Here is a 57,671-nt window from a genome sequence, read left to right on the forward strand (position 1 = left end):
TGCGCCGTACCACCGACACCGCCGTCTGGTCGTAGGTCTCGCGTAACCGTTCGAGCAGCCCCGGAACGTCGGCGCCGCCGAGCACCACACTGGAGAACAGCGCGAGCAACTCCGCCTCACGGGTCGCGTCCTGCGCCTCCGCACGACGCACGGTGGCCGAATCGACCAGTGCCGCAACGGCGACCGCGATCAACAGCAACACCAGGATGGTGATCAGGTTGTCGGGCTGACTGATCGTGAACGTGAAGCGCGGGTCGGTGAAGAAGTAGTTCAGCAGCAGACCGGAGACCACGGCCGACAACGCGGCCGGTGCGATACCGCCGAGCATCGACACCGCGAGGACCGACACGAAGAACAGCGCCGACTCACTGGCAAAGCCGAGCCACGGGTCGAGCATCCGCAGCACGCCCGTCACGGCGAGCGGCACCAGGACCGCGAACACCCAGCTGAGTGGACGGTGGAAGCGGGTGTTCCGGATGTCGAGGCGCGACCGGCGTTTCCGCTCGTCGTGGGTCACCATGTGGACGTCGATGCGACCGCTCTGACTGACCACTGTTGCTCCGACACCCTCGTCGAAGATGCGTTTCCACCGGGGACGGCGCGAGGTCCCGACGACGAGCTGCGTGGCGTTGACCCCGCGGGCGAATTCGAGCAGGGTGGCGGGGATGTCGTCACCGACGACGGTGTGGATGCGGGCGCCGACGCCGGCGGCGAGCTCTTTGAGCGCGGCGAGGTCGACACCCGCGCCGGTCAATCCGTCGCCTCGGACCACGTGCACGGCCAACAGCTCCGCGCTGGACCGCGAGGCGATGCGGCCGGCCCGGCGCAGCAGGGTGGGCGACTCGGCGCCGCCGGTCACCGCGACGACAACCCGTTCCCGCGCCTCCCAGGTGTCGGTGATGCCATGCGCCGCACGGTAATCGGCGAGCTTGTCGTCCACCTGGTCGGCCAGCCACAGGAGGGCGAGCTCGCGCAGTGCCGTGAGATTGCCCTGTCGGAAGTAATTCCGCAGGGCACCGTCGACCCGACCGTCCGGATAGACCTTGCCCGCCGACAGGCGGCGGCGGAGTGCCTGCGGGTCGATGTCGACGAGTTCGATCTGGTCGGCGCCGCGCACCACGTCGTCGGGGACGGTCTCGCGTTGCACGACGCCCGTGATCTGCGCGACGACGTCGTTCAGGCCGGCGAGGTGCTGGACGTTGATCGTCGAGTAGACGTCGATGCCTGCATCGAGAAGATCTCCGATGTCCATCCATCGCTTGGTGTTCCGCGACCCGGGGGCATTCGTGTGGGCGAGCTCGTCCACCAGCGCGACCTGCGGCCGGCGGGCCAGTACGGCGTCGACGTCCATCTCCTCCAGCGGTGTCCCGCGGTACGGCCGATGTACCCGCGGGATCACCTCGAGACCTTCGACGAGCGCCGCCGTGGCGACCCGGCCGTGGGATTCGACGACCGCCACCACCACGTCGACACCCTCGTCGACGAGAGACCGGGCCTGAGCCAGCATCTCGTAGGTCTTGCCCACGCCGGGCGCACAGCCGAGGAAGACACGGAGCCTGCCGCGTCCCTCGGAGTGCGCGTCCGCGGCCGCCTGCGTCGGGACCCTCGCTGCCGCCGGGTCCGCCGCTGAGGTCATCGGCCGATTCTATCCCCGGTCACGACGCGCCACAGACGGGCGGCGCGTGCCCCAGGGCCAGGTTCACCTCGAGCACGTTGACCCGCGGCTGCCCCAGGAAACCCCACTGCCGACCCTCCGTGTGTGCGTCGATGACGGCCCTGATGTCCTCGGGGGACCGACGATTCTCCCGCGCGAGCCGAGCGACCTGCAGTTCGGCGTACTCGGGACTGATGTGCGGGTCGAGCCCCGACCCCGACCCGGTCACGGCGTCGGCGGGGACCGCGGCGGCCGGCACGCCCTCACGCGCCGCGATGAGTGTCCGCCTGGCCTCGACGTTGGTGCGCAGGATCTCACTGTTGGGGCCCTGGTTGCTCGCCGCCGAAGCGGAAGGATCGCCGGCGGCCATCGGCTCGTCCGCGGCGCCGAGCACCCGCGCGTGCAGATACGGGTCCGGAGCACCGGGCCCGACCTGCGGGTCGAGGCCGATCAGCGCGGAGCCCATCCGGCAGCCCGCCGCGTCGACGATCTGCGAACCCTCGGCCCCGGACGTGTTCACCCGCGAGATCGCCCACACCGCAGCGGGATAGGCGAGTCCGAGGAGCATCGTCAGTCCGACGACCATTCCGAGGGCGGCGACGCATTGCCGGAAGAGACCGGCCAGGAGAGTGTTCATGGTGGTCATCCCATTCCCGGAACGAAACGAACGACGAGGTCGATCAGCCAGATGCCGATGAACGGCGTGATCACGCCGCCGACCCCGTACACGAGTAGGTTGCGGCCCAACAACTTCGACGCCGAGCTGGGCCGATAGCGCACCCCGCGCAGCGAGAGCGGGATGAGCGCGACGATGATCAGCGCGTTGAAGATCACCGCGGACACGATCGCCGACTGCGCGGAATGCAGACCCATGATGTTCAAGGCGTCAAGCTGTGGGTAGACGGCCGTGAACATGGCGGGCAGGATCGCGAAGTACTTGGCGAGATCGTTGGCGAGCGAGAACGTCGTCAGCGCACCGCGGGTGATCAGCAGTTGCTTGCCGATGCCGACCACCTCGATGAGCTTCGTCGGGTCCGAGTCGAGGTCCACCATGTTGCCGGCCTCCTTGGCGGCCGACGTACCGGTGTTCATCGCCAGACCCACATCGGCCTGGGCGAGTGCCGGGGCATCGTTGGTGCCGTCCCCCGTCATCGCGACGAGCCGACCCGACGCCTGCTCGGACCTGATCAGGGCCAACTTCTGCTCGGGCGTGGCCTCGGCGACGTAATCATCGACACCGGCCTCGGCGGCGATGGCCCGGGCGGTGAGCGGATTGTCACCGGTGACCATCACCGTACGGATGCCCATCGCCCGCAACTGGGCAAAACGTTGCGCCATGCCTGGTTTCACCACGTCCGACAGGGCGATCACACCGAGCACCCGCGCCGGCCGCACGTCCTCTCGGACGCCGACCACCAACGGTGTCCCGCCCGCGGCGGAGATGCGTTCGACGTCTGCGGTCACCGCGTCCCCCACAGCTCCGGCGCCGGCCACGACCCATGTGGTCACGGCATCGGCGGCGCCCTTGCGGTACTCGAGAAGCACGGCGGGGGTCTGCAGATCCACACCGCTCATGCGGGTCTGGGCGGTGAACGGGACGATCGAGTCGGTCGTCGTCGTCCCCGAGCCCGTTCGGTTCGAGCCCGTTCGATCCGGGCCGGTTCGGTTCGGGCCGGCACCGTCGTCCCGCATCACCCCGTAGGCGGATTCGCACAGTTCGACGATGCTGCGTCCCTCCGGGGTGCCATCGGCCAGACTGCACCGGTGGGCCACCCGGGCCATCTCGTCGATCGGGATCCCCGGCGCCGCATGCAATTCGGTGGCCCGGCGGTTGCCATAGGTGATCGTGCCGGTCTTGTCCATGAGCAGGGTGTCGATGTCGCCCGCCGCCTCGACGGCCCGGCCCGACATGGCCAGGACGTTGCGCTGCACCAATCGGTCCATCCCGGCGATGCCGATCGAGCTCAGCAGGGCTCCGATCGTCGTGGGGATGAGGCAGACCAGCAGCGCGATCAGCTTGATCGGGTCGGGCGACTGGCCGGCGTACTCCTGCATCGGGCCGACGGCGACGACCGTGAGCAGGAAGATCACCGTCAGGCTGGTCAGCAGGATGTCGAGGGCGATCTCGTTCGGCGTCTTCTTGCGCGCCGCGCCTTCGACCAGGGCGATCATCCGGTCGACGAAGGTCTCACCGGGCGACGTGGTGATCCGGACGACGATGCGGTCGGAGAGGACGACGGTCCCGCCGGTGACCGCCGACCGGTCACCTCCCGATTCGCGCACCACGGGCGCGGATTCACCGGTGATCGCCGATTCGTCGACGGTCGCGATACCGTCGACCACATCCCCGTCGCCGGCGATGACCTCACCGGCCTCGACGACGACAAGGTCACCGATGGTCAGTTCACTGCCCGCGACCTCCTCGAGGTTCCCGAGCCCCAGCGTGTCGTCGCCGTCGACGAGGCGTCGGGCCATCGTGTCGCGCTTGACCTTTCGCAGACTGTCGGCCTGCGCGCGGCCTCGACCCTCCGCCACGGCCTCGGCGAGATTGGCGAAGACCACGGTGAACCACAGCCACGCAGCGACCGTCCAGCTGAACCACGACGGGCGCACGACCGCGAGCACGGTGGTGACGACGGCACCGACGAAGACGACGAACATGACCGGGTTGCGGGCCTGGTCACGCGGGGTGAGTTTGCGCAACGCCAGCGGCATCGAGGTCACGAGGGAGCGGAGGTCGAAGGCGCCCCGCGACACCAGCGCGGGCTCGGAGTCCGGAAGGGTTGAGAGCGTAGAGGTCCCGGATCGCCCGGGACCGGATCGGTCGGATTCGGTCAGTTGTGTGGTCACAGCAGTGCCTCGGCGATCGGTCCCAGCGCCATCGCCGGGAAGAAGGTGAGTCCGGCGACGAGCAGGATCGTCGCCGCGAGAAGGGATCCGTAGAGGAATCCGTGGGTCGGCAGTGCGGACCGTGAGTCCTGCTCGGCGTCGGCGGGCGCGGTCAGCACCGCCGTCGACGCCGTGTGCACCGCGACCCCGGCGGGCTCACCGATGGCGGCGCCGTCGCCTCCCGCGGTCGCCGATCCACCGATACCGCGCGGGGTTTGGCGGGCGAGCAGGCCGGCCAGCGCGAGCACGAGCACGATCGGCAGGAATCTCCCGAGGAGCATCGCGACTCCCAGCGAAGCCTGGAACCAGTCGCTGGTGACCGTGAGACCGCCGAATGCGCTGCCGTTGTTGTTCGCGGCCGACGCGTAGGCGTAGAGCACCTCGCCGAAACCGTGGATCGCTCCTGGCGACCCGGGATCGCCGCTGTTGCCCTGTGCCGTCGTCGTCGAGCCGAGGATCACCGAGATCCCGGTGCCGGCAAGGACGAGCGACGGCATCACCAGTACATACAGTGCCGCGACGGTGATCTCGTGCTGACCGATGCGCTTGCCGAGGAAGGTGGGTGACCGACCGACGAGCAGTCCGCCGATGAAGACGGTGATGATGGCCAGAACGAGTATTCCGTAGAGTCCCGAGCCGACACCGCCGGGAGCGACCTCGCCGAGGAGCATGTTCCAGAGGAGTACGCCGCCACCGCCGGCCGAGAAGCTGTCGTGGGCGGAGTTCACCGCGCCGGTCGAGGTGCCGGTCGTCGACACCGCGAACAGCACCGAACCCGGAATCCCCAGTCGCACCTCCTTGCCCTCCATCATGGCGCCGGCTGCCTCGGAAGCGATCCCGCCGGTCCGACTTTCGAAGGTCCACACCAGGGTGAGCAGAATCGACCAGATCGCGGCCATGACACCCAGCAGCGTCAGTCCTTGACGCCGGTCGGCGACCAGCGTGCCGTACGTCCGCGTGAGGCAGACGGGGATCAGCAGCAGCGCGACGATCTCGAGCAGGTTGGAGAAGGGCGTGGGATTGGAGAAGGGGTGCGCGGAGTTCGCCGACAGCGTCCCGCCCCCATTGGTGCCGAGTTCCTTGATGGCCTCCTGCGAGGCGAACGGCCCGACCATGCTGCGGGCATCGGCTCCGTCGAGCGTGGTCCAGTCGAACCCGGTGCGCCACGACTGCACGACGCCCTGAGTGATGAGCAACGTGGCCACCACGAGACTGAGCGGCAACAGGATTCGGGTCACACCCCGCACGAGGTCGACCCAGAAATTGCCGATCTCGCCGTTCGCCCGCCGGTTGACGATCCCGCGAATCACCGCGATCGCGACCGCCATCCCCACCGCCGCCGAGACGAAGTTCTGCACGGCGAGCCCGACCATCTGGGTCAGGTTGCTCATGACCACCTCGGGCGAGAAGGACTGCCAGTTGGTGTTGCTGACGAAGGAGATCGCGGTGTTGAAGGCCATCGACGGCGCCACGCCCGGTTTGCCGTCGGACCAGGGCAGGACGCCCTGGAGACGTTGCCACAGGAAGAGGACGATGAAGGACACCAGCGAGAAGCCCAGCACCGCAAGCGCATACCCGACCCAGGTCTGCTGTCGGCGGGGGTCCACCCGCGCCATTCGGTAGAGGACGCGTTCGACCCACAGGTCTCGTTCACCGTTGTAGACACGTGCCATGTGGTCGCCGAGCGGCACGTAGGCGACGGCGAGTATCGCGACCAGTGCGCCGAGTTGAGCCAGTCCCGCGAGAGTTGTGTTCATCCGGTCAGAACCTCTCCGGGAACACCAGCGCGACCAGCAGGAACACCACGGTCGCGGCCGCGAGCGCCAGCAGTACGACGTTGACCACCCCGTCGGCGGTCACTTCCTGGTCCTCACATCGACGGCCCGCACTGCCAGCACACACAGGGTGAACCCCGCGATGGCGAGCAGCACGTACAGCAGATCCGCCACGATTTCTCACTCTCTCGAACGCATCGGTGCGCCCACCGTTCAGTGGGCACACCGAAGGATCACGCCCCGGAGTGCGAGCGAGAGAGTTTCTTAACGCGATCCATACGCGGACCGGGCCGGTATTGACGTCGCGTTGTCACCGGGCCCGCGTGACCCGCGGACCGGCGCCGATCAGACCGCGGGCGTGATGACGATCCCCACGCTGCCGTGCGCGCCCCGACGCAACCTGCTGCCGAGGATGGTGATCTTGCCGAGGAGTCCGTACTTGTCGGCGATCGCCTTCTTGACGCGACCGCTGTCCGCCGCGTCGAGCACCTCGGCGGTTCCGCTGACGGGTGCGCCGAAGTTCTTGTGGCCCCGGACATCACAGGCCTGGACGACCACGCGCGGATCACGTCGCAGCCGCTTCACCTTCCACGAATCGGCCACCGTCCACATCACCAGACGGTCTCCGTCAAGCGCGGCCCACAGCGGCGACGTCACCGCGGCGCCGTTCTTGCGGTACGTCGTCAGGTTCACGTACTTGGCGGTTCCCGCCTCGCCGAAGGTCGACGCATTGTTCGAGGTCATGCGGCAATGTTACGGGCATCAGGCGATGCGTACGGTTGCCTACGATCAGGCGCGGGCCGCCCCTCGGTGCGCGGCGTCCACCTTCTCGCGGATGACGCAGCCGTATGCGTGGTCGTTGACCATCCCGGTCGCCTGCATGAGTGCGAACATCGTCGTCGGACCGACGAACCGCCAGCCGCGCTTCTTCAGTTCTTTCGACAGCAAGGCCGACTCCGGCGAGGTGGTCATCGAGCCCGGCACGTGGTCCCGTTTCGGCGCATAGCCCCAGAAGTACGACTCCATCGACCCATGCTCCTCGATCAGTTCGACGGCACGTCTCGCGTTGTTGATCGATGCCTCGATCTTCCCGCGATGCCGGATGATCCCGGCGTCGCCGAGCAGGCGGGTGACATCGGCGTCGCCGAAACGGGCGACCCGGTCGATCTCGAAACCGGCGAACGCGGCCCGGAAGTTGTCGCGCTTCATCAGGATGGTGCGCCAGCTCAGACCGGACTGGAATCCTTCCAGGCAGACGCGTTCGAAGAGCGCGTCGTCGCCGACCACCGGGAAACCCCACTCGGTGTCGTGATACGTGGTCTCGGGCTCTCGAGCCGCCCACAGGCAGCGTGGTCGTCCGTCACCGATCGTGATCGTGTCGTCGGCCATGGGCATTCCTTCCGTCGCGAGGACGCTACCCGGCGCGCATGACACAAGCCGTCCGGGTGAGGCGCAGAACGGTGACCCCATTCGGCCCGTTATGAAATCGTGACATGAGGATTGCGAAACCATCCCGTTGTGCCTGTGGATGATGGAGGAGAAGGTCAGGCAGCTTAGCGTTGTACACATCGCATCGACGACTCCGTCGGCACCGACACCGACGACAGCCCGAGCACCGGACAACCGCCATCGCGGCAAGGAGTTTCATCATGAACGACGCCGATCTGAGCACACTCCTTGCCCGCGTGGCGACCGGCGACATGGACGCCTTCGCCCAGTTCTACGACGCCACCTGCGACCGTGTCTACGGCATGACCCTGCGGGTACTGCGCGATCCCGGTTACAGCGAAGAGGCCACGCAGGAGACCTTCTTGGCCGTCTGGCGTAACGCCGACACATACAAGCCGGAGTCCGGGTCGGCCCTGTCCTGGATTCTGACCCTGGCGCACCGCCGGGCGGTCGATCGTGTCCGCTCGGAGTCGGCCGCCACCCGGCGCACCGTCGCCTACGGCATCGCAGACACCGGACGCGAGATCGACGAGGTCAGCGAATCGGTCGAACGTCGCGAGATCGCTCGCCTCATCCACACCGGACTCGAGACCCTCACCCCACTGCAGCGCCAGGCCATCGAGCTGGCCTACTTCCACGGTCTCACCTACCGCGAGGTGTCCGAGCACCTCGGGATCGCGCTGCCCACCGTCAAGTCGCGCATCCGCGACGGCCTCATCCGACTCCGCCAGACCGTGCCCGGTCGCGCCGCCTGACCCCGCACCACACTCGCTCTCCACACGACCCCGCCCGGCGATAGACCACCGCCGGAGCGGGGTCGACTCATGTCTGCAGGCGCCGCACGCGGGTGTGGCGTCGGCCACATCAAAAATGTGACCTCGTCCAGGTCACAGGTGTTACCACCTCGTGTTCGAGTCGAATCCACCCACCACGTCTCCCGTCGCTGCGGCCGGACAGGCAAAATCAATGGGGAGATGTCACCCGAGTCCATCCCCGGCGTGATATCGGTAAAACCGGACCCACAAGGTCGCAGCAGAGTCGAACCCAAGACAGAATCGAGAACACATCGCATGAGTGCCGAACAGCCGACCATCATCTATACGCTGACCGACGAGGCACCCATGCTCGCCACTCACGCGTTCCTGCCGGTGGTGCGAACGTTCGCCGGGGCGGCCGGGATCACCGTCGAGACCAGTGACATCTCGGTCGCGGCTCGCATCCTCGCCGAATTCTCCGACCTCCTGCCCGACGACCAGAAGGTCACCGACAACCTCGGTGAACTCGGCAAGCTCACCCAGGCCTCCGACACCAACATCATCAAGCTCCCGAACATCAGCGCATCCGTCCCCCAGCTCCTCGCCGCCATCAAGGAATTGCAGGAGAAGGGTTACGACCTCCCCGATTTCCCGGGCAACCCCAAGACCGACGAGGAGCGCGAGATTCGCGACCGGTACACCAAGTGCCTGGGTAGCGCGGTCAATCCCGTTCTGCGCGAAGGAAATTCGGATCGCCGCGCACCCCGGGCGGTCAAGGAGTACGCCCGGAAGCACCCGCACAGCATGGGCGAGTGGTCGATGGCGTCGCGCACCCACGTCGCCCACATGCGCGAGGGGGATTTCTACCACGGCGAGAAGTCGATGACCGTGGAGGGCGACCGCAAGGTCAAGATGGAGCTCCTCACCGACTCCGGCGAGACCCTCGTCCTCAAGCCCGAGGTGTCGCTGACCGACGGCGACGTCATCGACAGCATGTTCATGAGCAAGAAGGCCCTCATCAAGTTCTACGAGGAGCAGATCGAGGACGCCTACAAGACCGGCGTGATGTTCTCGCTCCACGTCAAGGCGACGATGATGCGCGTCAGCCACCCGATCGTCTTCGGTCACGCCGTCAAGGTCTTCTACAAGGATGCGTTCGAGAAGCACGGCGACCTGTTCGACGAGCTGGGCGTGAACGTCAACAACGGCCTCTCCGATCTGTACAGCAAGATCGAGTCCCTCCCCAGCGCGCAGCGCGAGGAGATCATCGACGACCTGCACAAGTGCCACGAGCATCGTCCCGAGCTGGCGATGGTCGATTCGGCGCGCGGCATCACCAACTTCCACTCCCCCAGCGACGTCATCGTCGACGCCTCGATGCCGGCCATGATCCGCGCCGGCGGCAAGATGTACGGCGCCGACGGCCGCCTCAAGGACACCAAGGCCGTCAACCCGGAGTCGACCTTCTCCCGCATCTACCAGGAGATGATCAACTTCTGTAAGACCAACGGGCAGTTCGACCCCACCACGATGGGCACCGTCCCCAACGTCGGCCTGATGGCGCAGAAGGCCGAGGAGTACGGCTCGCACGACAAGACCTTCGAGGTCCCCGCGGGCGGCACCGCCAACATCACCGATCTGGAGACCGGCGAGGTCCTGCTGACCCAGACCGTCGAAGAGGGCGACATCTGGCGTCTGTGCATCGTCAAGGACGCCCCGATCCAGGACTGGATCAAGCTGGCCGTCAACCGCTGCCGTGATTCCGGGATGCCGGTGCTGTTCTGGCTGGACCCGTACCGCCCGCACGAGAACGAGCTGATCAAGAAGGTCCACAAGTACCTGCCCGAGCACGACACCGAGGGCCTCGACATCCAGATCATGTCGCAGGTACGCGCGATGCGGTACACCCTCGAGCGCGTCGTCCGCGGCCTCGACACCATCTCGGCCACGGGCAACATCCTGCGCGACTACCTGACCGACCTGTTCCCGATCCTGGAGCTCGGCACCAGCGCCAAGATGCTGTCCATCGTCCCGCTGATGGCCGGCGGCGGCCTCTACGAGACCGGCGCGGGCGGCTCGGCACCCAAGCACGTCAAGCAGCTCATCGAGGAGAACCACCTCCGCTGGGATTCGCTCGGCGAGTTCCTCGCGCTCGCGGTGAGCCTGGAGGACGTGGGCAAGAAGTTCGACGACAAGCGTGCCGTCATCCTGGCGAAGGCCCTCGACACCGCCACCGGCAAGCTCCTCGAGAACGACAAGGGGCCGTCGCGCAAGACCGGCGAACTCGACAACCGCGGAAGCCAGTTCTACCTGGCGCTCTACTGGGCGCAGGAACTCGCCGCCCAGACCGAGGACTCCGATCTCGCGAAGCACTTCGCCTCGCTGGCCGAGACCCTCGCCGCCAACGAGGACAAGATCGTCGAAGAGCTCAACTCCGTGCAGGGTGAGCAGGTCGACATCGGCGGCTACTACTACCCCGACTGGGACAAGACCGCCGCCGTCATGCGTCCGAGTTCGACGTTCAACGAGGCGCTGGCAGCCGCACAGGGCTAGATCACCCGCTCCCATGTGGCGAGAGGTGCCGGTTGCGGCGCCTCTCGCCACTTCTGTGTGACAGGTATACCGTCGGGAGCCATGGACACGGACACCGCCGACGTCAACTTCTACTTCGACCCCGTCTGTCCGTTCGCCTGGATGACGAGCAAATGGGTACGCAAGGTTCAGGCCCGTCGTGACTACGCAGTCGACTGGCGGTTCATCTCACTGCGACTGCTGAACGCGCACATCGACTACGACGCCCACTTCCCACCCGAGTACGAGGCCGGGCACACCGCCGGGCTCAGACTCCTGCGGGTGGCGGCGAGCATCCGCCGCGAGCACGGACGCGCCGCTATCGGCCAGCTCTACGAGGCCCTCGGAACCCGGATCTTCGACGCGCACACCGGTTCCTACACGGTCGACGCCACCGACTTCCGCGGCACCGAGGACTTCCTGAGGCCGGTGCTCAGCGAACTGGATGTGCCGGCGAGCCACCTCGCCGCCCTCGACGACACCGGCTACGACGCGGAGATCCAGGCCGAGACCGACGAGGCCCTCACGTTGACCGGCCGCGACGTGGGTACGCCGATCATCCACTTCCGACCGCCCGAAGGCGTTGCGTTCTTCGGGCCAGTGATCAGCCGGCTACCCGGCGACGACGAGGCGATCACCTTGTGGGACCACGTGATCGGGTTGGCGAGCTTCCCTGGCTTCGCCGAGCTCAAGCGCAGCCTGCGGGAGAAGCCGCAGCTGCGTGCCTTCGGCGTGACCGATGACGAGACGGGCGTCGAGGAGGACTGGCACGGCGGAAGCCGACGCCTCAAGAAGTAGTGTGCGCCAGCCTATTTGAACGGGTTCAGCGTCCGGCCGAGGAAGTACTGGACACCCGGCGGAATCGGCCGCGCGGCCGCGGTGGCCAGCTTGTTCACCTTGCCCGTCACGCACACCGCGTCGCCTTTCATCACCGCGTTCCACCCTTCGCGCACGACGTCCTCCGGTTCTTGCCACAGGACTCCAGGCAGTCGATCGGCGGTCTTGCGGGTCTCGGCGCCCATCGCATCGTGGAACTCGCTTCTGGTGAATCCGGGACACAGGGCCGTCACGTGGATCCCGTGCGGCTTCAGTTCCATGTCGAGAGATTGCGACATCAGCAGCACGTACGACTTGATGGCGGTGTAGAGCAGGCCCTCCGCGGGAGGCAGCAGAGCGGTGATGGACGACAGGTTCACGATCCGCCCCCACCCGCGCTCCTTCATCCCCGGGGTCACCCGATGGGACAGTTCGGTCAGTGAGGTCAGCATGAGTTGCAGCTGACCTCCCACCTCCTCCCACGGCGTCTCGGCGAACTTGGTGCTCAACGACATCCCGGCGTTGTTGATCAGTACATCGATCCCCAGCCCCAGTTCCTCGGCCCGCTCCATGATCCCCGCCGGGGTCGCGGGATCGGACAGGTCGCCCGCGAACACATCACACCGGATGCCGTGGTCGCCGTGCAGTTGTGCGGACAACTCGTCGAGCCGTTCGGCTCGGCGGGCGACCAGCAGGAGGTCGTATCCCTGTGCGGCGAGATGCGATGCGAAGGTCTTGCCGATCCCGGCGGATGCGCCCGTGATCAGCGCGGTGCGGCGGTCTGGTGTCGTGCGGCGAGCTGATGACATGCGGTCGCTTCCTGTCGACGGACGATGCCGCGAGTTCTACCAGACCACTCGCGCCCAGCTCGGACGGCGAAGGCGTTTTGTTCCATCGGACGAGGGCCGGGTCAGGGCACCGGTCCGTAGGGGTGCCACCCGGACGGATTCCACTTGCCGCCGCGCTCTCCGCGGACCTCGCGCAGACTGGTGCCGACGTATCGAGCCTCCAGCTCCGGGTCGGGTCTCCCGGTGTACACCCAGCGCTTCGGGTCCAGGTTGCCCTCGGAGTCGCGAAAGGACTCCCAGTAGTCGACGCGATGGACCGCGCGGACGAGATCGTCGGCGAAGACGAGGACGGGCAGGTCCGGCACGGTCCGGTGCGGGCCCGCGCGCCAGGCGCTCCGGGCGTGTTCGTAGATGACGTCGGCGGTGGCGTCGCTGCGGGCCGCCGCGTCGACCTTCACCAGCACGCACGGCTCGGGCAGCGGCGGGGACACCGGTGCCGCGTATCGCAGGACCAGTTCTTCGACAGGCCAGGGCTTTTCGGTGTGCGTCGCGTCGTGCCCCGTCGCGTGTGGTTCCGCCCCCGCCAGCATGACGCCGTCGAGTGCGGCGCCATGCAGCGAAAGTGCCTGCGACTCGCTCGTTTCGATGGTTTTCACGTCGTATCGCAGAATCCAGTGCTCGACGCCGAAGCCGTCGGCGTCGATGTCGCGGACATGGTCCTCGATCGCGGCCGCGACGTGTGCCGGCTCGTCGTCGCCGACGATGTCCGCCGGGTCGGGCACCACCCCGGCCACTGCGGCGGCCGCGTAGCGGTACACGCGATCACCGCGACCCACGCCCACGTGGAACACCGACGCGTCCCGCGGGTCGACGAGCGCATACACGTAGCTACCGAGGACCGACTTCGCTTCGTGAGGAATCGGTTTCGGCGGACCGGGCGCCGGAACCGCGACCGGCCGCAGGAGGGCGAGCACCTCGTCGACGACCGACGGTCGCACCCCGAGCCCTCCTCCGGTGACCCCGCCGAAGACGACCTCGCCGGCACGCTCCCGGTCGACGAACCGACGGCCCGCGAAGCGATCGACCGCACGTAGCACGTCGGAGATCTCCGCCCGACGCGCCGCCGCGCTTCGCGACGCCGTCCGCTCATCATCGGGGTCGAGCATCTCTGCGAACGCCGACGAGGAGAGGAAGGTGTCGAGTGCCGTCCGCGGCAACTCGACAGCATCGATTCGGCGCATCGCGCGGGCGGGCTCGGTCGCGTCGTCGGGGGGCCGTCGCGTCATGGTCGCATGATGCCAGCATTCGGACCGGAAACCGGACAGGCAGTAGTGTACTTTTGTACATGTACATACGTACATCAAGATGGAGAGGACACCGCCCGTGATGACCGAGGCCCCACCTCGCCGCCGCCGGGATCCCGAGGAGCGTCGTCGCACGATCATCGAGGCCGCAGCCACCCTGATCACCGAGGTGGGTTCGGACGGTCTGACGCATCGCCTGGTGGCCCGGCGAGCCGGTGTGCCGCTCGGCTCGACGACGCAGTACTTCGCCACGCTCGAGGATCTGCGCGGGGCTGCCCTCGCCCACCTCGCCGACGACATCGACTCGGGTCTGGCGGAAGTGGCCGACACGCTCGAGCAGCACGGCCCGTCGGCGGTGGTCTTCGCCGAGGCGCTGCACGACTACATGTCCGACGAGCGCCTGATGCGCGCCGACCTCGCACTCGTGTCGGCGGCGGTCATCGATCCCTCACTCCGACCCCTCGCGGTTCGCTGGCCCGACGGACTCATCCAGATGCTCGCGCCCCATGTGGGGTCCACCGCCGCCCGCGCGATCGCCGCCTACACCGACGGGGTGGCGATGCATGCACTCCTGTACGGGACACCGGTGTCCGTCGGCGACCTGACCGCCACCCTCACCTCCCTGACCTCACTTGCCTCACCGGGCACTTCCTCACCGGGCACTTCCTCACCGGGCACTTCTTCACCGCGCACTTCTTCACCGCGCACTTCTTCACCGACGGCACCGAACCGGAGACGACCATGACCCAGCACTCATCGAACGCGACGGGCGCTGCGCAGCCGGGCCTGTCCTTCCGGCGCCGGTGGGCGTCGGCCGCGGTGCTGTCGGCCAGTCTGCTGGTGATCACCGTCGACCTGACGATCCTCAACGTCGCACTCCCAGACCTGGCGGGCGACCTCCGCCCGACCGCCGATCAGCAGTTGTGGATCATCGACGCCTACTCTCTCGTCCTGGCCGGCCTGCTGCTGTCCATGAGCTCACTCGCCGACCGGTGGGGCCGAAAGCGGATGCTGGTCACCGGTTTCGCGATGTTCGGGGGCGCCTCGGCGCTGGTCCTGCTGGCCGACTCGCCCGAGGCGGTCATCGCGGTGCGGGTGCTGCTGGGGGTCGGCGGCGCCATGATCATGCCGACCACGCTGTCGCTGCTGCGCAGCATCTTCACCGACCCGGCCGAGCGCGCCACCGCACTCGGACTGTGGGCCGCGGTCTCAGGTCTCGGCGCGGCCGTCGGACCAATCGTCGGCGGCGTTCTGCTCGAGTACTTCTCATGGCGGGCCGCGTTTCTCGTCAACGTCCCGCTGATGGTCGTCGCCATCGCCGCCGCCCTGGTGATCCTGCCGGAGTCGAAGCACCCGCAGCCGGGCCGGTGGGACGCCCTCGGTGCCCTGATGTCGATCGTCGGCATGGTGGCGCTGGTCTGGGCGATCAAGCGGTTCGCCAAGGAGGAGAGCCTCCTCGCACCGGCGGCCTGGTTGGCCCTGCTCGGCGCGATCCTCGTCCTGACCCTGTTCGTGCGACGCTGCCTGCGTCGCACCGAACCGCTCCTCGACGTCTCCCTCTTCCGCAGCCGGCCGTTCAGCGCCGGTGTCCTGGCCGCGCTCGGTTCGATGTTCGGCCTGGCAGCAGCACTGCTGCTGCTGGCGCAATGGCTCCAGCTGGTCGAGGGCCACTCCCCGATCGCGGCCGGCATCCGGTTGCTGCCGGTGGCGGGAGCGGCGATCGTGTCCTCGATGATCGCCGCCCCGCTGTCCCGCCTGATCGGCGCGCGTGCCGTCGTGGCCGGCGGCATCGGCATCGCCGGTGTCGGCATGGCGCTGATGTCGCTCGGTTCCGACGGACTCGGTTACGGCACGGTAGCCATCGCCCAGGTCCTCGTCGGCTTCGGCATCGGCTCGCTGGCGATCGCGTCGGCGATGATCATGGCCGGTACACCGGATGCCAAGGCGGGCAACGCCGCCGCCCTGGAGGAGACCGCGTACGACCTCGGCAACGTGCTCGGCGTCGCCATCCTCGGAAGTGTCGCGTCGATTCTGTACCGGTCCACGCTGACGGCCGAACCGATCCCCGGCGTGCCGGCCGAGGCGACCGACGCAGCCGCCGAATCCCTCGGTGCCGCCATGGGTCTCGCCGAGGCGGCCGGTGCGCCGGGCCTCGCGGAGCGTGCGGCGACCGCGTTCACCGACGCCATGCAGGAGACGAGCCTGATCGGCGGGCTCACGCTCGTCGCCGTCGCCGCGGCCGTCTTCGTGCTCGTTCCGCGCGGCACGGATGTCACGGCCGCGCAGCACTGACGCCCGTCACGACGCGGTGACGACCGCCTCGGCCGAGGGGAGAACAGCATCGCGCACCCGCACCGGTCGCGGGAGCAGACCGTTCGCGTGGAGGAGGTCGGCGGCACGCTGCTGCTCGTCGAGGAAGTCCTCCGTGACGGGCCCGATTCCGAACGGCCGGTTGCGGATGGCGGCCTCCCAGGCGTCGAGACTGGCGTCCCCACCGCGATCGACGACGTCACGGACGAAATACTCGGCGGCCTCGCGGGGATGGTCGACGATCCACTGATCCGACTCACGGAGCGCGTCGACGATGGCGGCCAGTTCCTCGGAATGCTGTTCGGCGAAGTCGCGTCGCGTGAACCACAGCGACGGGTGACTGAACAGGCCTTCGGTGTCGATCAAGGTCCGGAGTTCGAGGTCGCGTTCGACGGCGGCCAGGCCGGGGTAGGCGCCGACCCAGGCGTCGATCTCACCATTGCGGAAAGAGTCGGCGCCGTCGGTGACCGAGGTGTTGACGGGAATGATGTCGCGCCAGGTCAATCCGACCGAGTCGAGCGCGAACAGCAGCAGGGTCGTCTGCCACGAACCGTGGGCGATGCCCACCCGCTTGCCCTTCAGCGCGGTCACCGAGTCGATGTCCGAGTCTGCCTTCACGACGAGACGCCCGTTCTCGGTACGCGGTCCGGACACTCCGACGTAGACCAGGTCGCGCTCCTGCGCCAGGCCGGTGATCGGCGGCGTGAAACCCGTGCCGATGAAGTCGTATCCGCCCTCGGTGAACAGCCAATCCGAGTGCAGGGTGGGCAGACCGGACGTCGGGTCGGGATCCGGCGACGCGGGCAGACTCCGCAGGTCCACCCACTCGACGTCGATGCGCTTCTCGAGGATGCCCCGGTGACGGAGCACGAACAGGGAATTGTTGTGCGGGAAGTAGCCGACTCGAACGGTCATTGTCTCTCCTCAGTGTGGGGTGGTGTGGGCGGTTCAGAGTTCGGGGATGAGACCGCGTTCGCGTGCCTCGGGCAGCAGACCGCTGCGCTTCCACTGCACCTCGAGGTTGGTGGGGTGGAACTCCGCGGATCCACCGAGTCCTTCGGCGATCGCCTGGAACTGGGCGCCCTCCTCCAGCAGGACGATGAACTTCGCGGTGTCGAGCAGTCCCCGACGGCCGATCACGTTGGACCCGCCGTTGGCTTCGAAGATCGCGGCGAGGTGCGGATCCTCCTGAAGCCGGTCGAGGATGAACTCCGACGCCGGCTGGTGGCGGTTGATGTGCGGCTTGATCTCCCGGGACAGCGTGAGCCGTTGCGAGGCCGCATACCGGATCGGGAGGGTTCGGTGGGTCTGCGCCCAGGCACCCAGCCATGGCGTGTGGATGTGCACGACGGTCGTGATGTCCTGGTGGGCCCGGAACACCGGTGCGTAGGACGTCACGAAACCCGCTGCGCCCGAACCGGACAGGATCTCCCCGTCGAAGGTCGCGACCACGGGGTGCACGGTCAGGTCGTCGGCCCAAGGGCCCGGGTCGTTCAGCGCGACAGCGATCTCACGGCCGGGTACGCGTTCGACGAAGTTGGCGGTGCCGTTCGCCGACACCGTCCCGGTGGTCCGGAAGACGTCGAACGCCTTCTGTGCGTGCTCAGTCGCCTCGGCGACGAATTCGGCGACCTCGCGGTCGAGGCCGGTTTCTACGGTGGTCATGTCTCTCCTTGCGATGAAATGGGTTGTCTGTCTTCGACGATGGCGTGATAGAGAAAGCGCCGCTGCTCAGGCCACGCCCAACGCGGAACCGGCGGTGTTCTCGGCACGGCCGAGCCGCGATCGTCCCAGGAGCGGGAGGACCTCCTCACCCACTCGATAGGCCTCTTCGAGATGGGGGTTGCCCGCCAGGATGAAGGCGTCGACGCCGAGATCGATCAGCTCGTCGAGTCGTTCGGCGACCTGCTCATAGCTGCCGACCAACCCGAACGCCGGGCCGCCGCGCATCAGGCTGAATCCGCACCACACGTTGGGCTGGACCTCGAGATCGGAATAGTGGGTGATGTTCTCGGGCACCCAGCCCTTGATCCGGCCTGCGCCGACGGAGTCGCCCTGCGCCTGGCGGTTCGCCGCCGCGCGGTCGACGTGCTGCCAACCCTCGGCGATCTCCGCCCACGCCGCCTCGGCGGTGTGCCGGGCGAGCACGTCGATGCGGACCGCGAACCGCGGACGCCGTCCCAGCCGCGCCGCGTGCTCGCGCACCCCGTCGAACTTGGCACGCAGATCCGCGAAGGGTTCGAGCCAGGACAGGTAGTAATCGGCGTGGCTGCCCGCGGCGTTGACCGCGGCGCCGGACGACCCGGAGAAGTAGATCTCCGGAAACGGTGTCTCGGCGAGTTGTGGTGGCAGCACCGCACCCTCCGTGGAGAAGAAGTCGCCGTCGTAGTCGAACGGCTCACTCCCCCACACTCCCTTGAGGACGTCGAGGAATTCGCTGGTCCGGCGATAGCGGTCGTCGTGGGCGACCTTGTCACCCCACCACAGCTGCGCCGGGCCGCCGCCCCCGCTGATGATGTTGTAGACGAGGCGTCCTCCGGTCGCGCGCTGCAGACCGGCCGACATCCGGGCGGCCTGCAGCGGATGCAGGAACCCCGGCTGGAACGCGACCATGAACCGGTACGTGCTGGTCTCTCGGGCCAGCGCCGCAGCAGCCGCCCACGGATCGTCGGTCCCGGGGAACGACGGGAGCAACCCGCCGACGAAGCCGGCGCTCTCCGAGGCCTTGGCCACGGCCGCCATGTGGTCGATGTAGCTGTAGGAGTCACGTTCTCCCGCACGGATCGCCGGCGTCAGGTTGCCCGGCTGGACGCCGCGCCAGTCGCCCCGGTTGAGCCGGCGCGGCGTGCGCAGGGTGGCATGGTCGCCACCCATGCCTATCCGCCAGTAGAAGTCGATGGTCATGGGTCTCCGCTCGTCGATGGAGGAAACGGGTCGGTCAGGGAACGGTCAGGACAAGACGCGGTTTCGTTCGTCCGCCCGGAAGAGGAGGTGCTCGGTGTTGCGATTGAGTTCCTCGATGTTCGGTATGCCGGACAGGACGAACCGCTCGAAACCCTGCTCGGACAGTGCGACGATCCGTTGCGCGACCTCGTCATACGAGCCGACCAGACCGATCGGGTGCCGGTGGCCGATCCGGTCGAACCCGGCGAACGTGAGGTCGTCGACCCAGAGATCCTCCGCGCGGATGTCGGCGTCCGCGCCGTAGGCGTCCCGCCATTGACGGCGCAGGCGTTGCACCGCCTCGTCTTTCGTCGCGCGTGCGATCACCGGTAGGTAGAGGCCCGCCTGGACGGTCCGTCCGAGTGCGGCAGCCCGTTCGGAGAGCGGTCCGATCGCGGGTGCCGCGCCGGTCGAGGACAACTCGAACAGATGGATGTCGCCGTGCTTGGCCGACAGCGCGAGCGCGTCGTCGCTCTCCCCGGTCAGGCGGACGGTCGGGAATCGATGACCGTACACCGACCGGTCGAGCCCGCCGTCGATGACCTCGTAGAACTCGCCCGCGTGGTTGAACTCGCCACCGTCGAAACCACCCTCACGGGCTCCGGCCCCGTCCCACACCCCTTTCGCCACGGTCAGGAATTCGTCCGCCCGGCGGTAGCGCGCGGTTTCCGTCAGTCGATCTCCGCGAGCCCGGTTGTCCGCGGCGTCGGTCACCACGCGCACCTGCCACTGCAGCCGGTCATCGAAGTTCCGCTGCAGGGTCGCCGACACCTTCGCCGCGTAGACGGGCGTCCCGAAACCGGGATGGAATTCGACGGCGACGCGCGCATGTCGTGTGCGTCGCAACGCGATACCCGCCAGGATCCACGATTCCTCTCCGGCGGGGTCGTACGGGGCGATCACCGTGTCGTAACCAGCCGTGTCGATGGCGGTGATCACCTGCTCCGTCGGATCGAACGGATCCCACCGGCCACCCGCTCGGAGGTCGGTGGCCACCGCGGACCCGGGCGAGGGCGCCCAGCCACCGCGGTGCCTTCCGACGGAGCCGACGTGCCTGCTGTCGCCGCGAGTCGGCACCTCCCATTCGAAGGCGACCATCACGCTTCTCCGGAGAGCTCTGAGATGGGGGTGGCCCCACCGATCTCGGCGCGCGCACGCCGCAGCGGCTCGACGTCGACCCAGCTCTCGATGTCGAAGTCGGCCGGCAGGAAACCATAGGTGTAGAGGAAGCGCTTCTGGACTCCCAGCAGATCCAGCCGCTCCTCGGAGAGCGATGGGTGTAGCGAGGTGTGGAAGCCGTCGCCGTACGCCGCCACGACGCCTTCTGGCCCCGAGAACGTCTCCTGCGCAAGCACTTCACGGACCGTTCCGAGGTTTCCGGCCGCCCAGTCCGCCGCACGGAGGCTGGCGGCGAGGAAACCGACGACAACCTCGGGATGATCCTGCAGGAGCGACTCGTGGACGGTGATCGGCCGCGGCGTACCGTTGTTGACCCGCGACCGCCTCGACTCGGTCGAATCGAGATCGACGAGGACCCGCAGACCGTGCTCGGCGGCGGCCTCGGCGGCCCGGGCACCCTTCACGTAGATGGCGTCGACGTCACCGTTGAGCAGTTCCGGGAAACCGGACGGCACCGATCGCAAGCGGGCCGCCTCCTCCGTGCGTACGCGCGGTTCCCAGTTGCCGGCCGTCTCGACGACGATCACGTCGCCGAACGAGAGTCCGGCGAGTGCCAGCGCGGAGGCGAAGCCGTGCAACGACATCGCGCGCGGAAAGCTGCGTGCCTGGTCGACCGCCCACGCGGGAATGCCAACTCGTTTGCCACGGAGCCCGGCCGCATCGTCGATGTCGGAGTCGGGTCCCACCAGAATCGACTGCGACTCGTCGATCCAGGTCAGTCCGATCAGACGTGTCGGCGAACCCGAGGCGCGGGCGACGATCGCCGGCACGTTGCCGCCTTCGCGGATCAGGCCCGACAGCTGATGATCGAAGTGGCGGGGAGCGAGTTCGGCGCCCGCGTCCTGGAGGATCGAGAATCCCAGGCCCGCAGCCGATGCCGGCTCACCGAGCCAGCCCAGGCTGTTCGCCAGACCGCTCGCGGTGGGGACCGGGCACCGGGTGTACCAGACGGTGTCGGTGTCGGGAGAGGTCGCCGGTGCCGCTGCGGTGTCAATGGGTGTCGCGCTGTCGATGGACATGATGTTCCTCAACTCTCGGTGTCGGGATGTATGCGGCCGACGCCGAGCTCACGGAGGAACTCGGCCCGGTAGCGGAGCGATTCGGGGTCGGAGCGGTCACGCGGGCGGGGCAGGTCGATGTCCTCGTCGACGCCGAAGGTGCCGTGCGACAGGATGATCACGCGGTCGGCCAGCCGGACCGCCTCGTCGACATCGTGGGTCACGAGAAGCACCGCGGGCTGGTGTCGGGCCACCAGATCGCCGACCAGGTCCTGCATCTGGAGCCGGGTGAGGGCGTCGAGTGCCGCGAACGGTTCGTCGAGCAGCAGCAGTTCCGGTTCGCGGACGAGTGCCCGCGCCAACGCGACCCGCTGTGCCTCACCGCCAGACAGTGTCGACGGCCAGGCCTCCGCCTTGTCCGCCAGGTTGACCTCCGCCAGCGCGGCCCGGCCGCGGTCCTTCGTGGCCTTACCGCCTCGCTGGCCGATGGTCACGTTGGCCAGCGTCCGCTTCGAGGGCACCAGCCGCGGCTCCTGGTACACGGTCGTGCGTGCGGCGGGCACGAGGATCTCGCCGGAGTCGGGCTCTTCGAGGCCGGTCAGCAGCCGCAGCAGCGTCGTCTTCCCGGTACCCGATGGGCCGAGCAGCACCACGAACTCGCCGCGCCTGATGGTCAGGTCGACCGAGTGCAGCACGGTCTTCGGACCAAAGGTCTTGGTCACGCCGGTCAGCGAGACAGCAACCGGCTGGCCCGCACGACGTTCGCGCGCGGTGACCTGCGTCGGCCGGCGATCCAGGAGTGGGGGCAGCGGAGCCTCCGGGCTCATCGGACGGTCACCCCCGCCCGCCACGGCATCGAGTACGTCTCGAGGATGCGGACGATCAGGTCGAAGACCAGTCCGAGGATGGCGTACAGCACCACACACAGGATCATGTAGTCGGTGCGGTTGTAGTCCTGCGCCAGACGCACCAGATAACCGATCCCCTCACGGGTGCCGACCTGCTCGGCGGCGATCAGTCCGGTGATCGAGATCGACAGGCAGATCCGCAGTGCCATCAGGATTCCCGGCAGCGCCGCCGGAATGATCACGCCGAGGATCAGACGGCCGCCGGTGAGTCCGAAACCCTGTGCTGCCTCGATCATCTTGCGGTCGACGTTGCGAACCCCGAGGTAACTGTAGGCGTACATCGGCGACACCGTGGCGACGGCTATCAGCAGCACCTTGAAGGTGTTGTCGATGCCGAACCAGGCGATGAACAGGGGCACCAGTGCGAGGAACGGGATGGCCCGGTTGATCTGCATCGTCGAGTCGATGAGTTCCTCCCCCAGCGTGTACAGGCCGGCGAGCACACCGAGGACGAGACCGGCACCGACGCCGAGACCCACACCGAGGGCGGCTCGTTCCAGCGACGCCAGCGCGAAGTCGACGAGCTGGCCGGTACGGAACAGCTCGACGAACGCGTCGAACACCGCTCCGGGCGAGGCGAGTACCGCCGGCGAGATGGCTCCCGTGGCGGTACCGATCCACCACACTGCAACGATCACCCCGGGCACGAGGAACCGCAGAGGCAGCGAGAGCCAGAGGGGCCGGTTGCGTTGCCTCCGAATCCGCGGGGTCTCCAGACCGATCTGCGACACCGGCTGCGACGCAGCGCCTCCCGCCGCGGTCCGGTTCACCGTTGCCGAGGTCACTTCTGTCCGCTCTCGTACTTCTGCAACTGTGCGGGCAGATCGAAGAAGATGTCCTCGGCGGTGACCGGCTTCGGGATCACGCCGGCTTCGACGAACAGTGCCGACACCGATTCGAGGTCCTCACCGTCTTCCGCCGTGGGGTAACGCGGAGTCGACGCGTCGGCGCCGAGGGCGAGGGCGCGGGTGAGCCGGTCGCCGCTGAGCGCCCGAGGACCCGCCTTCTCGAAGACGTTCTCGTAGTCGTCGGGATTCGCCCGCTGCTGATCGGTCAACTGCTGCAACGTCTTCAAGTACACGTCGGCGACGTCGGGCCGCTCTTCGAGCACCTCGGTCCGGAAGGCGACGATGGTGTTGTCGACCGAACCGATGCTCTCCTCGGAGGCGATCTCGACCCCGCCGGCAGCCTTCGCCTCCTGGTAGGGCTGGTTGAAGGACGCCCACGCGTCGACCTGACCGGTGGAGAACGCCGACCCGGCCTCGGCCTGCTGCAGGGGCACCCGCTCGACCTTGTCGAACGGAATACCCGCCTGCTGCAACGCCTTCAGCGTGATGTACTCACCCTTGCCCGCCGGGTTGACCGCGATCCGCTTGCCGACGAGGCCGGCGACATCGGTGACCCCGGAGTCCTTGGTGACGAGGATGCCGTTCTGGTCCTTGCCGGCCGGGTCGGCCACGGCGATGATCTTGACGCCGACGTTCTTGGACAGCGCTCCGACCACCGGGCTGTAGGCCCCACCGGACACATCGAGCTGGCCGGTGTTGAACAACTTGAGGTTCGACGAGAAGCCCGGTGTCGACTTGACCCACTCGATCTTCGCCCCCAGCGGCGCCAGCGCCTCGTCGAAGGTCCCGTCACGTTTGCCGACAGCCAGTGGCCCGGCGTTGCCCGGGTCGGTCACCTTGAGCACGTAGTGACCACCACCGGCGCCGCCGTCCGAGTCGCCCGACGCACACCCGGTGGCGACGGTGAACAACGCTGCCGCTGCGACCGCGGCGGCGGCGAGGCGAAATCGTGGGGTTCCGGGCATGAAGGGCTCCTGTTCGACAGGTGGAGACCGTGTTCAGGCGAACACGAGGACTGGGCTACCGCAGACGTTATGTGGACGGGGACGCCGCGCACACCTCTGCGTTTCCATCAGTTGGAAAGCTTGACAACTTCGCCGAAGGCTGGGTCAGCCGGCGCGTAGCTCTCCCACAGATCGCGGTACGGACCCGGCCTCGACACCAGATCGGCATGGCGCCCGACCTGGACGGCCCGGCCGTCGCGCATCACGACGACCCGGTCCGCCCACGCGGCGGTGGTGAGTCGGTGCGCCACGAGAACCGTTGTGCGGCTGCGCGCGACGGCTTGCAGCGCGGCGAGCACCTGGGCTTCGGTACCCGGATCGATGTCGGAGGTCGCCTCGTCGAGGATCAGCAGGTCCGGCTCGACGAGTTCGGCGCGCGCGAGACAGATCAGTTGCTGCTGTCCCGCAGACAGGGTGGCCCGGCCCGGCCCGACCGGCGTCTGGTAGCCGAGCGGAAGGGCCGCGATGCTCTCGTGCGCGCCGACCGACCTCGCCGCGCGCTCGATCTCCGCCTGCCCGGCGTCGGGACGCCCGAACGCGATGTTGGAGGCGACCGTCCCGGCGAAGAGGTAGGGATCCTGGGGCACATAGGCGATTCCCGGCCGGGTGCGCGGTGAGCCGGGATCACGCAGGTCGACGCCGCCGACTCGGACGACGCCGCGGTCGGGCGAGTGGAACCGCAACAGCAGCTTCATCACGGTGCTCTTGCCCGCGCCGGTCGTGCCGACCACGGCCGCGGTCTCGCCGTCGGGGATGGCCAGGTCCAGCCCGTCGAGCGCAGGACGACCCCGCGTCCGCGTCGTCGACGAGTAACCGAACACCACCCCGTCGAATTCGACTGCCGCGCCGCTTGGTCCGGCTGTTCCGGTCGCCTCCGGCCGCACGTCCGCGTCGGCGGATGTGTCGACAGGGGTGTCGAGGAAGCCGCGCATCCGCTGAGTGCCGACCCGAGCCTGAATCCAGAGGTCGAGCACGATCGACAACTGTTGGAGCGGGGTGAAGAACAGATCGACGTAGAGGAGCGCGGCGACCAGCACACCGGTGGTGAGCGTGCCCGCGTCCATGAGATGCGCGCCGACGATCAGGATGAGCGCCTTGGCCACCACCGCGAGCAGGTTCAGGAAGGGGAAGAACACCGAGATGTAGAGCATCGAACGGCGGCGCGCGTCGCGGTAACGTCGCGAGTGCCCGTCGAAGGCCCCCGTCGCCCACTCCTCGGCGTTGTGCGCCTGGGTGACCCGCACCCGCCCGAGGTGTTCGGAGAGCAGCGCGGTGACGGTCGCGATGCGTGAACGTGCCTGCAGGTAGGCCCGATTCGAGCCTCGGACGAAGACCCACGACCCCACCGCGAGCAACGGGATGGTGACGAGCATCGCGGCCGCAAGCCGGATGTCGAGCAGGGCCAGCACCGCCAGGATGCCGGCACACGTGCACACGTTGACGATCGCGTTGACCATGCCCTGCGTCATCAGCTGCCCGACCGCGTCCACATCGCTGGTCAGCCGGGTGACGATGCGGCCCGACTGCCGCCCGTCGAAATAGTCGATGCGCAGTCGCTGCAGGTGCCCGAACAGCCGGAGCCGCAGCGCGAAGAGCACCCGCTCGAAGACCCGCGACGCCCGCAGCGCCAGCACCCACGAGTTCAGCCAGGACACCAGCGCGATCACCAGGACGATCGCGCTGGTCACCCAGAACACGGTCGTCGCGTCCACCGAGACACCCTCGTCGATGGCGTGGCGGAAGAGGGCCGGGACGGCCAGCGTCGTCGCCGCGTCGACGATGACCAGGACGACGCACAGCGCGACGGGCCACCAGAACGGCCGCAGGGAACCGGTCAGTCCGAAGACCCTGGTGCGCGCCGACCTCGGCGGCGGACGGTCGTCGCCGGGTGCGGGCACCTCGGTCAGCGGCGGGAGCGCCAGGAGCGCCTCGCGCAGGTGCGAGTCCACCTGCTGGACCTGCTTGCCGCTCTCGTCGGCGTCGAGACCCAACCGGGCCCGGACCACCGGGTCGGCGCCGGCCTCGTCGACTTCCGGCCAGCTCTCCGCACTCGGGATCGCCTGCCCTTCGTGAGGCCTGGTCGCGCCCCGGACCGCGCCGCCGGCCAGGAGCTCCGCGACGCGCGGGTCGGCGAGCACCTCCGACGGCGGACCGTCGTGCGTGATGCGACCTGCCTCGAGGACGATGACCTGGTCGGCGAGTTCGGTCGTCGCCGGCCGGCGCGCGATCAGGATCGTGGTCCGGCCGACCATCAGCCCTTCCAGGCCCGCCAACACCGTCCGCTCGGTCGTCGGGTCGAGCGCCGACGTCGTGTCGTCGAGGATCAGGACCGCCGGGTCGGCGAAGAAGGCGCGGGCGAGCGCAATCCTCTGGCGTTGACCGCCCGACAACGAGATCCCGCCCGGCCCGACCACGGTGTCGTAACCCGCGGGCAGCCGCTCGATGAACTCATCGGCCGCGGCGGCGCGGGCAGCAGCGGCGATTCCCGCGTCGTCGGCCGGGGACCCCATCGCGATGTTGTCGCGGAGGGTGCCGGAGAACAGCAGGCTCTCGTCGAACACCATCATCACCGCCGACCGCACCGACCGTGGCGACACGGCGCGCAGGTCGGTGCCGCCGATCCGCACCGTTCCCCGATCGGGATCGAACTGGCGGGCGATGAGTGCGCCGAAGGTCGTCTTGCCCGCGCCGGACGGACCGATGATCGCGACCCGGCTGCCCGGGGCGATCGAGGTGGTCACACCACGCAGGACGGGGTGGCCGCCGAGCGCCAGGTCGACATCGGTCACCTCGATCGTCCCGCCCGGCGACGGGAGATCCGGACCGGTGTGGTCCACGGCCGGCACGGTGTCCAACAGCGCGAACATCCGGCGCGCCCCCGACCGAGCCAGCTGCATCGTCGTCACCATCGCCGCGAGCAGCCGCGCCGGAGGCGCGAATTGCAGCACGTAGGAGGCGAATGCGAGGAAGACACCCACCGAGACGTGCTCGTTCATGGCTAGCCAACCGCCGACCACCAGGACGCCGAGCTGGGTGAAGACGGGGATCGCGACCATCGCCGCGCTCCAGCGCGCCGAGATCCGCGCACTGCGCAGCCGCGAGGAGAACAGGCGGGTCGCGCGGGCGCGGAACCGATCCAGCCGCGTCGACTCCTGACCGAACGCCCGGATCAGTTCGACCCCGGCGATCTCCTCGTCGACCGCCGCGGCCACCTGGCCCAGCAACACCTGATCGCCGAACGACGCGGGATACAGTTCGCGGCGGAGCCGGCGGGTGACCCAGAACAGGACCGGGACGCTGGTCGCCACGACCACGAACAGCGGCGGGGACAGCGTGAACATCACGATCAGCCCGACCGCGAGCAACGTCAGGTTGGCGACGAACAGCGGCACCTGCGAGAGGAACATCTGGATCAGGTTGAGATCCGACGTGCCCCGCGAGATGACGTCGCCCGCAGCGAGTTCCGCGCGGCGTCGCGCATCGAGCGCGTGCAGGTGACGGTGGACCGCAACCCGCAGATCGTGCTGCACGTCGACGGCGCACCGGCTGCCGATGTAGCGGCGCAGCGCGTGGGAGACGAAGCTCAGCACGCCGATGGAACACAGGATCGCGATCCAGAACGCAAGGGACTGCGTCGGGTCGAGCAGGACGTCGTCGACGATGATCTGTTGGACCAGCGGCACCAGCGCCAGCAATCCCTGCCCCACCACCGCGAGCACGAGCGCCACCGACACCCGCCCGCGGTACGGGCGGACCCACTGCCAGAGCCGTCGCAACCAGCCCGCTCCACTCTCGTCGGTCACACGTCTCCTCGTCGATCTCGCGATTGCCCTGATTGCTGAACTGCCGAGCTCGAACCGCGCTGATCCTGATCTCGACGGCTCACTCCGCGAGGAGTATCTTCCGAATAGTGGAAAGTGGCCAGGCACTGAATCAGGCCGATTTCTAATCGGGAGGCACGGAGGCGATGGCGGGTTCTGGTGTGCAGACCGTGTCGAGGGCGCTCGCCGTTCTCGGCTGTTTTCGCGGCGGGGACGAGCTCGGCGTCACGGATGTGGCACGCGCACAGGGCCTCGCCCTCAGCACGACGCACCGGCTGCTGACCGCGTTGGTCGACGCCGGCTTTCTCGAGAAGACCGCGGAGGGCAGCAGATACCGCCTCGGCGGCGCGTTGGCGCAGTACGGCCAGATCGCCTACCGCCAGCACCGGATCTACCTCACCGAACCGCACCTGGAACGGCTCGCGGCCACCACCGGCGCATCGGCCTCGGTCGCGATGCGATACGGCAACGAGGTGGTGCTGCTGGGTACCAGCCGCTGGCGCGAAGCGGAGGGGCATGCACTCCAGGGCGTCCTGCTCCCGCTGCACGCCTCCGCACTCGGCAAGGCGCTGCTCGCCTTCTCGAATGTCGGTCAGGACGAGCTCGAACGTCTCCCCTACCTCGACGGCACCGACCGCGCCGTGCGGACCGCAGACGAACTCGCCAAGGAACTGACCCTCACCCGCGAACGGGGATATGGCTTCAACGACGAGGAGCTGAGCCCGGGCCACCGCACCATCGGGCTCCCGATCTTCCCCGCATCCGACGACCAGGAGGTGCGCTTCGCGTTGGGCATCCGTGGGGCAACCGAACTCATGAGCCCAGAACGCATCCCGTTCCTCGTCGATCTCGGGCGGTCCACCGCTCGCGACATCGGCGTCGCGCTGGCGCAGTGAGCGAAGAGGTCTAGACTCGAACCCGTGCCAGCCTTCAGCCCCCTCGAATGGCCGGTGTTCCGCCAGCTGCGGTCGGGCGACGTCTTCGGACGCGGACCGGCGGTCACGTCGGCGAAGACACGCGGCATCGAACCGCGCACCGCCACCGCGGACCGCGTGGTCCAGAGCGTGTGCCCGTTCTGTGCGGTCGGTTGCGGACAAAAGGTGTACGTGAAGGACAAGAAGGTCGTCCAGATCGAGGGTGATCCCGACTCACCGATCTCGCGCGGCCGCCTCTGCCCCAAGGGGGCGTCGAGCGAGCAGCTGGTCAACAACCCGATGCGGCAGACCGCGATCCGCTACCGCGCCCCGTATGCGACGGAGTGGCAAGACCTCGACCGCGACACCGCGATCGACATGATCGCCGACCGTTTCCTCGAAGCCAGGCGCCGCGGATGGCAGGACACCGACGACGAGGGTCGGTTGCTCCGGCGCACGATGGGCATCGCCTCGCTCGGTGGCGCCACCCTCGACAACGAAGAGAACTACCTGATCAAAAAGCTGTTCACCGCCGCGGGTGCGATCCAGATCGAGAACCAAGCACGTATATGACACTCCGCCACGGTTCCCGGTCTGGGGGCCTCGTTCGGACGCGGCGGCGCAACGCAATCACTGCAGGACATGGCCAACGCCGATTGTATCGTCCTCATGGGCGGCAACATGGCCGAGGCGCACCCGGTGGGTTTCCAGTGGGTGTCGGAGGCGAAAGCCAAGGGCGCAAGGGTCATCCATGTCGACCCGCGCTTCACCCGCACCTCCGCGGTGGCGGACAAGCACATCTCGATCCGTGCCGGTTCTGACGTCGTCCTGCTCGGCGCGCTGATCAACTACGCCATCACGCACGAGAAGTACTTCCGCGAGTACGTCGTCGCCTACACCAATGCGGCGACCCTGGTCTCGGAGGACTTCCGCGACACCGAGGACCTCGACGGCCTCTTCTCCGGTTTCGACACCGAGACCGGCGAATACGACGCCTCCAGTTGGGCATACGAGGAACCGGCCGCCCAGTCCGACGACGGTGGAGGCGGCGAGGACGGCAAGGTCGAGTCGCCCGGACACCCCGACGACGGACCTCCCGTCAAGGACCGCGCCGTCGGCCACGAACACGGATCCGGTGGACCGCCGCTCGAGCACGGCGCCACGGTGCGCGACGACTCGCTCGAACATCCGCGCAGCGTGTTCCAGATCGTCAAGCGCCACTACTCGCGCTACACCCCCGAGATGGTGCGCGACATGTGTGGCATCTCGGTACGCGACTTCGACTATCTCGCCCGGGCCGTCACCGACAACTCCGGACGCGAGCGCACCACCTGCTTCGGGTATGCGACTGGATGGACCCAGCACACCTTCGGTGCCCAGTTCATCCGTGCCGCATCGGTTCTGCAGCTGCTGCTCGGCAACATCGGTCGCCCGGGCGGCGGGATCATGGCGCTCCGCGGCCACGCGAGCATCCAGGGTTCCACGGACATCCCCACCCTGTTCAACCTGTTGCCCGGTTATCTACCGATGCCCTCGGCAGGCAAGCACGACAGCTTCGACGAGTACATCGACGCCATCACCTCGAAGGCCGAGAAGGGTTTCTGGGCCAACGCCGAGGACTACACCGTGAGTCTCCTCAAGGCGTGGTTCGGCGACGCCGCGACCGCCGAGAACGACTGGTGTTACGACTATCTGCCGCGACTCACCGGCCCGGCGGGCACCTTCCAGACGACCGTCGACATGCTCGCCGACAAGGTCGACGGTTACTTCGTCCTCGGTCAGAACCCCGCAGTGGGTTCGGCCAACGGCCGCCAGGCGCGGATGGCGATGTCGCACCTCAAGTGGCTCGTCGTCCGCGATCTCAACATGATCGAGACGGCCACCTGGTGGAAGGACGGACCGGAGATCGAGTCCGGCGAGCTACGCACCGAGGACATCGCCACCGAGGTGTTCTTTCTGCCCGCGGCCACGCATGTCGAGAAGGCCGGCTCGTTCACCCAGACCCAGCGCATGGTCCAGTGGCGTCACCAAGCCGTCGAGCCACCGGGCCAGTGCCAGAGCGAGATGGACTTCTTCTACGAGCTCGGACGGCGCATCCGCGAACGTCTCGCCGGGTCGACCGACGATCGCGACCGTCCGCTGCTGGACATCACCTGGGACTATCCCCTCGACCAGCACGGCAACCCCGATCCCGAGGCGGTGCTGTCGGAGATCAACGGCTACCACGTGACCGGTCCCGACGCAGGCAAGAACCTCACGTCCTACACCCAGATGCGACGCGACGGCTCGACCGCGGGCGGCTGCTGGATCTACACCGGCGTCTACACGGGCTCCGACACCGACGGGCCGTCGAACTCCGCCGCCCGCCGGGTCCCGCAGGGCGGTGGCGGTGTCACCCAACACGAGTGGGGCTGGGTGTGGCCCGCGGATCGTCGAATCCTCTACAACCGCGCATCGGCCGACCCCGACGGCCGGCCGTGGAGCGAACGCAAGCGGTATATGGAATGGGACGCCGACGCCGGTCGATGGGTCGGTCCCGACGTACCCGACTTCCCCGTCGACCTCGCACCCGACGCCCGGCCCGACCCCTCGGTCGGGGGCGTCGAAGCCCTGTGCGGCGACGATCCGTTCGTCATGCAGGCCGACGGCAAGGGCTGGCTCTACGCCCCGCGCGGATTGGTCGACGGCCCGCTCCCGACGCACTACGAGCCGCAGGAATCGCCCGTGGTCAATACGCTGTATCCGCAACAGCAGTCGCCCGCGCGGGTCCTGTTCCCCCGCGTGGACAACCTCGACGCGCCGAGCGGCGATGCCCCGGGCTCCGAGGTGTATCCGTTCGTGTTCACCACGTACCGCCTCACCGAGCATCACACCGCCGGCGGCATGAGCCGGTGGTCGCCATACCTCTCGGAGCTGCAACCGGAGATGTTCTGCGAGATCTCGCCCGAGCTGGCCGCCGAGCGCGGCCTGACAAACGAGGGCTGGGCCACGATCGTCTCGCCGCGCGGCGCGATCGAGGCACGCGTGCTGGTGACCGACCGCATGATGCCGCTGACGATCAACGGCCGGCAGGTACATCAGGTCGGTCTCCCTTACCACTGGGGCGTCGGTTCCGACGCGGTGGTCAGCGGTGACGCCGCGAACGACCTCATCGGGGTCACACTGGATCCGAACGTCCAGATCCAGGAATCCAAGGTCGGTTCGTGCGACGTCGTCGCCGGCCGCCGGCCGCAGGGTCGGGCACTGCTCGACCTGGTGCGCGCCTACCAGGAGCGAGCCGGGGTCACGGTCGAGACAGACAATCAGCACATCACCGGGAAGGTGGACGAGTAGATGGGGCAGCTGTCCGGACCCTCCGACCCCAGTGTCGACGCGCACTGGGCCACGCACGAATCACGAAAAGGGTTCTTCACCGACACGTCGATCTGCATCGGTTGCAAGGCCTGTGAGGTGGCCTGCAAGGAATGGAACTCCAACCCGCGCGACGGCGACCTGGCGCTGACCGGGATGTCGTACGACAACACCGTCGCCCTCGGTGCGAGCACCTGGCGTCACGTCGCCTTCATCGAACAGAACTCCGACCGCATCGCCGAGGCCCGCGAATCGGGCCGCATGCTGGTCGGTCTCGGGATGCCCGCCATGCCCGAACCCGAGGGGTCCGGTGGTGCCGATCAACCGGTCGGTACCACCGGAGGCCCCCCGGACACCCCCGAGTTCCGCTGGCTGATGTCGTCGGATGTCTGTAAGCACTGCACCCATGCGGGGTGCCTCGACGTCTGCCCGACCGGCGCGCTGTTCCGCACCGAGTTCGGCACCGTGGTGATCCAGGACGACGTCTGCAACGGCTGCGGAACATGCGTCGCCGGATGTCCGTTCGGCGTCGTCGAACGTCGCGCCGACGGCACCGCGGCCCCGACGACGCGTTCCGGAGAGCGCAAAGGTGAACAGCCCGAGGTGCCCAAACGCGGTGTCGCACAGAAGTGCACGCTCTGCTACGACCGCCTGGTCGACGACGAGACGCCCGCGTGCGCCAAGACCTGCCCGACCACGTCGATCAAGTACGGCGACCACGACGACCTGGTCGACGACGCCCACGCCCGGGTGCGGGCGCTGCACGATCAGGGCATGACCGAGGCGCGGCTGTACGGCGCCAACCCGAATGACGGTGTGGGAGGCACGGGTTCGGTGTTCTTGCTGCTCGACGAACCGGAGGTCTACGGGCTGCCGCCGGACCCGCGGGTGTGCACCGCCGACCTGCCGGCCATGTACAAACGCGCCGGGATCGCCGCGGCCGGGATGCTCGCCGCCGCTGCACTCTCGTTCCTGCGGGGCGGCCGATGACCTCGTCGGAGTTCGATTCGTTCCGCCCCCCGGAGCCGCCCCGGCGGCGCGGGCGGGGGTTCGGCCGTGGCGGAGAACGCAAGCAACGCAAGAATTTCGGGCAGGGCGACGGCAACCGAGAGATGTCGATGGTGCCCGACGCCGAATTCACTTCGTACTACGGACATCCGGTGGTCAAACCGCCGCCCTGGGACGAGAAGGTCGCCGCCTACCTGTTCCTGGGCGGTGTCGCCGGCGGCTCCGGTGTACTCGCCGCCGGCGCACAGCTCACGGGACGCGATGTGTTGCGCCGCAACGCCCGTCTCGGCGGTCTGGGCGCGGTGGGTCTGGGCGCGATCGCACTCGTCGCCGATCTGGGCCGCCCCGACCGGTTCTACAACATGCTGCGGACGTTCAAGGTGACCTCGCCGATGAGCGTCGGCTCGTGGATCCTGTCGGCGTTCAGCGGTGCGCTCGGCGTGGCCGCGGTCGGCGAGATCGACCGGATGACCGGGGCACGTCTCCCGTTGGGGCCGCTACGTCCGGTGCTTCGCGCCGTCGAGGCCCCCGCCGGACTGGCGGCGGGTCTCGCGGGACCGCCGCTCGCGGTCTACACCGCGGTGCTGCTCTCCGACACCGCCGTGCCGACCTGGAACGCCATGCACCGCGACCTGCCGTTCGTGTTCGTCAGTTCGGCGAGCCTGGCGTCGAGCGGGCTGGCACTGGTCACCACGCCCACGCGCCAGGCGGCCCCGGCGCGCACCCTGGCCGCCATCGGCGTGATCGGCGACCTCACCGCGATGCGACTCATGGAACACCGGATGGACCCGGTGACGACCGAACCGATGCACGACGGTACCGCCGGAAAGCTGCTGCGGTGGAGTGAGCGACTGGCCGTGGCCGGCGGCGTCGGCGCCCTCCTCAGCAGCCGGTCCCGGCCGCTGGCCGTCGCGTCGGGACTGGCGTTGCTCGCCGCGTCGGCGTGTACACGTTTCGGCGTCTTCGACGCCGGGATCGAATCCGCGAAGAACCCGCGCTACACCATCGAACCGCAGAAACGGCGCCTCGCGGCCCGTCGCGCCGCCGGGATCACCGACGACTCCATCACCACCGGGCCGCCCGCCCCCTGAATGTGGGGCGCCTCCTGCTCCCTGACGTGCGCAGAGCACCGAGACCCAGCTCCCTGAGGTGCGCAGAGCACCGAGCCCCAGCTCCCCGAGGTGCGAGGAGCGCAAGCGACGCGCCTCCTGCTCCCTGAGGTGCGAGGAGCGCAAGCGACGAGCCCCCACGCTCCCTGAGGTGCGAGGAGCGCAAGCGACGAGCCACGAAGGGTCAGCCCACCGTGATCCCGGAGCCGGCCACCGTCTCCCCGATCACCGGATAGCCCGGTACCTCACCGACCACCAGGAGCCCGCCCGATGTCTGGGCGTCGGCCAGGAACAGCAGGTCGTCGTCGGTGATTGCGGCACCGAGGGTCAGGTGCGGGCGCACCCAGTCGAGGTTGCGGCGGGTTCCGCCGGACACGAACCCGTCGCGCAGGGCCTCGGCCGCGCCGCCCACCGCGGGTACCGCGCTGCGGTCGAGCACCGCGCCGACGCCGGACGCGCGGCACAACTTGTGGAGGTGACCGAGCAAACCGAAACCGGTGACGTCGGTCGCCGCGCGGGCACCGGCTGCGACCGCGGCCGTCGATGCGTCGCGATTGAGCGTCGTCATCAGGGCGACCGCCTCGTCGAACACCTCGCCGGTCTGCTTGTGCCGGTTGTTCAGCAGCCCGACGCCGATCGGTTTGGTGAGGGTGATCGGCAGGCCAGCCTCGGCGGCGTCATTGCGCAGCAACCGGTCGGGGTGGGCGACACCCGTCACCGCCATGCCGTACTTGGGTTCCGGGTCGTCGATGGTGTGCCCGCCGATGACCGGGCAGCCCGCCGACGCCCCGACGTCGAGACCCCCGCGCAGCACCTCGGTCATCAACTCCATCGGCAGGACACCTCGTGGCCAGCCGACCAGGTTGATCGCGACGACGGGGGTACCGCCCATCGCGTAGATGTCGGACAGCGCGTTCGCGGCGGCGATGCGGCCCCAGTCGTAGGGATCGTCGACGACTGGCGTGAAGAAGTCGGCGGTGGAGAGCACCGCGAGGTCGTCACGGACGCGCACGGCCGCGGCGTCGTCCCCGGCGTCGAGCCCGACGATGATGTCGTCGCCGACCTGGCCGGTCAGCCCGGCTACCGCCTGCTCGAGCTCGCCCGGCGGGATCTTGCATGCACATCCACCACCGTGGGCGTAGCCGGTGAGTCGGACGGGAGCATCATCACGCACAGTCACCGTGCCGAGGGTAGCCCTCACGCAATCAGACGTGTCCCCGACCGCGGATCGCTACCATCGGGCACATGAGGCAGGCAGACGGCGAGTACTACGTCACCGCGGACGAGCTACAGGCGTTCTGGGAGTCGGGTCACGACTACTGGTACATGCGGGAGGACGGTTCCACCGACCTGTATGGCGACGAGCTCGACATCACCCACGGCTGGCCCATCTTCTTGATGAAGCGGGACGAGGACTGGTTTGCGAAGTGGGACGGCGATTTTCGACGAGCGGTCGAGGAGGATCTCAATCCGAAGCTGATCCGCCACTTCGAGGAGCTGATCACCCAGGGGAACTGGCCGCACCAGCAGGACTGACGGTTCTCGCCGTCGGATACGTTGGACGGCGCAAGGAGGCGTATGGGTCCTGGTGGGCTCCCCGGTCTTCAAAACCGGTGAGGTCGAGTATCTCGGTCTGGCGGGTTCGATTCCCGTCCGCCTCCGCCACCCACCGCCGGCTGAGCCGGTGACGAGCAGGGCGAGAGCCACCCACCGCCGGCTGAGCCGGTGACGAGCAGGGCGAGAGCCACCCACCGCCGGCTGAGCCGGTGACGAGCGAAGCGAGGAGCCGTGTCGAAGCCCCCCGTCACCGACCCGCGTCGCCGGATTCCACGCACCGACGCCCTGCTGACACTGCCCGCCGCGATCGACGCCCGAAAGCGACTGGGCGACGAGACCGTTCGCGACACCATCCGCGCCGCACAGGAAGCCGCGCGGCGCGGTGAACTGTCGCCCGACGAGGTCGAGCAGGCGGTCGTCGACGCACTCTCCGGTCACCGCGCGTCCTCGGCACGTCCGGTGCTGAACGCCACCGGCGTCGTCGTGCACACCAATCTGGGTCGGGCGCCACTCTCCCCCACCGCACTCGAAGCCGTCGTCGCTGCATCAGGCTACGTGGATGTGGAACTGGATCTCCGGACCGGGACGCGGTCGAAGCGCGGGGCGGCCACCCGCGCGGCGCTCGTGCGCGCCTGTCCCGCCGCCGGAGATGCGTTGATGGTCAACAACGGTGCCGCCGCGCTGGTGCTGGCGACGACCGCGCTGGCCGCCGGCCGGGCGGTGGTGATCAGCCGTGGCGAGATGATCGAGATCGGTGCCGGCTTCCGGCTCACCGAGCTGATCGCGTCGACCGGCGCACGGCTGCACGAGGTCGGTACGACCAACCGGACCCACGCACGCGATTACGCCGACGCCCTCGCCTCGGACGACGTCGGTGCCATCCTCAAAGTCCACCCCAGCAACTTCCGCGTGGAGGGTTTCACCAGCGACACCTCGCTGGCGGAGTTGCGCGACCTCGGCCGGGCGCACGACGTGCCCGTCGTCGCCGACATCGGCAGCGGACTCCTGCGACCAGACCCGCTGCTGCCCGACGAGCCGGACGCGACGACGACACTGGAATCCGGGGCCGATCTGGTGATCGCGAGCGGCGACAAGCTCCTGGGCGGTCCGCAGGCCGGACTTCTCCTCGGCGACTTAGCGCTCGTGCAGCGATTGGCGAAACACCCTCTGGCACGGGCGGTTCGCGCGGACAAGCTCGCACTCGCCGCCATGGAGGCGACCGTCGGCGGGCCACGGCCTCCGGTCTGGGAGTACCTCCACGCCGACCCTGAGAAGCTTCGTGCACGCACCGAGTCCCTGGGTGTCGCAGTCGGTTTCCCGGTTGTCGCACACGACGGGCGGGTAGGTGGCGGTGGCGCACCCGGCGTTCCGCTACCAGGGTGGGCGGTGCGGCTCCCGGTCGCCGCGGCCGAACGCCTCCGCCTCGGCGATCCCGCCGTGCTGCCCCGCGTCCACGACGACGCGTGTCTCGTCGACGTGCGGTGCGTCCCCGAGGCCGACGATCCGCGACTCGTCGCCGCGATCGTCCAGGCCCTGGACGAACTGTGAATCCCGAATCGTGAAGCACGGCTGATGAAGTGCAGCTCATGAAGTACGTGGTCGCCACCGCCGGACACGTGGACCACGGCAAGTCCACCTTGGTACGGGCGTTGACCGGCATCGAACCGGACCGGTGGGAGGAGGAACGACGCCGCGGCCTGACCATCGACCTGGGTTTCGCCTGGACGACACTGCCTTCCGGCGCCGATGTGGCTTTCGTCGACGTCCCCGGTCATGAGCGGTTCATCCCGAACATGTTGGCCGGGCTGGGGCCTGCGCCGGTCGTCCTGTTCGTCGTGGCCGCCGACGAGGGGTGGCGTGCCCAGTCCGACGACCACCGCGACGCCGTCGCCGCACTCGGCATCGAATCCGGACTGCTGGTCGTCACCCGCGCCGACCGGGCGTCGGCCGATCGGATCCGCGAGGTGATCGACGAAGCACGACACCGGCTGGGCGACACCGGTCTTGCCCATGTTCCCGCGGTGGCGGTGTCCGCGATCGACCACTCCGGCATCGACGAGTTGCGCACGACCCTCGACGATGTTCTCGCGCAATCACCTTCGCCACCGACCTCCGGTCGTGTCCGGTTCTGGATCGACCGGGTGTTCACCCGCACCGGGGCCGGTACGGTCGTCACGGGCACCCTGGCGTCGGGAACCATCTCGGTCGGCGACACCCTGGACCTGCATACCCTCCACGGCGAACGCCGGGTCGATGTCCGCGGATTGCAGAGCGAGGGCGCGACTCTCACGACGGCGGGTCCGGTCAGCCGGGTCGCGGTCAACCTCCGCGGTGCCGGTGTCGACGACGTCGCGCGCGGTGACGCGCTCGTGACTCCGGTCGCCTGGCACGCGTCCGACCTCATCGACATACGACGCGCGAGCGGTACGCCGTTCGCCGAGGTCCCCGAGCACCTGATCGCCCACATCGGCACGGCCGCGGTACCGGTGCGCGTACGACCGCTCGACCCCGACCATTGCCGCCTCACGCTCTCCCACGCCCTCCCGCTGTCGACAGGAGACCGGGTGGTCCTGCGCGATCCCGGGCAGCGGATCGTCGGCGGTGGCGTTGTCCTGCACCCCGATCCGCCGCCACTGACTCGCCGGGGTGACGCCGTACGTCGAGCGGCAATCCTGGCGGCCATGACCGACGGCGCGGGAGCTGCCGAGGAGGTCATGCGACGGGGCGCGGTGCGCGTCGCCGATCTGGCACGACTCGGTCTCGTCGACGACGTGGACCCCGCGCCGCGGGGCGTCCGTGCGATCGACGGATGGTGGGTCGCCGAGGCGTCACTCGCGGCCTGGGCCGGACGACTACACACCGCTGTTGTCGAGCTGCACGAGCGGGACCCGTTGTCCGCGGGCATGTCCGCGGCGGGAGCGCCCGCACTGTTGGGTCTGCCGGATTCCGCGTTGCTGGACGCCGTCGTCGCCGAGGCGGGACTCACGTCATCCGACGGCCACCTGTCGGTGCCCGGCCACACCCCCTCCCTCGGGGACGCCGAGGACGCGCTCCGCGCCTTGGAGCGACGTCTCTCCGACCATCCGTTCCGCGCTCCCGAAGCCGACGACCTCTCCGCACTGGGACTGGGCGCCAGGGAACTGGCCGCGGCCGAGCGCGCCGACCGAGTGCTCCGGTTGGGCGACGGGGTCGTACTGCTACCCACCGCCCCGGCACTGGCGATGCGCATCCTCGCCTCGCTCGATCAGCCGTTCACCACCAGCGCCGCCCGTCAGGCGCTGGGAACCACTCGGCGCGTGGTGATCCCACTGCTCGAGCACCTGGACTCCCGCAGGTGGACCCGCCGGATCGACGCCGGGCACCGCGAGGTCGTGCGCTGATCTCTGGCCGGCGAAACACCCCGGTCAGATCGAAGCGCGAGTCACAGAAGAACGCCACCCGCCCGAGCCCCTATCACACGGCACCGACAACATGCTGTCGCCGAATAGCATTGCACAGCAGCATTTTTGACCTTGCCTAGTTTTCACATTGGTGTACACTCGAACATACATTCGCAGCAACGGTTCTCGGGGGAGGTGACCGTCATGACCGATACTCAACGCAACGACGGCACCGACGTGCCGCCTCCACGTGCGGTCGAAGTGGTGGCCGATCTCCACCGCATCCTCGACGAACTGCAGTCCGTGGACCTGTCGCCGTGTACCGATGCCGAGTTGGCGGATGTGGCAGCCGATACCGAACGTGCCATCGCACGGTTGACCGTTGCCGGCGACCGGCAGATCGACCAGGTCGAAGCCCGCGACCTCCCCCGCAAGACCGGCTGCCGAACCCTCATGCAGTTCATGACCCATCGGCTACGCGTCTCCAATCCGATGCGACGCCGCAAGCACATGGACGCCACCGCCCACCGCACCAGCCTCGGCGGCGAAATCCTTGAACCCGAACACCCCCGTCTCGCCGAGGCATTCGCGCAAGGAACCGTCGGCACCGCCCACGTCCAGGCCACCCTCGACGTCCTCGACCGCATCCCACCGGCCGTCGACCACGACGTGAAAGTCGCCGCCGAACGACAAATGGCCGAGATCGCCACCGACCACACCCCCGCCGACATCACCCAACTCGGCGCGCGGCTCCTCGCCCACCTCGACCCCGACGGCACCCTGACCGACGACTCCGACCGCAAACGGCGCCGCAACCTGTGGGTCAACCGCCAACGCGCCGACGGCACCGCCAAGATGACAGCCACCCTCACCCCCGAACTGACCGCCCGCGTGACCATGTTGCTCACCGTCTGGGCCAAACCTGGCATGAACAACCCCAACGACCCAGACTCGCCCACCGGGTCAGTCGACGACGCCGACCCCGACACCCTGGCCGCAGCAGCCGACCGCGACGACCGCACGCCCGCCCAGATCAACCACGACGCCCTCAACGCCCTCCTGAAAGCGGTGCTCGAAGACGGACTGCTCGGCAAGTCGCACCGCGGCCTGCCCGTGCAACTCATCATCAAAGCCGACCTCGGTGACCTCATCCGCGAAGCCGGGCTCGCCACCACCGCCACCGGAACCCTGCTACCCATCCCCAACCTCATCGCCCTCGCCGGCGAGATCCAACCCTGGTTGGCGATCTTCAAAGATCACACCACCGTTCCGCTGCACTTCGGGCGTGGCAAACGCCTCGCCACCCGCGGGCAACGCCTCGCCTCATTCGCCCGCCCCGACGGGGAAGTCTGTTCCGCGCCTGGCTGCGACCAGCCCGCCACCCACGTCGAACTCCACCACGCCCAGAAAGATTGGGCTAAAGGCGGTCTCACCGACATCGACGACCTCGCCCCGGCCTGTCCGCGGCACAACCGGATGGTCGGCGACCAGCCCGGCCAGTACACCACCCGCATCGAACGGTCCGGACCCGACGAAGGCCGCTGCGTCTGGCGACTCAACACCGAACCGGGAGCGCCACCCAACCCCGAACACATCAACCGCCGACCCGACATACCCCGACGGTTCGCAGAACATCTGAACACAGTGCGCGACGAGATCCACGGACCACCACCACCGTCCGGCCATGACGCACGCCCAGATGACCTGCGCTTGAACATCAGCCACGTCATCGACGTCCGACCACCGCGACCTGGACAACCCCCACCCCGACCCTCCCTCGTCGAAGCACAGCTCACGGAGCTACTCGCCACCCTCTGAACCATGCACAACGACAAAGGGACCCATCCCGAAGGATGGGTCCCTTGTCTTGCCATGAACTCTGTCTTGCGATGAACTGTGTCGAGCTGAGATCAGCCGAGCACCAACGACTCTCCGTCGGCACTGACGTTGACCGGCACCACGTCACCGTCGCGGATGTCTCCGGCGAGCAGTTGCTTGGCGAGCTGGTCACCGATGGCCTGCTGCACCAACCGGCGCAGCGGGCGCGCACCGTACAGCGGGTCGAATCCGCGTGCGCCCAGCCATTCCTTGGCCTTGAGGGACACCTCGAGGTCGAGGCGACGCTGTGCAAGGCGCTTCTTGAGCTGGCCGAGCTGGATGTCGACGATCGACACCAGTTCCTCCGGGCTCAGGGCATCGAAGATCACCACATCGTCGAGACGGTTGATGAACTCCGGCTTGAACGCCGACCGCACCGCCATCATGACCTGGTCCTTGTCGCCACCCGCACCGAGGTTCGAGGTGAGGATCAGGATGGTGTTGCGGAAGTCCACCGTCCGGCCCTGGCCGTCGGTCAGGCGACCTTCGTCCAGCACCTGCAGCAGCACGTCGAATACGTCCGGGTGGGCCTTCTCGATCTCGTCGAACAGGACCACCGTGTACGGACGACGCCGCACTGCCTCGGTCAGCTGTCCGCCGGCCTCGTACCCGACGTAACCGGGCGGGGCACCGACGAGCCGTGCGACGCTGTGCTTCTCGCCGTACTCGCTCATGTCGATGCGGACCATCGCCCGCTCGTCGTCGAACAAGAACTCGGCGAGCGCTTTGGCGAGCTCGGTCTTGCCGACACCGGTGGGGCCGAGGAACATGAACGAGCCGAGCGGCCGGTTCGGGTCGGCGACGCCGGCGCGTGCACGGCGCACCGCGTCGGACACCGCCTGCACCGCGTCCTTCTGGCCGATGACCCGGTGTCCCAGTTCGTCTTCCATGCGCAGCAGCTTGGCGGTCTCACCCTCGAGCATCCGTCCGGCCGGGATTCCGGTCCACGCCGACACGACCTGGGCCACGTCGTCGGGTCCGACCTCCTCCTGCAGCATCACGTCCTGAGACGGATCGGTGCCGGTCTTCTCGATCGCGGCCTCGAGTTCCTTCTCCAGTCCGGGGATCTTGCCGTACCGCAGCTCGGCAGCACGTCCGAGGTCACCGTCACGCTCGGCCCGATCTGCCTCGCCGCGAAGCCGTTCCAGCTCCTCCTTGAGGTCACGGACCGCGTCGATGGCGGTCTTCTCCGACTGCCACCGGGCGGAGAGCTCGTTGAGCTTCTCCTTCTGGTCGGCCAGCTCGGCGCGCAGCTTCTCGAGCCGCTCCTTCGACGCCGCGTCGGTCTCCTTCTCCAGGGCGACCTCTTCGACCTCGAGCCGGCGGACGATCCGCTCGACCTCGTCGATCTCGACGGGGCGCGAGTCGATCTCCATCCGCAACCGCGACGCCGCCTCGTCGACGAGGTCGATGGCCTTGTCGGGCAGGAAGCGCGAGGTGATGTAGCGGTCGGAAAGCGTTGCGGCAGCCACCAGAGCGGAGTCGGTGATGCGCACGCCGTGGTGCACCTCGTATCGGTCCTTGAGGCCGCGGAGGATGCCGATGGCGTCTTCGACCGACGGCTCGCCGACGTACACCTGCTGGAAACGACGCTCGAGAGCGGCGTCCTTCTCGATGTACTTGCGATACTCCTCGAGGGTCGTGGCACCGACCAGCCGCAGCTCACCACGGGCGAGCATCGGCTTGATCATGTTGCCCGCGTCCATCGCGGAATCGCCTGTCGCACCGGCACCCACGATCGTGTGCAACTCGTCGATGAAGGTGATGACCTGTCCGGCCGACTCCTTGATCTCGTCGAGCACGGCCTTGAGGCGTTCCTCGAACTCGCCGCGGTACTTGGCACCGGCGACCATCGACCCCATGTCGAGGGAGACGACGGTCTTGCCGCGCAGCGACTCCGGCACATCGCCGGCGACGATGCGCTGGGCGAGGCCCTCGACGATCGCGGTCTTGCCGACGCCGGGCTCACCGATGAGGACCGGGTTGTTCTTGGTCCGTCGGCTGAGCACCTGCACGACGCGACGAATCTCGGTGTCGCGGCCGATGACCGGGTCGAGCTTGCCCTCGCGGGCGGCCGCGGTCAGGTCGGTCGAGTACTTCTCGAGAGCCTGGTAGGTCGATTCGGGATCCTCGGAAGTGACCCGCGCGCTGCCGCGCACGGCGACGAACGCCTCGCGCAGGGCCTGCGGCGTCGCACCGAGGTTGTGCAGCAATTTGGCGACATCGGAGTCGCCGGTAGCCAGACCGACGACGACGTGCTCGGTAGAGACGTACTCGTCGTCGAGTTCACCGGCCAGCTGCTGGGCGGCGGTGACGGCCGCGATCGATTCGCGGGATAGTTGAGGCGTCGAGCTGGCGCCGGACACCGTCGGCATGCGATCGACCAATCCCTGGGCCTGCGCACGAACGCTCGACGGGTCCACGCCCACTGCCTTCAGCAGTGGCGACGCGATGCCGTCGGACTGATCGAGCAACGCCACCAGGATGTGGGCCGGTCGCACGTCGGGGTTTCCAGCACTGGCCGCCGCCTGCACAGCAGAACTCAATGCTTGCTGCGTCTTGGTGGTCGGGTTGAAGCTGTCCACTCGCGTGCACCTTTCTCTTTAGTCCAACAGGCTCAAGTATGAGCCATACGCGGTCTACAACGCCAACAGAGTTGAGTCCATTCCGCTCATGTCTATCGAATATGTGATCTGCGCCACTTCTAAGCCCGTCGCCGAGGGACCTCGATCTTGGCACCGATGACCCGCGGCCGGCGGATGTCTGTACTTCGCCACTCCGGTGGGCACTATTGATGCATGACCGCAGACAGCTCCGCACCGGAGAACGCGACACCGTCCGATTCTGACGCGGACTCAGCAGTGATCTTCGTACTCTTCGGGTCGACCGGCGACCTCGCCAAGCGGATGGTCCTGCCGTCGCTGTACGAACTCCACCGCCGCGACCTGCTCCCCCGCGGGTGGCAGCTCATCGGCAACGGGCGGGGCGACCGCACCGACGACGAGTTCCGGCAGCACGTCAAGGATGCGATCGAGGAGTTCGGTGCGGACGGGTCGGGCTCGTCGGACGAGTGGAAGTCGTTCGCCGAGACCATCCGGTTCGCCGGCGGCGGGTTCACCGCGGACGACCCCGGCCGTCTGCTGGAGGTGATCGACGCCGCCCGCGGCGCCGTCGGGGACACCGCTCAATTGGTCCACTACCTGGCCCTGCCGCCGACCACCTTCATCGACTACACGAAAGCCATTGCCGCGCATGGTCTCGCGAAGGGTTCGCGGGTCGTCTACGAGAAGCCGTTCGGGACGTCTCCCGACGGTTTCCGGGCCCTCGATGAAGCGGTGCACGAATCCCTCGACGAGAAGCAGATCTACCGGATCGACCACTTCCTGGGGAAGGAGAGCACGCAGAACCTGCACGTCCTGCGTTTCGCCAACGGACTGTTCGCCGGGGTGTGGAACCGCGAACACGTGGCCGAGGTCCAGATCGACGTCCCCGAAACCCTCGACATCGCCGACCGCGCCGCGTTCTACGACGCCACCGGGGCATTCCTGGACATGATCGTCACGCACCTGTTCCAGGTGGCAGCCGAAGTCGCGATGGAACCTCCGGCGTCGCTCGGCGCCGACGACCTGCTCGACGCGCGGGAGTCGGTCATCGCGGCCTTCCGTCCGCTCGACCCCGCCGAGGTGGTCTACGGCCAGTACGACGGTTACCGCGAGACCGAGGGCATCCCCGAGGACTCCACCACCGAGACGTTCGCAGCCGTGCGCCTGTGGGTCGACACCGACCGCTGGCACGGCGTCCCGTTCCTGCTCCGGACCGGCAAGATGCTCGACCACAGCTCGCAACGACTCAGCCTCGTGTTCCGAGCCCCCACCGACGGTCCGCTGACCGACACCCCGAAGGACGGCACCGTGCTGACCTTCGACCTGGCCGGCGACGGCGCCATCGATCTGGCCGTCACGGTCAAGGAACCGGGTTCGGGCACCGACCTCTCCGTCGCGCACATGACCGAGCAGCTCGACGAGGTGGCCGACGGCCTGTCGCCGTACGCGCGGCTCATCGTCGACGTGCTGCGCGGTGACCGGTCGCTGTTCACCCGGCCCGACGGCCTCGCCCACGTGTGGGAGGTGGCCGCGCCGGTGTTGGACAATCCGCCTGCGCCGCAACCGTATGCGGCCGGATCGACCGGCCCCGCCGCCGCCGGCGACCTCTGCGGCGGGTCCGGCTGGATCTGACGCAGCCCTGGGATGATCCGGTAACTACTCCCCCAGGCGCCGATCGAGATTGATGGCCGCGCTGATCAGGGCGAGATGCGTGAACGCCTGCGGCATGTTGCCGAGTTGCTCGCCGGTGAGACCGACCTGCTCGGCGTAGAGGCCGAGATGATTGGCGTGGGTGAACATCTTCTCCAGAGCGAGACGCGCGTCGCCCAGGCGACCGGTCCGGGTGAGCGCCTCGACGTACCAGAACGAGCACAGCGAGAACGTCCCCTCGGCTCCATCGAGGCCGTCGTGTCCGCCGTCGGTGTCGTACCGGAACACCAGGGAGTCACTCACGAGTTCTTCCTCGATCCGCTCGAGGGTGCGGACGAAGCGCTCATCGGTGGGCGACAACAACTTCACGGCCGGGATCAACAACAGCGCCGCGTCCAGACGGTCGGAGTCGAGGGTCTGGACGAACGCCCCCACGTCGTCGTTCCAGCCCCGCTCCATGATCTGCACGAAGATGTCGTCGCGGGCTTTCATCCAACCGGCGACGTCACCGGGTAGTCCGCGCTGCCGGCTCATCCGGATCATCCGCTCGAGGGCCACCCACGACATCACGCGCGAGTAGACGTAGTCCTGCGGCTTGCTGCGCACCTCCCAGATGCTCTGGTCCGGGCGATCCCAGTTGTCGGCGAGCCACCCGGCCACCGTGCACAGATGCGTCCACGACCCGTAGGAGATCCCGGGGCCGTACTTGTTGTACAGGTACACCGAGTCGATGAGCTCGCCGTAGATGTCGAGTTGAAGTTGGTCGGCGGCGGCGTTGCCGATCAGCACCGGCGAGGTCTGCCGGTACCCCTCCCAATGGTCGAGCTCGGTCTCGGCCGGCGGCAATTCCCCGTCCAGGGTGTACATCAACCGCAGCGGCCCCAGATCTCCCGGCTCGTCGGCACCGTCGTCGAACCGGCAGGTCAGCCAGTCCATGAACGCACCGGCTTCGTCGGTGAAACCCAATCGAAGCAGGGCGTACAGCGTGAACGCCGCATCGCGGATCCACACGTAGCGGTAGTCCCAGTTCCGTTCGCCACCGATCTCCTCGGGAAGCGCGGCGGTGACCGCGGACACCACCGCCCCGGAAGGTTCGTGCGTCAGCAGTTTGAGTGTGAGAGCGGACCGATGCACCATCTCCCGCCACCGGCCGGTGTACGACGACCTCGACACCCAGTCCTGCCAGAAGGCGACCGTCGCGGCGACAACGGCGGGCGAACTGTCGTGGTCGAGCAGCTCGTCTTCGATGGGATCCGGCGCGAGGACGAACGTGACGCACTCGCCGGTTTCGACGGTGAAATCGGCCTGCGCGTCCCGGTCGTCCATCGTGTCGAGATCGACCGTGGAGACGAGATGCAGCACCAGGCCGTCGGTCTCGAAGCGAACCCGACGCCCGTCCTCGACGACCAGCTTGTGTGCCTCACGGCCGTAGTCGAACCGCGGCGCGATCGTCACGCGGAACCGGACGGAACCCCGGACACACGAGATCCGTCGGATGATCCGGGTCCGGTGGTCGGGGTCGTGCGGTCTCGCGATCGGCATCAGGTCCTGCACCTCGGCGACGCCGTCCTCGCTCAGGTAGCGGGTGACGAGCACGTTGGAGTCGGGCAGATAGAACTGACGCGTGGTGACGTCGCCGTCCACCGGTTCCACCGTCCAGGCGCCGCCTCGTCGGGCATCGAGCAACGAGCCGAAGACGCTCGGTGAGTCGAACCGCGGACAGCAGAACCAGTCGATCCGCCCATCCACTCCCACGACGGCCGCGGTCCGCAGATCACCGATGACACCGTGGTCGGCGATCGGCAGGTAGTCGCCCGCTGAGTCGGCGGTCGTCGCGCCGTCGCATCGGGAAGTCGGAGTCGATTCCTCGCCGGATTCGGTCGGGGTGCTCATGGCGGCCATTCGTCGCCTGCCTCCTCCCGGATGGGCGGGGCACATTCGATCGTGTTCGCGATTCCGGCCAACTGGAACACCCCGATATCGGACACTCGGATCCAGAATCACCCTCAACCGAAGGATGCACCCGGTGACGACAAGCAAGGTGAGCACGAGCACGGCAGACGACGCCGCCACCATCTTCGCCGACGCGACGGCCTACGCCGACGAGCCGCGCCTGCACGCGGCGATGGCTCATCTCCGCCGGCACAACCCGGTGGCACGCGTCGACCACGGGCCCTACCGCCCGTTCTACGCCATCACCAAACACGCCGACGTTCTGGACATCGAACGGGACAACAAGCTCTGGCTGAGCGCACCGCGGCCGGTGCTCACGACCGCCGCGGCCGACGACGTGGCCAAGGCACAACTGGATTCGGGTGCCGGACTGCGCACGCTGATCCACATGGACGATCCCCACCACCGCAAGGTGCGGGCCATCGGTGCCGACTGGTTCCGTCCGAAGGCCCTGCGCAACCTCCAGACCCGCGTCGACGAGCTCGCCAAGAGTTACGTCGACAAGATGGTGGAGATCGGCCCGGAATGCGACTTCGTCGAGGACATCGCGGTCCATTTCCCGCTCTCGGTGATCCTGTCACTGCTCGGCCTCCCCGAGGCCGACTACTCCCGGATGCACAAGCTCACCCAGGAGATGTTCGGCGCGGATGACGCCGAATACCGGCGTGGCACAACGCTCGAAGAGCGGATGGCGACGCTGCTGGACTTCTTCGACTACTTCAGCAAACTGACGGCATCCCGCCGCGAGAATCCGACCGACGATCTGGCCTCGGCGATCGCCAACGGCACCGTCGACGGTGAACCCCTCTCCGACGTCGACACCGCGTCGTACTACGTCATCGTGGCCAGCGCGGGTCACGACACCACCAAGGACGCCATCTCCGGCGGGCTGCGCGCGCTGATCGAGAACCCCGGGGAGCTCGACCGGCTACGCCGCGAACCCGAACTCATCGGCACCGCCGTGGAGGAGATGATCCGCTGGACGACCCCGGTCAAGGAGTTCATGCGCACAGCCGCCGAGGACACGACCGTGCGCGGCGTGCCCATCGCGAAAGGCGAATCGGTCTATCTCGCATACACATCGGCGAATCGGGACGACGAGGTCTTCGACGATCCCTTCACGTTCGATGTTGGCCGGTTTCCGAACCAGCACCTGGCGTTCGGGTACGGCGTGCACTTCTGCCTCGGCGCGGCCTTGGCGCGTATGGAGATGAAGAGCCTGTTCACCGAATTGATCCCGCGCCTGGACTCGATCGAGCTGGCGGGCGACCCAGAGCTCGCCGCCACGGTCTTCGTCGGCGGACTCAAGCACCTACCGATCCGGTACTCACTGCGAGCCGGGAAGTGACCGCTTCGAGACCCGAGATGACCGCTGGACGAGACCAGACGCTGCGACGATGAGCTGGTGGCCAGTCCGACCGACACCGATCGCACCGAGTCCGGCGCCGACGACGCCGCATGGAATCGTGCGCAGCGGGACGAGACGCAAACCCAACGGCTGGACCGCAACTGGAACTCACTCCTGCAGGAACTGCGCGTGGTGCAGACCGGCGTGCAGATACTCACCGGATTCCTCCTGACCCTGCCGTTCCACGACGGATTCGAGGAACTGGGCGGCGCACTCCGCGTCGTCTACCTCGTCACCGTCTCGTGCGCGGTGGGGGCGGCGATTCTCCTGGCCGCACCGGTCGCCCTGCATCGGGCGCTGTTCCGGCAGCACCAGCTCGCGATGGTCGTCAACCAGGCTCACTACATGGCCTTCGCCGGCCTCGCGCTCCTCGGTCTCGCGCTGTCGGGGGCGGTCACCGTCGTGTTCGGTGCGACCGCCGGGCCGGTGGCGTCGGTGATCGCCGGCGTGTGCACACTTCTGGCGTTCTCCGTCGCCTGGCTGATCCTCCCGCTGTGGCTGCGGGCCGCGACCGAATCCCCGGAGGACGACGCGTCCCGGTCGCGTTGACAGCCGGCGACATGCCGGGGTACGGCTACGACGTGACCATCGCGCCCGGCTTCGTCGAGACCCGCTACGACCAGGTGACCGTGCTCGCCTCGGCGCACGGCGGGGCGTTTCCGTACGGCAACACCGTCGTCGTGCACGGCTCGGAAGGCACCCTGGTGATGGATCCGTCGCTGGAGGTCGACCACGACCCGGTGCGGCCGGATGCGGTCATGATCAGCCATGCCCACGAGGACCACATCGCCGGCCTCCGACACTTCTCCGCGGACAAGTACGCCCATTCCGCCGATGTCGCCGGCGTCCGGTCGCTGCAGGTGTTGCTGGACAACTATGGACTGACCGACGAGCAACGGGCGGCGGTCGACGCCGACATGGGCGACACCTTCGGACTCCCCGACGGTTTCCCCGAAGCACGGTCGGTGGACGACGGGCATGTGTTCGACCTCGGCGACGTCACCGCCACCGTCGTGCATCTCCCCGGTCACACCGCCGGGCACTGCGGCCTGTTGGTCGAGCCGACGGGCTTCCTCTACCTCGCCGACATCGACCTCACCTCGTTCGGGCCCATGTACGGCGACGTCGGCAGCAGCGTCGACGACTACCTCGCCTCGATCGCGCGGGTACGGGACATCGACGCCCGCTGGTACGGGACCTTCCACCAGAAGGGCGTCGTCACCGGGGCAGAAGACTTCCGGGGTCGGCTCGATGCCTACGAGGGCGTGATCCACCGGCGCGACGAACGACTGCTGGCCTTCCTCGCGCAGCCGCACGGGATCGCGGACATCGTGGCGCATCGACTGGTGTACCGGCCCCACGTGGCGTTGCCGTTCGTCGACGCCGTGGAGCAGCGGACCGCCGAGCTGCATCTCGCACGGCTGCAGCGACACGGGCAGGTCATGTACCTCGAGGACGGGACCTACCACCGTGTGTGACCGCGCCCGCGCGAACGTGCCGCACGTTTGACCCGTGTCCGATTCGGACACCCTCCTGAGGTCAGCGAACGTGAGCGAGCGGACCGAGGAGTGACCGTGCACACCGACACCACACGCGAGAACACCTGGGATTTCGGACTGGATGCCGCGATCCCGGAGTTCGGCGATCAGACCGCCGACGTCGAGATCGAGTCCACCGACTTCACCGACACCTACTACGACACCGAGGACCGTGACCTGCTCGCGCACGGGGTCACCGTGGTCTATGCCGACGGCGAAGGCCAGGCACCCGGCTGGCGGATCACCCTGCCGGGTTCCGGCGAGCGGCCCGTCGAACGTGTCGACGCGTCGTCGACACCCGTACCCCCGGAGATCGACCAAGCCCTGTGGGGATTACGCCTCGGCAACCCCCTCCGAGTCGCGGCCATCGTCCATACGCGCCGCACCCGACACCGCTACCTCGATCAGGCGGGCGGCCTCCGGTACGAGGTGGTCGACGACGCCATGAGCGCCACGGCCACCGGGCCGGTCGCCACCGCCACGTCGTGGCGCGAGATCAGTGTGACCCCGGGAGCCGGACGGGTTCCGAAGAACGTCCGCAAACGCCTCGTCGGCGCGGGGGCCCGTCCCGCCGCCGCGTCGTCGACGTTCGCACGGGCCATCGGACACGACGGATCACAGGTCGGCCCGACGCCCTCACCGTCGCGCGACGCCCTCGTCGCCTACGTCCACGAGCAGATCGCCGAGATCTTTGCCGGCGACGTCGCGCTTCGCCGCGGGGAGAATCCGGTGCACGCCGTTCGCGTGGCGATCCGGCGGCTGCGCAGCACGCTGCGGACGTGCGGACGCCTGCTCGAGCCGAAGGGTCTCCCGGAACTCGACGGGGAGCTGCGATGGTTCGCGGGTGAACTCGGCGAGGTTCGCGATCGCGAGGTCCTCCGGGCCCGGTTCGCCTCGGCCGTGGCCGAGCTTCCCGACGAGTTGGTGCTCGGCCCGGTGGCGGCGCGCATCGACGAGGAACTGTCCGCCCAGCAGCATCGGCATCGTCGCGCCGTCACCGAGGTCATGACCTCCGACCGCTACCGGCGATTGCTCGCGACACTGTCCGGGTGGATCGAGTCGGTGCCGCTCGCGGCCGCGCGCGTCGGACGAAAAGATCTGCGCCGCATCGCCACCCGCGCCGCGCGCAAGGCAGACACGCGATTGTCGCAGGCTTTGTCCAGCGGGGACGAGGAAGACCTGCACCGGGCGCGCAAGGCGGCGAAACGAGCCCGCTATGCGGGTGAGCTCGCCGCCCCGGTCGTAGAGAAGTCCGCCGGTCGCGGACAGGTCAAGCGCTACAAGCACATCCAGACCGTGCTCGGCGAACATCAGGACGCCGCCGTCGCGGCGCGGACCCTCCGCGAACTCGGCGCCGGCGCCGGAGTCCGCGACGGCGAGAACGGATTCACGTACGGCATTCTGTATCAGCGCGAACTCGATGCAGCCGCGGCCGCACGCGCCGAGGTGTTCACCGGCGGCGGCCTCGGGTCTCGATGATCGCTCGTTTGAGTTCGGTGTGGTCGTCGAAGAACGACGACTCCGCGCCGTAGCGTCGAAACGTGTCGCTCCCGCGGCCGGTGACCACCACGACGTCGTCGTCACCGGCCATGGACGCCGCCAGGGCGAACGCGTCGTGGCGATCCGGTTGTTCGATGACCGTGGCGGTGCCGTTCTCCCGCACTCCCCGGAGAACCTCTGCCCTGATGGCGGCAGGGTCCTCGTCTTCAGGGCTCTCATCGGTGACGATGACGACGTCGGCATGGGCCGCGGCGACGTGGCCGAGTGGCACGCGCTTGCCGGGGTCACGCCCTCCCGTGGCGCCGACCACCACGATCAGGCGGCCCCCGCCCAGCGACCTCAGATACGGGAGCATGGCGTGCTGGCCCGCGGTGTTGTGCATGTAGTCGACGATCGCCCGGAAGGGCTGACCGGCGTGTACCGGTTCGCAGCGGCCGCCGATACCGGTCACCGACGAGATACCCTCGGCAGCCGCGGCGAGGTCGACGCCGTCGGCCGCTGCGCACGCCAGCGCGACCAGCGCATTGCCCACCTGGTGTGGGCCCAGCACCTGCAGATCGAGTCCGACGCTGCCGTGCGGTGTGCGCGCGGTGAACGCCGTGCCGAGCGGTCCGAGCCGGAGATTCTCGGCGACCACGTCTGCCGCGGGGTCCGCGACCGAGCAGGTCCACGTGTCCACGGCGGTCTCCGCCGCCAGCCGCACACCCCACCCGTCATCGACGTCGACCACCGCGATCTGCGTGCGATCTGCGGTGAACATCGCCGCCTTGGTGGCGAAGTACGCCTCCATCGACCCGTGATAGTCGAGATGGTCGTCGGACAGATTGGTGAAGGCCATCACCCGGAAGGCCGTGCCGTCGACACGGTGCTGGTCCACCGCGTGCGACGAGACCTCCATCGCGCACGCACTCACCCCGTGCCGGCGAAACGATGCCAGGGTGCGCTGGAGCATCGGGGCCTCCGGGGTCGTTCGCGTCGGCACGATGTCGTACCCCGGGCCGCGGATACGTGATCCCGAGATGAGTCCGGTGGATTCCCCCGCGGCGGTGAGGCCGGCGTCGATGAAGTGGGTGGTGCTGGTCTTGCCGTTGGTACCCGTGACCCCGAAGACGCGCACATCGTGCGACGGCTCCCCGTGGAACCAGGAGGCCAGCGGCCCCATCGTCCGACGGGGGTCGTCGACGACGATCGTCGGCAGGACCGCCGACGGCCGGTCACTGATCACGAGGACGGCACCCGCGTCGGCCACCGCGTGCTCGAAGTCGAGCCCATGCCACCGGCTGCCGGGGATCGCGAAGTAGGCATCCCCGGGGCGGATGGTCCGCGAATCGTCATCGAGGTCGTGCACGATCGACGCCCCGGACCAGGGATCACCGACGACACCCGTACCGAGATGGGCAGCGAGCCGATCGATCGTCACATCAGACCCGACGGACGTCGAACGGCGCGACGAACGGCGCATGGGGGAACCTGCACCGTCCGCGACGTCCATCGCGCCGAGGTACCCCTCACCGACCAGGCGAAACCTGACCGAGCCGGCGGGGTCCGAGCCCTTCGGCAGCTCGGATGTCCTGCCGACGCCCAAAGCCAGGCCCCTGGCGGTCAAATCTCTTTATCCAGGCATGACCAGCCGCCGCCGAACCTCACTGTGACTCGCCTCACATACGTCGAGAGACCCACGGCGCCAGCAAGTTTGGCGTCGCTCCGACGACCAATCGCCGGAAGGGTGTTACATACCCGCATTTCCTGGCAACACTCGGGGTGTAACCAATCAACGTCGGAGAAGAGGGGAGCAAGAAATCCGATGACTGTTTCCACCACCACCGTCCACCAGCAACTTCGCGCGATCCTCGCACTCACGCACACCGAGATCCAGATCGCCGAGACGCGACAGGCGCAGGCACGCACCGAGGCGATCCGCAAGGAGCTCGCCGAGAACGCCAAGAATGCACGTGACCGTGCGCTGACCATCGAGAACGCGCTACGCGAACGCGGCGGACTCGTCGACGTGATCCGCCCCGTACTGGGGCGTGTCGGCGCTGTCGCCAAGACCCTGGCCGAGCAGACACAGCCGCTCGACGAAGCGCTTCTCGACGACCTCGCGCTGGAACAGCGCCTCGTCGCCCGGGCCACCTATCTCAAGGCACTGGCCACCGGCCAGGAAGACCAGGCGCTGGTCACGCTGGCCGACCGCCTCATCGACGCCCACACGGCCACCGTGCACTGGCTCACCACCGTCCTCGCCGAAGAGGCCCTGGGCGGTCCGGCCGCACTACGTCGTGGACCGTCGCAGTGGGCCAGCGGCCTCGCCGCGCGGGCCCTGACCGCACCCGCGCTGGGCGCATCGTGGGCACTCGACCGGACCGCGGAGTTCGCCCGTCAGCTGCCCGATCCCGTCGACACCATCCGCAGCAGGTTCGGCCGCGCGGTCGACGAAGCGACCGAGACCGCGTCGCGGGCCGGTGACGCCGTGAGCAATGCCAGCGCCGCCGTGTCGAAGACGGTTGCCGCGGGCCGCGATGCCGCTCTCGAGGCCGTCGAGGACAGCGCCCGGGACAGCGGCGCCGACGGCGCGGCCGATGCTCTGCACCAGTTGCGCGAGATCACCGGGACCGTCGAGGCCGAGGATCTGCCGATCCAGGGCTATGTCGATCTCAACGTCGGTGATGCCGTTGCCGAGGTGAAGCAGCTCGACAAGCCTGCCGACCTGCGCGTCACCCTCGCGTACGAGGAGGCCCACAAGAATCGCCAGCGCGTCGTCTCCGCAATCGAGATCCGATTCGCTGAGCTCGCGAAGGATCTGGTCGGCATCGACAGCTGATCGCTCCGTCACGAGGGCCGCCATCCCATCCGGATGGCGGCCCTTGTTGTCTTTCTTCCCATCGAGCGTGTGGCTCGACACAAATTTGGATCAATTCCAGAAAAAGGCTGCGCGGCGGGCGAAGCGCCCCTATGGTGGTCCACGTGACATCCACTTCGGACTACGCCCAGCAGCTCCGGGCGGCACGACTCCGCGTCACCCAGCCCAGGGTGACGGTGATGCACGCCGTCGACGGACTACCGCACGCCGACACCGACACCATCTACAACGCGGTTCGTGAGACTCTGCCGAATGTGTCACGTCAGGCTGTCTACGACGTGCTGCACGCCCTGACCGAACGTGGCCTCATCCGCCGCATTCAACCGTCGGGTTCGGTGTCCCGCTACGAGTTTCGCACCGGAGACAACCACCATCACGTCGTCTGCCGCGTCTGCGGCGCGATCGCCGACGTGGATTGCGCCATCGGGGAAGCCCCCTGTCTGGTCCCCTCCGAAGACCACGGATTCGTGCTCGACGAAGCCGAGGTCATCTACTGGGGTCTCTGCCCCGAATGCGTCAGCTCGGCCCCCACCTGACCACCCCGACCCGATCACTCCCGTGATCGACAGCCCGCTGGTTCCACCATCGAAAGGAATGTCGTGACCTCCGACAGCCGTCCGCCCAATTCCGACGAGCAGACCCGTAGCAACAGCGAGAGCGAGAACCCGGTCATCTCGTCGCCGGAGCCGAAAGCTCATGCGCCGCTGACCAACAAGGACTGGTGGCCCGAGCAGATCGACCTGTCGATCCTGCACGCACACTCCTCGCTCTCCAATCCCCTCGGTGAGGATTTCGACTACTCGGCGGAGTTCGCGAAGCTCGATGTCGAGGCCCTCAAGGCCGACCTCGTCTCGCTCATGACCACCTCGCAGGACTGGTGGCCCGCCGACTACGGCCACTACGGCGGTCTGTTCATCCGCATGAGCTGGCACGCCGCCGGCACCTACCGCATCTTCGACGGCCGTGGCGGCGGCGGTCAGGGCGCACAGCGCTTCGCACCGCTGAACAGCTGGCCGGACAACGCGAACCTCGACAAGGCCCGCCGCCTGCTGTGGCCCATCAAGCAGAAGTACGGCACCAAGCTCTCGTGGGCCGACCTCCTCGTCTTCGCCGGCAACGTGGCGCTGGAATCCATGGGCTTCAAGACCTTTGGATTCGGCTTCGGTCGCGAGGACATCTGGGAGCCCGAGGAGGTCTTCTGGGGACCGGAGGATGCCTGGCTCGGTACCGACAAGCGGTACTCGGGTGAGCGGGAGCTCGCGAAGCCCCTCGGCGCCACCACCATGGGCCTCATCTACGTCAATCCCGAAGGCCCCGAGGGTAAGCCGGACCCGATCGCCGCAGCCGAGGACATCCGCGAGACCTTCAGTCGCATGGCGATGAACGACGAGGAGACCGCGGCGCTCATCATCGGCGGTCACAGCTTCGGCAAGACCCACGGTGCCGGCAACGCCGACCTCATCGGACCCGAGCCCGAAGGCGCGCCGATCGAGCAGCAGGGCCTGGGCTGGAAGTCGGGTTACGGCAAGGGAAAGGCCGAGGACACCATCACCAGTGGCCTCGAGGTGGTCTGGACCTCGACGCCCACCCAGTGGGGCAACGGCTTCCTCCAGAACCTGTACGGCTACGAGTGGGAGCTGACGAAGAGTCCCGCGGGCGCCTGGCAGTACGTCGCCAAGGACGGGGCGGGCGCGGGCACCATCCCCGACCCGTTCGGTGGTCCCGGGCGTGCGCCGACGATGCTGGTCACCGATGTCGCGCTGCGTGAGTCGCCGATCTACGCCGACATCACCCGCCGCTGGCTCGACCATCCCGAGGAGCTCGCCGAGGCCTTCGCGAAGGCCTGGTACAAGCTGCTCCACCGCGACATGGGACCGGTCAGCCGCTACCTCGGCCCGTGGGTTCCCGAGCCGCAGATCTGGCAGGACCCGGTGCCCGCCGTCGACCACGAACTGATCGACGACGCCGACATCGCTTCTCTCAAGAGCACTTTGCTCGACTCACTGTCGCAGACCCAGCTGATCAAGACGGCTTGGGCCTCCGCGGCGAGCTTCCGCAGCACCGACAAGCGCGGCGGGGCCAACGGCGCCCGCATCCGCCTCGAGCCGCAGAAGAACTGGGAGATCAACGAGCCGGGCGAACTCGCCAAGGTCCTGCCCGTTCTCGAGCAGGTGCAGAAGGACTTCAACGACTCGGCATCTGGTGGCAAGAAGGTGTCGCTGGCCGACCTCATCATCCTCGGTGGCGCCGCGGCAATCGAGAAGGCCGCCGAGGCAGGCGGATTCCCGGTCACCGTGCCCTTCACCCCCGGTCGCACCGACGCCTCCCAGGAGAGCACCGACGTCGACTCGTTCGAGGTTCTCGAGCCGCGCGCCGACGGTTTCCGCAACTACAGCAAGGACGGCGAGAAGACTCCGCTGGAGTCACTCCTGCTCGATCGGGCTTACATGCTCGACCTCACCGCTCCCGAGCTGACAGTGCTGGTCGGCGGACTCCGCGTGCTCGACGTCAACTACGGCGGTACGAAGCACGGTGTGTTCACCGATCGCCCCGGCGCGCTGACCAACGACTTCTTCCGCAACGTGGTCGACATGGGCACCGAGTGGAAGTCGGGTACGGACGAAAACGTCTACGAGGGCACCGATCGCACGACCGGTGACACCAAGTGGACGGCGACCGCCAGCGACCTCGTGTTCGGCTCGCACTCGCAGCTGCGCGCGCTGTCCGAGGTGTACGCGCAGGATGATTCGGCGGAGCGGTTCGTCAACGACTTCGTCAAGGCATGGGTGAAGGTGTCGAACAACGATCGGTTCGATCTGGCCTGATCTCTCGCCTTCGCAACACAGAACACCCCGCGGGCGCGCTGCCCGCGGGGTGTTCTGCGTTCAGCACTCACACCCGGTGACGGTGCACAGTGCGGAATTCGTGACGGTTTCCAGTACGAATCCCG

43 protein-coding genes and 1 tRNA gene (1 of these 44 running past the window's edge) are annotated in these 57,671 nt (G+C 68.1%); 22 read left to right on the plus strand and 22 right to left on the minus strand.

Annotated features, from left to right (window positions below; all coding sequences use genetic code 11):
• The 7 genes from MAY35_RS00800 to MAY35_RS00830 form a co-directional block, all read right to left on the minus strand.
• On the minus strand, positions 1–1,636 hold the 5' portion of the coding sequence (locus tag MAY35_RS00800) for a DUF4118 domain-containing protein (RefSeq protein ID WP_238418726.1). 989 nt of this gene lie to the left of the window's left edge; only the first 1,636 of its 2,625 coding nucleotides appear in the window; its start codon is at positions 1,634–1,636; its stop codon lies off the left edge, out of view.
• Between the two features lie 19 nt (positions 1,637–1,655).
• The gene (locus MAY35_RS00805; RefSeq protein WP_238418967.1) at positions 1,656–2,291 is read right to left on the minus strand and encodes a potassium-transporting ATPase subunit C; all 636 of its coding nucleotides are present in this window, start codon (positions 2,289–2,291) and stop codon (positions 1,656–1,658) included.
• 5 nt (positions 2,292–2,296) lie between these two features.
• Positions 2,297–4,504 carry a potassium-transporting ATPase subunit KdpB gene (gene kdpB / locus MAY35_RS00810; protein ID WP_374237903.1) on the minus strand — a complete coding sequence of 736 codons (2,208 nt, stop codon included), beginning with the start codon at positions 4,502–4,504 and terminating at the stop codon, positions 2,297–2,299.
• On the minus strand, positions 4,501–6,300 hold the full coding sequence (gene kdpA, locus MAY35_RS00815) for a potassium-transporting ATPase subunit KdpA (protein WP_238418727.1): 1,800 nt from the start codon (positions 6,298–6,300) through the stop codon (positions 4,501–4,503). The genes kdpB and kdpA overlap by 4 nt, the downstream gene beginning before the upstream one ends.
• A 4-nt stretch (positions 6,301–6,304) precedes the next feature.
• Entirely contained in the window at positions 6,305–6,403 is a 99-nt protein-coding gene (locus MAY35_RS00820; RefSeq protein WP_238418728.1) for a potassium-transporting ATPase subunit F, read from the minus strand.
• 260 nt (positions 6,404–6,663) lie between these two features.
• Positions 6,664–7,062, minus strand: a complete 399-nt coding sequence (locus MAY35_RS00825; RefSeq protein ID WP_238418729.1) for a PPOX class F420-dependent oxidoreductase — start codon at positions 7,060–7,062, stop codon at positions 6,664–6,666.
• 45 nt (positions 7,063–7,107) lie between these two features.
• Positions 7,108–7,707 (minus strand): DNA-3-methyladenine glycosylase I, encoded by a 600-nt coding sequence (locus tag MAY35_RS00830; RefSeq protein WP_238418730.1) that lies wholly within the window; start codon positions 7,705–7,707, stop codon positions 7,108–7,110.
• 260 nt (positions 7,708–7,967) lie between these two features.
• Here MAY35_RS00830 and sigK point away from each other — a divergent pair, with 260 nt between their 5' ends.
• From sigK to MAY35_RS00845, 3 genes are all read left to right on the plus strand, one after another.
• Positions 7,968–8,522 (plus strand): ECF RNA polymerase sigma factor SigK, encoded by a 555-nt coding sequence (gene sigK / locus MAY35_RS00835; protein ID WP_238418731.1) that lies wholly within the window; start codon positions 7,968–7,970, stop codon positions 8,520–8,522.
• A 315-nt stretch (positions 8,523–8,837) separates the two neighbouring features.
• The gene (locus tag MAY35_RS00840; protein WP_238418732.1) at positions 8,838–11,075 is read left to right on the plus strand and encodes an NADP-dependent isocitrate dehydrogenase; all 2,238 of its coding nucleotides are present in this window, start codon (positions 8,838–8,840) and stop codon (positions 11,073–11,075) included.
• 81 nt (positions 11,076–11,156) lie between these two features.
• Positions 11,157–11,891 (plus strand): hypothetical protein, encoded by a 735-nt coding sequence (locus tag MAY35_RS00845; RefSeq protein ID WP_238418733.1) that lies wholly within the window; start codon positions 11,157–11,159, stop codon positions 11,889–11,891.
• Between the two features lie 11 nt (positions 11,892–11,902).
• On the opposite strand, the gene MAY35_RS00850 is transcribed toward MAY35_RS00845, so the two are convergent.
• Both MAY35_RS00850 and MAY35_RS00855 read right to left on the minus strand, forming a co-directional pair.
• Positions 11,903–12,718 carry an SDR family oxidoreductase gene (locus MAY35_RS00850; protein WP_238418734.1) on the minus strand — a complete coding sequence of 272 codons (816 nt, stop codon included), beginning with the start codon at positions 12,716–12,718 and terminating at the stop codon, positions 11,903–11,905.
• A gap of 101 nt (positions 12,719–12,819) precedes the next feature.
• Positions 12,820–13,929, minus strand: a complete 1,110-nt coding sequence (locus MAY35_RS00855; RefSeq protein ID WP_238418969.1) for a GIY-YIG nuclease family protein — start codon at positions 13,927–13,929, stop codon at positions 12,820–12,822.
• Positions 13,930–14,083: 154 nt separating this feature from the next.
• On the opposite strand from MAY35_RS00855, the gene MAY35_RS00860 reads away from it, so the two are divergent.
• Positions 14,084–14,746: a TetR/AcrR family transcriptional regulator gene (locus MAY35_RS00860; RefSeq protein ID WP_238418735.1), complete on the plus strand. Its 663-nt coding sequence runs from the start codon at positions 14,084–14,086 to the stop codon at positions 14,744–14,746.
• The gene (locus MAY35_RS00865) at positions 14,743–16,293 is read left to right on the plus strand and encodes an MFS transporter (protein WP_238418736.1); all 1,551 of its coding nucleotides are present in this window, start codon (positions 14,743–14,745) and stop codon (positions 16,291–16,293) included. The genes MAY35_RS00860 and MAY35_RS00865 overlap by 4 nt, the downstream gene beginning before the upstream one ends.
• A 6-nt stretch (positions 16,294–16,299) precedes the next feature.
• Here the strand turns inward: MAY35_RS00865 and MAY35_RS00870 are convergent, their stop codons facing one another.
• The 9 genes from MAY35_RS00870 to MAY35_RS00910 all read right to left on the minus strand — a co-directional run bounded on the left by MAY35_RS00870 (position 16,300) and on the right by MAY35_RS00910 (position 27,994).
• Complete coding sequence (locus MAY35_RS00870) at positions 16,300–17,226, minus strand: ABC transporter substrate-binding protein (protein ID WP_238418737.1); 927 nt, start codon at positions 17,224–17,226, stop codon at positions 16,300–16,302.
• A gap of 33 nt (positions 17,227–17,259) precedes the next feature.
• Positions 17,260–17,976, minus strand: a complete 717-nt coding sequence (locus tag MAY35_RS00875) for a class II aldolase/adducin family protein (protein ID WP_238418738.1) — start codon at positions 17,974–17,976, stop codon at positions 17,260–17,262.
• Between the two features lie 66 nt (positions 17,977–18,042).
• Positions 18,043–19,215 (minus strand): LLM class flavin-dependent oxidoreductase, encoded by a 1,173-nt coding sequence (locus tag MAY35_RS00880; RefSeq protein ID WP_238418739.1) that lies wholly within the window; start codon positions 19,213–19,215, stop codon positions 18,043–18,045.
• Between the two features lie 45 nt (positions 19,216–19,260).
• On the minus strand, positions 19,261–20,352 hold the full coding sequence (locus MAY35_RS00885; protein WP_238418740.1) for an LLM class flavin-dependent oxidoreductase: 1,092 nt from the start codon (positions 20,350–20,352) through the stop codon (positions 19,261–19,263).
• Positions 20,352–21,452: an ABC transporter substrate-binding protein gene (locus tag MAY35_RS00890; protein ID WP_238418741.1), complete on the minus strand. Its 1,101-nt coding sequence runs from the start codon at positions 21,450–21,452 to the stop codon at positions 20,352–20,354. The genes MAY35_RS00885 and MAY35_RS00890 overlap by 1 nt, the downstream gene beginning before the upstream one ends.
• 8 nt (positions 21,453–21,460) lie before the next feature.
• Complete coding sequence (locus MAY35_RS00895; protein WP_238418742.1) at positions 21,461–22,258, minus strand: ABC transporter ATP-binding protein; 798 nt, start codon at positions 22,256–22,258, stop codon at positions 21,461–21,463.
• Positions 22,255–23,124, minus strand: coding sequence for an ABC transporter permease (locus MAY35_RS00900; RefSeq protein ID WP_238418743.1), 870 nt, complete (start codon positions 23,122–23,124; stop codon positions 22,255–22,257). The genes MAY35_RS00895 and MAY35_RS00900 overlap by 4 nt, the downstream gene beginning before the upstream one ends.
• Entirely contained in the window at positions 23,121–24,152 is a 1,032-nt protein-coding gene (locus MAY35_RS00905; RefSeq protein WP_238418744.1) for an NrtA/SsuA/CpmA family ABC transporter substrate-binding protein, read from the minus strand. Before MAY35_RS00905 ends, MAY35_RS00900 begins: the two co-directional genes overlap by 4 nt.
• A gap of 107 nt (positions 24,153–24,259) precedes the next feature.
• Positions 24,260–27,994, minus strand: coding sequence for an ABC transporter ATP-binding protein (locus MAY35_RS00910; protein ID WP_238418745.1), 3,735 nt, complete (start codon positions 27,992–27,994; stop codon positions 24,260–24,262).
• 164 nt (positions 27,995–28,158) lie between these two features.
• Between MAY35_RS00910 and MAY35_RS00915 the strand changes: the two genes are divergently transcribed.
• From MAY35_RS00915 to nrfD, 4 genes are read left to right on the plus strand one after another with little or no spacing between them, the layout of a single operon-like run.
• The gene (locus tag MAY35_RS00915) at positions 28,159–28,908 is read left to right on the plus strand and encodes an IclR family transcriptional regulator (protein ID WP_238418746.1); all 750 of its coding nucleotides are present in this window, start codon (positions 28,159–28,161) and stop codon (positions 28,906–28,908) included.
• Between the two features lie 24 nt (positions 28,909–28,932).
• Positions 28,933–32,259: a formate dehydrogenase gene (fdh, locus tag MAY35_RS00920; RefSeq protein ID WP_238418747.1), complete on the plus strand. Its 3,327-nt coding sequence runs from the start codon at positions 28,933–28,935 to the stop codon at positions 32,257–32,259.
• Positions 32,260–33,267 (plus strand): 4Fe-4S dicluster domain-containing protein, encoded by a 1,008-nt coding sequence (locus MAY35_RS00925; RefSeq protein ID WP_238418748.1) that lies wholly within the window; start codon positions 32,260–32,262, stop codon positions 33,265–33,267.
• Positions 33,264–34,376 (plus strand): NrfD/PsrC family molybdoenzyme membrane anchor subunit, encoded by a 1,113-nt coding sequence (gene nrfD / locus MAY35_RS00930; RefSeq protein WP_238418749.1) that lies wholly within the window; start codon positions 33,264–33,266, stop codon positions 34,374–34,376. The genes MAY35_RS00925 and nrfD overlap by 4 nt, the downstream gene beginning before the upstream one ends.
• 202 nt (positions 34,377–34,578) lie before the next feature.
• Here nrfD and selD read toward each other — a convergent pair whose 3' ends face one another.
• Complete coding sequence (gene selD / locus MAY35_RS00935; RefSeq protein WP_374237910.1) at positions 34,579–35,568, minus strand: selenide, water dikinase SelD; 990 nt, start codon at positions 35,566–35,568, stop codon at positions 34,579–34,581.
• A gap of 71 nt (positions 35,569–35,639) precedes the next feature.
• Between selD and MAY35_RS00940 the strand changes: the two genes are divergently transcribed.
• The 5 genes from MAY35_RS00940 to MAY35_RS00960 all read left to right on the plus strand — a co-directional run bounded on the left by MAY35_RS00940 (position 35,640) and on the right by MAY35_RS00960 (position 41,149).
• Positions 35,640–35,930 carry a hypothetical protein gene (locus tag MAY35_RS00940; protein WP_238418751.1) on the plus strand — a complete coding sequence of 97 codons (291 nt, stop codon included), beginning with the start codon at positions 35,640–35,642 and terminating at the stop codon, positions 35,928–35,930.
• A 34-nt stretch (positions 35,931–35,964) separates the two neighbouring features.
• Positions 35,965–36,059: transfer RNA gene (locus MAY35_RS00945), tRNA-Sec, on the plus strand.
• A gap of 123 nt (positions 36,060–36,182) precedes the next feature.
• On the plus strand, positions 36,183–37,499 hold the full coding sequence (selA, locus tag MAY35_RS00950) for an L-seryl-tRNA(Sec) selenium transferase (RefSeq protein WP_238418752.1): 1,317 nt from the start codon (positions 36,183–36,185) through the stop codon (positions 37,497–37,499).
• A gap of 38 nt (positions 37,500–37,537) precedes the next feature.
• Positions 37,538–39,331 (plus strand): selenocysteine-specific translation elongation factor, encoded by a 1,794-nt coding sequence (gene selB / locus MAY35_RS00955; protein ID WP_238418753.1) that lies wholly within the window; start codon positions 37,538–37,540, stop codon positions 39,329–39,331.
• A gap of 204 nt (positions 39,332–39,535) precedes the next feature.
• The gene (locus MAY35_RS00960; protein ID WP_238418754.1) at positions 39,536–41,149 is read left to right on the plus strand and encodes an HNH endonuclease signature motif containing protein; all 1,614 of its coding nucleotides are present in this window, start codon (positions 39,536–39,538) and stop codon (positions 41,147–41,149) included.
• 92 nt (positions 41,150–41,241) lie between these two features.
• On the opposite strand, the gene clpB is transcribed toward MAY35_RS00960, so the two are convergent.
• Positions 41,242–43,794 carry an ATP-dependent chaperone ClpB gene (gene clpB / locus MAY35_RS00965; RefSeq protein ID WP_238418755.1) on the minus strand — a complete coding sequence of 851 codons (2,553 nt, stop codon included), beginning with the start codon at positions 43,792–43,794 and terminating at the stop codon, positions 41,242–41,244.
• A gap of 213 nt (positions 43,795–44,007) precedes the next feature.
• Between clpB and MAY35_RS00970 the strand changes: the two genes are divergently transcribed.
• The gene (locus tag MAY35_RS00970; RefSeq protein ID WP_281063072.1) at positions 44,008–45,444 is read left to right on the plus strand and encodes a glucose-6-phosphate dehydrogenase (NADP(+)); all 1,437 of its coding nucleotides are present in this window, start codon (positions 44,008–44,010) and stop codon (positions 45,442–45,444) included.
• A gap of 24 nt (positions 45,445–45,468) precedes the next feature.
• Here MAY35_RS00970 and MAY35_RS00975 read toward each other — a convergent pair whose 3' ends face one another.
• Positions 45,469–47,364: a glycoside hydrolase family 15 protein gene (locus tag MAY35_RS00975; RefSeq protein ID WP_238418756.1), complete on the minus strand. Its 1,896-nt coding sequence runs from the start codon at positions 47,362–47,364 to the stop codon at positions 45,469–45,471.
• A 139-nt stretch (positions 47,365–47,503) separates the two neighbouring features.
• Between MAY35_RS00975 and MAY35_RS00980 the strand changes: the two genes are divergently transcribed.
• From MAY35_RS00980 to MAY35_RS00995, 4 genes are all read left to right on the plus strand, one after another.
• Positions 47,504–48,763: a cytochrome P450 gene (locus MAY35_RS00980; RefSeq protein ID WP_238418971.1), complete on the plus strand. Its 1,260-nt coding sequence runs from the start codon at positions 47,504–47,506 to the stop codon at positions 48,761–48,763.
• Between the two features lie 57 nt (positions 48,764–48,820).
• Entirely contained in the window at positions 48,821–49,372 is a 552-nt protein-coding gene (locus MAY35_RS00985; RefSeq protein WP_238418757.1) for a DUF6328 family protein, read from the plus strand.
• Positions 49,373–49,404: 32 nt separating this feature from the next.
• Complete coding sequence (locus MAY35_RS00990; protein ID WP_238418758.1) at positions 49,405–50,301, plus strand: MBL fold metallo-hydrolase; 897 nt, start codon at positions 49,405–49,407, stop codon at positions 50,299–50,301.
• Positions 50,302–50,397: 96 nt separating this feature from the next.
• The gene (locus tag MAY35_RS00995; protein WP_238418759.1) at positions 50,398–51,840 is read left to right on the plus strand and encodes a CHAD domain-containing protein; all 1,443 of its coding nucleotides are present in this window, start codon (positions 50,398–50,400) and stop codon (positions 51,838–51,840) included.
• Here the strand turns inward: MAY35_RS00995 and MAY35_RS01000 are convergent.
• Positions 51,812–53,323, minus strand: coding sequence for a Mur ligase family protein (locus MAY35_RS01000; RefSeq protein WP_238418760.1), 1,512 nt, complete (start codon positions 53,321–53,323; stop codon positions 51,812–51,814). The two genes, MAY35_RS00995 and MAY35_RS01000, sit on opposite strands and share 29 nt — an antisense overlap.
• A 342-nt stretch (positions 53,324–53,665) precedes the next feature.
• Between MAY35_RS01000 and MAY35_RS01005 the strand changes: the two genes are divergently transcribed.
• The 3 genes from MAY35_RS01005 (at position 53,666) to katG (ending at position 57,546) form a co-directional block, all read left to right on the plus strand.
• Complete coding sequence (locus tag MAY35_RS01005) at positions 53,666–54,682, plus strand: ferritin-like domain-containing protein (RefSeq protein ID WP_238418761.1); 1,017 nt, start codon at positions 53,666–53,668, stop codon at positions 54,680–54,682.
• Positions 54,683–54,813: 131 nt separating this feature from the next.
• Positions 54,814–55,257 carry a Fur family transcriptional regulator gene (locus tag MAY35_RS01010; protein ID WP_245403454.1) on the plus strand — a complete coding sequence of 148 codons (444 nt, stop codon included), beginning with the start codon at positions 54,814–54,816 and terminating at the stop codon, positions 55,255–55,257.
• Between the two features lie 63 nt (positions 55,258–55,320).
• Positions 55,321–57,546: a catalase/peroxidase HPI gene (katG, locus tag MAY35_RS01015; protein ID WP_238418763.1), complete on the plus strand. Its 2,226-nt coding sequence runs from the start codon at positions 55,321–55,323 to the stop codon at positions 57,544–57,546.
• Positions 57,547–57,671: the final 125 nt, after the last annotated feature.

The organism is Gordonia sp. 'Campus', from assembly GCF_022206305.1.
Classification (GTDB): domain Bacteria; phylum Actinomycetota; class Actinomycetes; order Mycobacteriales; family Mycobacteriaceae; genus Gordonia.

What these genes read in the sequence shown, in the direction of transcription:
- nrfD (WP_238418749.1), top strand. Translation starts at nt 33,264, where the DNA reads ATGACCTCGTCGGAGTTCGATTCGTTCCGCCCCCCGGAGCCGCCCCGG.
- MAY35_RS00880 (WP_238418739.1), bottom strand. Translation starts at nt 19,215, where the DNA reads ATGACCATCGACTTCTACTGGCGGATAGGCATGGGTGGCGACCATGCC.
- MAY35_RS00890 (WP_238418741.1), bottom strand. Translation starts at nt 21,452, where the DNA reads ATGTCCATCGACAGCGCGACACCCATTGACACCGCAGCGGCACCGGCG.
- MAY35_RS00970 (WP_281063072.1), top strand. Translation starts at nt 44,008, where the DNA reads ATGACCGCAGACAGCTCCGCACCGGAGAACGCGACACCGTCCGATTCT.
- MAY35_RS00830 (WP_238418730.1), bottom strand. Translation starts at nt 7,707, where the DNA reads ATGGCCGACGACACGATCACGATCGGTGACGGACGACCACGCTGCCTG.
- MAY35_RS00845 (WP_238418733.1), top strand. Translation starts at nt 11,157, where the DNA reads ATGGACACGGACACCGCCGACGTCAACTTCTACTTCGACCCCGTCTGT.
- MAY35_RS00865 (WP_238418736.1), top strand. Translation starts at nt 14,743, where the DNA reads ATGACCCAGCACTCATCGAACGCGACGGGCGCTGCGCAGCCGGGCCTG.
- MAY35_RS00840 (WP_238418732.1), top strand. Translation starts at nt 8,838, where the DNA reads ATGAGTGCCGAACAGCCGACCATCATCTATACGCTGACCGACGAGGCA.
- MAY35_RS00860 (WP_238418735.1), top strand. Translation starts at nt 14,084, where the DNA reads ATGACCGAGGCCCCACCTCGCCGCCGCCGGGATCCCGAGGAGCGTCGT.
- MAY35_RS00960 (WP_238418754.1), top strand. Translation starts at nt 39,536, where the DNA reads ATGACCGATACTCAACGCAACGACGGCACCGACGTGCCGCCTCCACGT.
- MAY35_RS00905 (WP_238418744.1), bottom strand. Translation starts at nt 24,152, where the DNA reads ATGCCCGGAACCCCACGATTTCGCCTCGCCGCCGCCGCGGTCGCAGCG.
- sigK (WP_238418731.1), top strand. Translation starts at nt 7,968, where the DNA reads ATGAACGACGCCGATCTGAGCACACTCCTTGCCCGCGTGGCGACCGGC.
- MAY35_RS00805 (WP_238418967.1), bottom strand. Translation starts at nt 2,291, where the DNA reads ATGAACACTCTCCTGGCCGGTCTCTTCCGGCAATGCGTCGCCGCCCTC.
- MAY35_RS00975 (WP_238418756.1), bottom strand. Translation starts at nt 47,364, where the DNA reads ATGGCCGCCATGAGCACCCCGACCGAATCCGGCGAGGAATCGACTCCG.
- MAY35_RS00825 (WP_238418729.1), bottom strand. Translation starts at nt 7,062, where the DNA reads ATGACCTCGAACAATGCGTCGACCTTCGGCGAGGCGGGAACCGCCAAG.
- MAY35_RS00850 (WP_238418734.1), bottom strand. Translation starts at nt 12,718, where the DNA reads ATGTCATCAGCTCGCCGCACGACACCAGACCGCCGCACCGCGCTGATC.
- MAY35_RS00940 (WP_238418751.1), top strand. Translation starts at nt 35,640, where the DNA reads ATGAGGCAGGCAGACGGCGAGTACTACGTCACCGCGGACGAGCTACAG.
- MAY35_RS00895 (WP_238418742.1), bottom strand. Translation starts at nt 22,258, where the DNA reads ATGAGCCCGGAGGCTCCGCTGCCCCCACTCCTGGATCGCCGGCCGACG.
- selB (WP_238418753.1), top strand. Translation starts at nt 37,538, where the DNA reads ATGAAGTACGTGGTCGCCACCGCCGGACACGTGGACCACGGCAAGTCC.
- MAY35_RS00915 (WP_238418746.1), top strand. Translation starts at nt 28,159, where the DNA reads ATGGCGGGTTCTGGTGTGCAGACCGTGTCGAGGGCGCTCGCCGTTCTC.
- MAY35_RS00870 (WP_238418737.1), bottom strand. Translation starts at nt 17,226, where the DNA reads ATGACCGTTCGAGTCGGCTACTTCCCGCACAACAATTCCCTGTTCGTG.
- MAY35_RS01005 (WP_238418761.1), top strand. Translation starts at nt 53,666, where the DNA reads ATGACTGTTTCCACCACCACCGTCCACCAGCAACTTCGCGCGATCCTC.
- MAY35_RS00885 (WP_238418740.1), bottom strand. Translation starts at nt 20,352, where the DNA reads ATGGTCGCCTTCGAATGGGAGGTGCCGACTCGCGGCGACAGCAGGCAC.
- kdpA (WP_238418727.1), bottom strand. Translation starts at nt 6,300, where the DNA reads ATGAACACAACTCTCGCGGGACTGGCTCAACTCGGCGCACTGGTCGCG.
- MAY35_RS01000 (WP_238418760.1), bottom strand. Translation starts at nt 53,323, where the DNA reads ATGCGCCGTTCGTCGCGCCGTTCGACGTCCGTCGGGTCTGATGTGACG.
- MAY35_RS01010 (WP_245403454.1), top strand. Translation starts at nt 54,814, where the DNA reads ATGGTGGTCCACGTGACATCCACTTCGGACTACGCCCAGCAGCTCCGG.
- MAY35_RS00875 (WP_238418738.1), bottom strand. Translation starts at nt 17,976, where the DNA reads ATGACCACCGTAGAAACCGGCCTCGACCGCGAGGTCGCCGAATTCGTC.
- MAY35_RS00925 (WP_238418748.1), top strand. Translation starts at nt 32,260, where the DNA reads ATGGGGCAGCTGTCCGGACCCTCCGACCCCAGTGTCGACGCGCACTGG.